This window comes from Bradyrhizobium sp. TM102 (genome assembly GCF_009176685.1).
Classification (GTDB): domain Bacteria; phylum Pseudomonadota; class Alphaproteobacteria; order Rhizobiales; family Xanthobacteraceae; genus Bradyrhizobium; species Bradyrhizobium ottawaense.
Map to the genome: position 1 here is coordinate 5,318,730 of NZ_AP021855.1, position 57,671 is coordinate 5,376,400.

The window sequence follows — 57,671 nt, forward strand, 5'->3', positions numbered from 1 at the left end:
CGCCGTCCGCTGACCTGCCAGAGCGCGCTCGATCGCATCGATCAACTGCTCGGAGGATATCGGCTTGGTCAGGAAGTCTTCCGCACCCGCCTTGATCGCCCGCACGGTGGTCGGCGTGTCTGCATGCCCGGTCAGGAAGATAATCGGCAGCGTCGAGCCGGACGCGATCAATCGCGCCTGCAAATCGGGGCCGCTCAATCCTGGTATGCGCACGTCGAGCAGAATGCATCCGGCCTGCTCGGGATCCAGCGCGGTCTTCTCCAACTCCAGTGCCGACGCATAGGTCGCGACCTCATAGCCGGCGAGCTTCAGACGCCGTGCGATCGCGGTCCGAAAGGACTCGTCGTCATCAACCACGTGAACGAGACCCGACACCTTCAACCTCTCGGCCAGTTCCAGCGAGGACCATTGACGTCCTCTCGCTCGACAAAGTCGTCTTCAACAGTTTGAGAACCGAAATATCTGCTTGCAATGGGCCAAATCCCCGCAGCGACAGCGCTTTCTCATTCCGCGCACCAAGCGCCGGGGGGTTGTCCCTTGGTACAATGAACCTAGGGACAATGGATTGAAATACCGCCTTGGGCGTAAATCAACCCGGCGGGAGCGGAACAGCGCGGCGCATTCCCAGTAGCGAAAATACTTCGTCGGACGGACCAAATTCGGCGATGAGCTGAGGACCTGGCCCATGTTTGTTCGCATCACAACCGATTCCGCACTGCGTCCCAATTCCCTCCGTGACCTCGGCATGACCAGCGATTCAAATGCGCTCGTCAGTTTAAGCGAATTTTCGTACAGAAAAGGCACCGAGATTTACGGCGAGAAAGAGCCCGCCAAATATGTCTATCAGGTCAAGGCGGGCGCGGTGCGAAGCTACAAGCTGTTGTCGGATGGTCGCCGGCAGATCGGCGCATTCCACCTCATCGGCGACATCTTTGGGCTCGAGAACGGCGGGGAGCATCGATTTACGACGGAAGCGGTCGTCGACACCACGGTGCGCCTGATCAAGCGACAAAGTCTTGAAACAGTGGCCGAGAGCGATGCCATGGTGGCCAGAAACCTGCTCAGCATGACCACGAACAATCTCCAGCATGCGGAAGACCACATGCTGTTGCTCGGCCGCAAGACCTCGCTGGAGCGGGTCGCGGCGTTCCTGCTCGAGATGGACAAGCGGCTGACGGCGGCGGGCGTCATCGCGCTCCCGATGTCGCGACGCGATATTGCCGACTATCTCGGCTTGACGCTGGAGACCGTCTCGCGCGCTCTGTCGCGCCTGCACGAGCTCGGCATCCTCGGGTTCATCGGCAACACCCAACGGCAGATCGTGTTGCTCGACCGGAACCAGCTCGCCAGCCTCGATCTGCATCCTTGAACTGGCGAAACATCGGTCGCGGTTGCCGGAGATCCGGGGCGCCGTTCGCCGCGCCCTTCATGGCTGGCGTGAAACTGGGCCAGGCGCTTCAGTCAGTCCAAGATGCTCGAGCGTCTTGCGCAATACCTCGAAAAGAATGGCGGCGGACCAGCCGAACAACAGCACGCCATTCATGGCGGTGAACGGGCCGATCAGCCGCCATTCGCGCACCGGCGTGATGTCGCCATAACCGAGCGTGGTGTAGTTGACGAAAGCGAAGTAGAGCAGGTCAGTGTCGGCGGCGGCAGCCTGGACGATGCCGTAGGTCGCAGCCCACATCAGGATTTCCAGCATGTGCGCGACCTTCAACACCACGGCGGTCGCGATCATGACGCCCATCAGGTGCAATTTCGGTCGCTTGGAGTGACGCAAACCCGCGCTGCGCGCGATCCCGACGGCGACGACCGTTACGAGCGCGTGGAGTCCGATATTGATCATGCTGACCAGCGTGCCGGCGAGGAACTGTAGCATCATGGCAACCCACCCGCCCTCAATTTACCCCGGGACGTCTTACGTCCCCGCCAAACGATGCCAAAGGTCCGCCCGTCGACGCGCCGTCGCGTTTTCCCCTCGTCGGCTACGGCGAAGGCCTGGAAATTGACGTTAGCGAGCATGCCACACTCGCGCCAATCGGCCATGGCAGCGGTTGACTTAAGTCAATGCTGCTCCTACGGCCGGGAGATCGCCAGTGCCGATCCGGCCGGCGAGAGTTGCGACAGGACGGACGGGGTTGGTCAAGTCGGCGGAAAATTACCGGGGCGACTGAGCCTTACGGCTCTTTGATTGCGAGACGCGCGATGTTGAGCTGGTGAATCTGGCTGGTGCCCTCATAGAGGCGGACGAGCCGCATGTCTCTCTACCAACGCTCGATCAGCGCTAGCGGAGATGGCGGCCAAGGCCCGCCAGCATGGCTGGATCGACACCGAGCGACACGCGATTCGGGTTCATATCGAACGAGTGCTCCAAAACCATCATTATGACGTTAGCAAACGAGCCCGGCGTGATCTCAGTCGCGCTTGAGCCCGATCAACCTAATGATGGGAGCCAGTCGGGCCAGCTCGTCCGCGACCAGGTGCTGAAACTGGTCGGGACCTGAATCGACGTCCGGCTCCAGACCTTGCGAACGATAGCTTTCCTGCAACCGTGGATCTGCCATCGCAGTACGGGTCGCAGCAGCGATCCGCTCCACGATCACATCCGGGGTCGCTCTTGGAGCGAACAAGCCGAACCAGCCGGCATATCTGAGGCCCGGCATGCCGGATTCGATCACCGTCGGAATGTCCGGCGCGCCGCTCAGCCGCCGATCGCTCGTCACGGCGATCAGCCGCAGCTTGCCCGCATGGTGCAATTGCAGGATCTGGCTCGAGACCACGGCAATGACCGACGAGATCTGGCCACTGACGAGGTCGTTGGTGGCGGGGCCCATGCCTCGATAAGGAACGTGGACAAGGTCCGCTGCAACACCGGATTGCTGCCTGAACATCTCGCCGATGAGATGATTGCCGGTGCCCACCCCCGGAGTGCCATAGGACAGCCTGCCCGGATTGGCTTTCGCAAAAGCTGCCAGCTCTCGCAGGTCCTTCACAGGCAAGGAAGGATGAACCGCGAATGCCAGCGTGCTGGTGATCAGGCGATAGACGGCGCGGAAATCGCGAACCGTGTCGTAGGCAGGCTGCGCGGAGGACAACGGAATCATCACCTGGGTGCTGCCATTGCCGAGCAGAAGCGAATAGCCGTCGGGTGCGCTCTGCGCCACCGCGGCGGAGCCGATCGCACCGCCGGCGCCGCCGATATTCTCGACATAGATCGGCCCCAGCAGCGAGGTGATCCTGTCGGCCCAGGGACGGCCGATCTGATCACCGGCGGCACCAGCCGTATAGGGAATGATCAGCCTGATGGGACGGGAGGGATAGTCGTCGGCGGCTGCACAGCCGGGCCATGCGGCCAGCGCCATGATGCGCGTCGCCGTATCGAGCAGTTCTCGGCGTGAAAGGAGGGACATCTTCTGCGTATTCAGGACCGTCGCGGTCATCTTACACGAATGAAGGTCCTTGAAAATCCGCTCGGGGAGATCGCTGCCCTGCACTGTGCAGGCGACAAAGCGCCGCACCATCGCTATTCGCGTCCTCAGCAGCCGCGGCAGATCGATCCTTCGAGCATCTTCTCGAGTTGGGCGTCGTCCTTGTCGATTGTCGGGTCCGTGCCGAGCAACGGCCCCTTCGTCGCGCGATGACCGCTCTCGGACGATGGCAGCGCCGTGCCGAGCGAGTTCGTCCCCGGCACGGCGGCACTCGAGCCGAGCGCCCCGCCGCTCGTCATGGACATGTGCGAACCAATGCCGCCACGCGCGGACGCCGCGCCTGAGAGAGCAAGGCAGGCAACGATGCAGAGAAACGAAAGCTGTCTCATGGTCCACACTCCACATGTTGCATGACTTGTCATCTAGAACTGGACGCCGCGCGCAAACTGACCATGCACGATCGCGCGATCAATCATGACATCGGTGACAGAACTCCGTTTCGACGGCGCACTAGCAATCATCGACGGCGCGGCCATCGCTGACATTCGATCATCGTCTCGCAAGAGTGATGCATGTCCAGCGAGCTTTGCTGACCGCGCTGCTTATATGGCTTGGTATAGAACACACTTCCGGAAACGCCACCAGCCGAGCAGCGATCATCGCCAAGCGACTCTCCGCGCACACCAAGAAATGGAGAAGCGCTATGAGTGCATTCAAGATCCTGATTGCCGCGACACTGATTTCAACAGCGACGGCATCGTCGGCGTCCGCGGCCTGGTCCTTCGCCGACCAGGAGCCCGCTGCCTTTGCCTCGATGTATCCCGATCGCGACGTGCTGAATGGCGGCGCGTTGACTCCGGCGGGACGCATGGGGCTCGAACGTCCCGGCGGCGCCGCCCCCGTGTTCGGCGCGGTTCACGTTCATGACCACCACTGGCGCCAATGAGACAAGAACGATGTCTCGGGCGCGACCGATCGGAAGCGACAGTCCTTTGCTGAAATCCCCGGCATCCATGCGTGACCATGACTTCATGCAAAGACGAAAATGATCGTCGTTCGCATCCACATGTCTGGCCGGCGAGCCGAGGCGTTCCCGGCGTCGCTTTGTCAAGGAGACCTGCAAGACTACGCTGAAACTCTTTTCCGCCGGCTTGATCGCCACAGCCATGGTTGCCTCCCCCGCGATGGCTCGCGAAGGCAATACGAACGCGCGGCGGACGAATGTCGACGCCTACGCCTCGACGCAACGTATTCCGGTCACTGCCAAGCGCGGCTGCGTGAGGGCTCCGGACGTCGGCGCCTACGCATCCGCGCCATGGCGCCGTCCGCCCTGCGAGCCGACATCCGGCTACTGATTGCGCGCGCTGGACGACGCCCCCTCGGCACAAGGCAACTGCCGGCGCTGAGCTGAAGGGATCGTCACGCGGTCAGGAGGCTTGTCTGCCTCACGGATGGAAGGAAGAATGGCAACTTTCCCTGATGCTGCCATTCTTCCTTCCGGGATCGACACATATCGAATCGTTCGCTACGTCGCTGCCGCCGCCCAGCGAAGTGCCGGCCTCAAGGAAGAAGACTGCCGCGACCCAGCAGTTCGACGCGGCACGGCTTCCGTCAGCATCCCGTCGGCGGGATCGGCGACACTCCCGGCGTTGGCGCGGCACCCGACGCATTGGCCGGTAACATTGTCGCAGGCCACGCCAGGTTCATCGAAACCCCTTCCATGCAGGCGGAGCTGTTCGGACTAGGCACGACGGCATTTGGATCAATGCCAGTCCCGCCGGCCCCGCTGGTGTCCTCCAGGATCGTCCCAGGCACCGGATTGGCCGGCACTTGCGGGATCGAGAGCGGCAGAGACGCAGCACTCGTCGTCTGCCCTCCAGGCGTTGAACTGCAGGTGACTGTCGTTCCCGCGCCCGCGGGCGCAGCCGCAGGAATTGTCCCCGTGGAGCTGCTGATCTGCCCCATGACCGGAAGTACTGGAGCCACACTGCCCGGCATCGGCAGGCCCGTGCTCGACACGACCGGTATCGCCGGCGCCAATGCCGGAGAATTCGACGGCGGCGCGCAGACAACAACCGTACCCGGCGTCGTCGGATTAGAGGCGAGCGGAACCGGCGCCAGCGTCGTATCGGGTGCGCCGGGCTCGGTCGTTGCGGAAAACGGGCCAGGGCTGTTGAGCGGCGAGATGACGACAGCCCCCGGCACGGTTGGAAGACTCATTGCCGTGCTCCCGGTCGTTGCCACCTGGGCGTCGCTGGGACAACAGCCCAGCTGCAGGACAATCAGCGCGGCGGGTACGATCCGGATCATGCCCGTGCCCCTAGCTTGCGTCCTGCTTGCGAATGGCGACCTTGCTGCCCTCCGCCAGATTGATCGCCGGATTGAGCACGACCTGCTCGCCAGGCTGCACGCCGTCGCGGACTTCGACCGACGTACCGAAATCCCGCGCGATCGACACCTTCTGCAGATGAACGGTGCCATTCCGCACCACCACGACGTGAAGTCCGTTTTGATCGAAGACCAGCGCATCGGACGAAACCGTCATCGATGGGGTCTTGCGCGGGATCGACAGCTCGACCGTGCAATAGATGCCGGGACTTAAGGCTCCATCCGGATTCGGGACGTCGATCTCGGTCAGCAGCGTTCGGCTTCCCGGCTGCAACGCGGTTGCGATGCGCGTAACTTTGCCCGGAAACGTCCGGTCCGGAATCTCGGGGACGCGGATCTCGGCATCAACGCCCGGCGCGACTCCGAAGGCCTCGTCCTGTGGAACGAACACCTGCGTTCGGATCACGTTGGCATGCATCAGCGTGAACATGAAGGTCGATCCGGCCTGTACCAGGCTGCCATTGTCCACATTACGCTGCGTGATCACGCCGTCGAACGGCGCCACCACGCGCTGGTACGCCTTCTCCTGCTGAAGAACGCGAATCTGCGCTTCCTGCGCCGTGATATTCGATTGGGCCACATTCACGGCCGCCTGCTGGGCACGCAGTGTGAGACGGTCGTTGTCACCCTGCTGTGCCGTCAGCCAGCCCTGCTTGACCAGATTGCCATCCCGCGCATTGGTGACGTCGGCAAGCTCCCGGCTCGCCTGCGCCTGCTGCAGCGAGGCATGGTTCTGCGCCAGCGTCGCCTGGGCCTGCGCGATCTGCTGGTCGAGCTCCGGCGCGGTGATCTCCACCAGAAGGTCGCCCTTCTTCACCCGATCGCCGATATCCACGTAACGCTTCTCGATATAGCCGCTGGCCCGCGCGAAAATATTTGCCGCCTCGAATGCCGTCGTCGTCGCAGGCAAGGTGACCTTCATGATGTCGCTGCTGGGTCGAACCGTGGCCACCCGAACCTCCGGAACGGCGGTCCTGCTCTTCTCTGTCACTGCAGCGACGTCGCGCGCGGCCTGATAGTGCCGCCAGCCGCCGATACCAAGACCGCCTGCGAGCAGCAGGAGCACACCACCTCCGAGCAACACGCCGCCGTAGCGGCGCTGCGGCCGCCCGCCCCTTCCGGGCAATTCCACGATCCGGCAGCTCTCCGCATCAGATCGGTCCCTTGCGTCGTCATCATTGGTCCGCGCGCCAACATCGCTCATTTCGGTATCTCCTCGAATACGCCGTGATGAGGCCTGCCATCGTTGCGCTTGCGCAGCATGGCGAAGAGATAGGGCACGATCAGCAATGTCGTCGGCGTTGCAAACAGCAGCCCACCAATAACGGCACGCGCGAGCGCCGCGTTCTGCTCCTCGCCCGGGCCTCCGATCGCCATCGGGATCATGCCCACGATCATCGCGGCGGCCGTCATCAGGACCGGACGGATTCGCGTGCGACCCGCGCTCAACGCAGCCTGGAGGGCCGATTGCCCCTTCAGCTGCTCGTCACGCGCGAAGGTCACGAGCAGGATCGAATTGGCGGACGCAACCCCGACCGCCATGATCGCGCCCATCAGCGAAGGCACGTTCAATGTCGTTCCCGTGATGAACAACATCGTCACGATACCGCAGAAGGTTGCCGGCAGCGCCAGGATGACGACGAAGGGATCGCCGAAGTTCTGGTAGTTCACGACCATCAACAAATAGACCAGGATGGCAGCAAACAGCAGCCCGATCCCGAGATCGCGAAACGACTGATGCATGCTCTGGATCTGGCCCAGGACCTGGATCGAATTGCCGGGCTGGAGCTGCTTCTGCAGCGTCGCGGTCACCCTGTCGATATCGGCTGCGACGCTGCCGAGATCGCGGCCCTGGACGCTCGCATAGACGTCGAACACCGGCTGGACATTGGCCTGGTTCAAATTGGTGGGCACGGTGCCCCGCTTGAACGTTGCGACGTTGCTGAGCAGGCCCGGGACTGTCTGCCCGCTTGCAGCAAGCGAGGCCGAAACCGGTGTGTTACCCAAAGCGTTGAGCGAATTGGCCCTGTATTCGGGGGTCTGCACAGCCAGATAGTACGGGATGCCTGACGTCGGATCGGTCCAGAAATTGGGCGAGACCTGGGCGGACGAGCTGAGGCTGACATTGATGTTTGTCGCAACCGTGCTGGCATTGAGCCCGAGCTGCGCAGCGCGGGTGCGGTCTATGTCAGCGTAGAATGCGGGAGCGTCGACCTCCTGCTGAAGATGCGCATCGACGATCCCGGGAACTGCCGCCAGGCTCTTCTGCGCCTGCTTTGCGACCGCCAGATTGTTGGCGCCGTAGCCGGCCGTCCGGACGTCGATCTGCGCCGGCAGGCCGAAGTTCAGGATCTGCGTGACGATGTCGGCCGCCTGAAAATAGAACAGATCCTCGGGAAATGCGGATGGCAGCACCTGGCGCAACTTCTTGACATAATCCGCGGTCGGCCTGTGTCCGTCCTTGAGCGACACGAGGATGGTGCCGTCGTTCACCCCTATCGTCGAACCGTCGGTGAATGCCAGATTATAGGGGCGCGCCGGCAGTCCGATATTGTCGACGATCAGTGCCCGGTCCTTGTCCGGAATGACTTCGCGGATCTTGTCCTCGACCGCCTGGAAGATCGCCTCCGTGTGCTCAATGCGGGTGCCGGCGGGTGCGCGAACATGGAGCTGGATCTGACCACCGTCGATCAAGGGGTAGAAGTCCCTGCCGACGTAGATGAACATGACGCCCCCGAGAGCCAGCATCAGCGCGGCCACCACCGGGACGATGCTCCGGCGCCGAAGTAAAACCATCAGGAGATCGGAATAGCCGTCGCGCAGCCGCTCAAATCCACGCTCGAACATGGTGGAGGCCCTCGCGAAAATCCCGGACGGACTCTCGTCCTTGGAATGGCGCCGCTCGCCCTTCAGCAGCAGACCGATCGTGATCGGTGTAAGCGTCCGCGACAGCCCGTATGACGCCAGCATCGCGAACACCACCGCCAGACCGAGCGGAGTGAAGAGGTACTTGGCCGGTCCCTGCAGGAACACCACCGAAGTGAACACGCAACTGATCGCGAGCGTAGAGACGAGCGTCGGCACCGCGATTTCGGCTGCGCCATGCAGCGTTGCGTCCGACAGCGGCATCCCCTCCTCCGTCCAGAGCCGATGCGTGTTCTCGATCGTCACCGTCGAATCGTCGACCAGTATGCCGACCGCAAGCGCGAGTCCCCCCAGCGTCATCGTGTTGAGGGTCTCTCCCAGAAAATGCAGAACAACGAGCGAGGACAGCATCGCGAGCGGGATCGAGATCAGGACGACGAGCGTCGACCGCCACGATCCGAGAAACACCAGGATCATCAGCGCCGTGAGGCCCGCCGCGATCGCGCCTTCCCGCAGCACGCCGTCGACCGAATGGGTGACGAAGACAGATTGATCGAACAGCTCATTGATCTTCAGCCCGGCAGGTGCCGAGGCCCGAATCGACTTCAAGGCTTGCTTGACACCGTTGACGACCGCAAGTGTCGAAGCGTTGCCGTTCTTGATCACGCTGAGCAGGACCGAACGATGGCCGTCCTCGCGCACGATGTTCTGCTGCACCTGTGATCCATCGCGGACCTGGGCAACATCTTTCAGCAGGATCGTGGCGCCATTCGCGAACTTGACCGGGATCATATTGAGATCCTTGATCGAGGCCGGTGTCGCATTGGTTCGGACGGTGTACTGGGTGTCGCCGATCTTCGCCGTGCCTGTCGGCAGCGTCAGGTTCTGGGTATTCACTGCATTGACGATGTCGAGCGGCGTCAGTCCGCGCGACAGCAGCTTGTTCGGATCGATGTCGACCATGATCTGACGATACTTGCCGCCCGCAGGCGTTGGCAGCGTCACCCCGGGGACAGGAGCCAGCTGCTGCCGGATCCGGTAGATGCCGAAATCGTATAATTGCTGTTCGTTCAGCTTGTCGGACTCGAGGCTGAGCTGCAGCACCGGCACGCTCGAGGCATTGAACTGCACGATGACCGGCGGCTGAATACCCGGCGGCATCAAGGCGCGGATGGCGTTCGTCGCCGAGACGATCTGCGAGATCGCGAGATCGAGATTGACGTCCGGCTGGAAGTAGATCTTCTGAACCGACAAGCCGTTGAGCGTCTGCGCCTCGATGTTCTTGATGCCGCTGACATTGGCGCTGATCGAATACTGGCTGTACGTGCTGACACGCTGCTCCATCTCCGGAGTGGAGAGGCCGGTGTAACTCCAGATGACGGTGACGACGGGAATGCGGATCTCGGGAAAGACGTCCGTCGGCATCGACCAAATCGCGATGCCGCCGAGAAACAGGATCAGCGCCGCAAGCACGTAGAACGTATGCGGAAACCGCAGCGCAAATCGAACAATTCCCATGATGACTTCCGCCTGAAGACGATTGCGCCTAACTTCGAACAGATGATGACGAGCCGGCATCCGTTCAAATGAAAACTAATTCAGGACGTCTTGCCGGAACGACTGCGCTCGGCCGCGTCCATCACCGGTTCTCGATCGCTCAGAGAGACGTGAGTTCTTCCGGTGCGGATTCCGTAACGCCACGAGAATAATCACGCGGCGCGGGAGATACGCGTCCGCGCGATTCGAAAGCGCACGCCGCATTCTGCGCCGCCAGTACCGCGGCCCGTCTGACCCTTGCGAATGCGCAGATCTCGATCTGCCGGACCCGCTCGCTCGAGATGGAGAGTTCACGACCAAGCTGTTCGAGCGTGCGGGGGTGCTCAGCCAGCCGCCTCGCCTCCAACACGCGCCGCTCGCGCTCCGTAAGGACATCGAGTGCCAGGCGCAACGCGTTGGTGCGACGCTCTGTCTGTTCCTGCTCGGCGATGACCGTCTCGGCGTCGATTGCATCGTCAACCAGCAAGCTCTGCCACTCGGCTCCCTCCTCGTCGCATCCAACGCGCGCATTCAGCGAGAGGTCGCCGTTCAAGCGGGAGTCCATCTCGATCACGTCGCGCGTCGCAACGTCGAGCCTCCCGGCAATCATCCTGGCAGCCTCCAGCGTGAGGCCCGCCATCTCACCGCCTGTCGCTCTCCTCATCTCGCTGCGGAGCCTGAAGAACAGCTTCCTCTGGGCCGTCGTCGTACCGATGCGGACCAGCGACCAGGACCGCAGGATGTACTCGTGAATGGTTGCTTTGACCCACCACACTGCATAGCTGGAAAACCGCGCGCCGCGATCGGCCTCGAAACGGGAGGCCGCGATCACGAGCCCGAGATTTGCTTCAGCAATGAGATCAGCCAGCGGAAGGCCATAACCCCTGTAACCTCGCGCCAACCTTGCTGCGAGGCGGAGGTGACTGGTGACGAGCACGTTGGCGGCGTCAGGATCCCGCGTTTCCTGCCAACGACGTGCCAGCCGCTGCTCCTGATCAGGCTGCAGCAGATCATACCGCCTGATGGCTGCTGCGTAGGCATTGACCGCGCTCGCCGACGGAGTTCGGCCGAACGTCGAGGTCTTGGTTCTCACGATCACGCGACGAGTTTGCATCCACTGCTCCCGCGCTCGAACTTGGCGAGTCAGCGTAGGAGGCCTTCGCGCGGAGCTGCCACTAAATTGGACTTGAGAATCCTGAATTCGTTTTCAGGCATCTCGACTTTCCCCGTTCGCGAGCCACGCATCACCGCCGACGTTACGTCCGGTCAAGCCTCGCGTGACGCGCGATCTCGAGGTGCTGGGGCGCGGTCCCTTTGCTCCTGTCGAGACAAGGATCTCGACCCTCCCTCCGGGGGGCGGGTAAATGATCAGCCTGAAACCGTGAAGCTTGACGATGGCAGCCACCAGGCTCAGTCCCAGTCCTACCCCGGGCGTGTGGCGCATCTTGTCGGAACGATAGAAGCGCCGCAGCACGGCCTCACGTTCCTGCTCGTTGATGCCAAGCCCGGTATCGCTCACGCGCACGAACGCGGTCTTGTCGGTCGACACCAGCTCGAGCCTGACCATTCCGCCCGCGGGCGTGAACTTGACGGCATTGTCCACGAGATTGGCGACCGTCTCGAATAGCAGGTCGCGATCGCCCCATACCTGCACCTTGCGATCGATGGCGACGCCAAGCGCGACGTTCTTGTCTTCGGCAATGGGCTCGTAGACGTCGCAGACCTCGCGCAGGATCTCGTCGAGCGCGACATCGCCGAAACCGGCCATCCGGCGGTTGTTCTCGATCTCAGCCAAACGCAGCAACGCGGTGACGATTGCGAGCGACTGATCGATCCCGGCGACCGCCTTGTCGACGACCTCATGGAGTTGCTCCAGCGTGGCCGCGTGCGTGCGGCCTCTCTCCAGCGCCAGCCGGGCACGGGTGAGCGGTGTCCTGAGATCATGAGCAATGTCGTTACCGACGCCAGTCAGGGCGTTGATCATCGTCTCCATTTCGTCGAGCATCCCATTGACGATGCCGGCCAGCCGCGCGAACGGATCATCCACATTGTCCTGTGGTAAACGCTCGCGCAGATCACCGGCCACGATCCGTCGGACCCGCTGGTTCACTTCCTCCACGCGCCTCTGGGCACGGATGCTCAAGCACGCTCCGGCCAGCAGGCAGAGGCAAAATGCCGGCAGCAGGCCGAGCGCGAGAGCCTGCCCCACGACACTCGATATCTCGCGCGTCTCATCGACATTTCTCCCCATGACCAGGATGGCTCCGCCCTCCAGGCGCCTGGCCGCCGCCCTGACAACCGGATCGTGGTCAGTCGATTGCGTGATGCGATCGAGCCGCACCCCCTGCACCACCCCGTCGAGCTCGAGCTCCTGCGGCACGCGCTGGATGTTGCCGGCAAGCCGGGCTCCGGCGACGTCGAACAGTCCCGCGTACTGCACGCCCCTGGAGTCCTGTTCGAGGTGATCGGTGATCGCGTTGACACGGCGGGCCGAAGGCAGCCTGGCCAGGAAGTCGATCTGCGTCGTGATCATCCGATCCGACCGGACGATCAGATAGTCATCGATCTTCCAATAGATGAACGCGAACAGCCCGACCACGAACAGCGCAAAGGCCGCCGCCACCGCCAAGGCCCAGAGAAACGTGTTCGAACGAATAAAGTGGAACTGGCGCATCGGTTCGACGCTCGATAGTCGTGCATGCTGCGCGATTTCGGGAGTGACCGCCGCAGCTATTGGCGCACGCGCAGCAGGAATCCCGATCCTCGAACGTTATGGATGAGTTGCATCTCCCCGGGGCCGTCGACCTTGTGACGGAGCCGGCCCATATGCACGTCGATCAGGTTCGTGGTTGCAGGAACGAATTTATAGTTCCAAACCTCCTCGAGCAGCATCGCACGCGTCAACAGCTGGTCGCTGCGACGCATCATGTATTCGAGCAGGCGGAACTCGCGCGGCAGCAGATCGATCTCACGCTCGCCGCGCCGCGCGGTCCGGTCGATCAGGTCGAGCTCCAGCGGCCCGGCGCGCAGTGTGGTTTCTCGACTGTCGGTCGGACGGCGCAGCAATGCCTCTACGCGAGCGACGAGCTCGATGAGCGCGAACGGCTTGGTGAGATAGTCGTCTCCTCCCATGCGCAAGCCGCGCACCCGGTCATCGACCGCGCCGAGAGCGCTCAGCACCAGGACGGGCGTTCCGACCTCGTCCTTGCGCAACGCCTCGATGACGGTCAGCCCATCCATTCCGGGCAGCATGCGATCGACGATCAAGGCATCTGGACATGACGAGCGCGCCCGATCGAGACCATCGATGCCATCGGGCGACCACTGAACCTCGAAGCCACGATCCGCAAGCTCGGCGATGACCGACTCGGCGGTCTCGGCGTCGTCCTCGATCAGAAGAATCCGCGTCATTGTCCCGGTCCCACCTCCTGGGAGGCGCTTCGGCCTGCGGCGACGAAGCATGGGTTCGGCGGCTCTTGTCGTCATATTCCACGCCCATTGCGCCCGAAGGCGCCGTGCTGAGCCTGCATGCGATGAACCGCTCGCCCTGCGGGGACATAGTCCGGCTCAGGATGGAACACCACTAAATTGCAATTCAGGAAGCCTGGGAGGCCGGCCAGCGACGATGCGCGAGCAGAAAGGTGTGCTGTGGTCGTGGTCATCTCCCATCTCCGTCCGGGACTCGCGATGCACCATAGATATGTTCTCGATGGGTCCGTCGTTACGCGCAAGGATGGGATTCTGCGGCGAACATTGCGGATTCGCACGATCGTCGCCGCCATGCGAATAGCGATCACGGGCCGTTGAACTCCGGTGAGCAATTCGTGCATTTTGTTGGGTCGCGATCGTCCGCACCTCCTTGGGGAGCCGGCTTGGTCTGCCTGCTGTCATCAAAGGAGAAGCCACAATGTCTACCCTCAAGCTCTTGTCGACCGGATTGATCGCAGTCGCCATGCTGGGAGGACCTGTCATGGCACGCGAACGGCATGCCGTCGTGCGGCCGTCCTCCATGGAAGCCAATCCGGCCGCATCGAACGCATCCCTCTATCGGGATGGTCGCGCCTGCGTTCCGGCGCCGCGTGTTGGCGCATTTGCGACGGCGCCGTGGACCGGCGACAACGTCCCGTGTGAGCCGGGCACCGGAAGCTTCTGATCGCTACGGCTTTTGCGGCCGACCGGGCACCTCGGTCGGCCGACCGCATCACCTTGCCGATCGGCCCTCGCCTTCCTGAAACCGAATTTAGTGGGATTGACGAACGCGGTTCCTATCTTCCTTTCATCACGAAGCTTGGCGACACCACGACGCTGAAGCGAACTGCAGGGATCGCCGGGCACCTTGATAGAAAAGGAGTGCTCCCATGAAACGAGTATTGATGATTTTGGCCACAGCGGCACTTGCCTCGACGTTGACCGTCGGGGCGGCCGAGGCACGCGGCGGCGGTGGCGGAGGCGGCCACGGTGGTTTTGGCGGCGGCGGCTTTGGCGGCGGACATATGGGCTTTGGCGGGGGAGCGCATTTCGGCGGCATGGCCCATGCCGGCGGGTTCGGCGGAGGATTCCACCCCGGCGGGACCGCGGCATTCGGTGGCGGACAGCGCTTTGACGGAGGCCATCTCGGTCTCGGCGATCACATCGCCTCCCGCGGCACAGGCCTCAGTCACCAAGCACTGCATCAGTATGGTCGCTATCGGTCCGCGTATGGATTCTACGGCGCCTATCCCGACTGCTACGACTGGTACGACCTGCATCCCAACGCGCCGTTGCCGCTGAGCTGCGGCTGATTTGCGAGCGCAGGCCCCTGCCTTCGGCCCGGATCTGGCCTGAGCCGATCCGGGCCGAGGGCCTCCTGACATTCCTTGCGACGACCGCCGCGATCAACGCGGCGGAGACACCTCAGAACTGCACACCGCGCGTCAGGGCACCGTCGACGACGAGGTTCGTTCCCGTGATGAAGCTCGCGGCACGACTTGCGAGGAATACGACCGCGTTGGCCATCTCCTGCGGGGTCCCCATCCGGCCCATGGGATTGAGCGCAAGCGCCGTCTTGTAGAGCTCGGGATTGTTGTCCTTGATCGTGTTCCAGCCCCCGCCTTCGAAATAGGTGTTGCCCGGCGAGACCGTGTTGGCGCGAATGCCCTTGTGTGCAAGCTGATTGGCGAGACCTTGCGTGTAGTGGATGATGGCGGCCTTGAAGGTGCCGTAGGGGCCGGCCGCGAAATCGACCTCGCGCCCGGAAACGCTCGATATGGCGACGATCGCACCGGCGTCGCTCTTCTCGAGATAGGGCATGGCCGCATTCACCAGCCGGACCGTGCCCATCATGTCGGTCGAAAATTCCCTCGCCCAGCTTTCATCGTCCTGCCCGATAGCCAGCGCACTCACATTCGCCACGACGACGTCGATCCCGTCCAGTTTGGTCGCCATGTCGACCACCCAGGCCCTGAGCGCCGCACCATCGGCAACGTCGACCGAGGCACCAAAGGCGGCCACGCCTTTGCTCTTGAGCGCTGCAACAGTGCTGTCGACATCCGCCTGATTGCGCGCACAAATGCCGACATTCGCGCCCTCCGCCGCAAAGGTCTCGGCGATCGCGCGACCGATCCCCTTGGTGCTGCCGGTGACGAGAACCTTGGCGCCCGAAAGTCCTAGATCCATGATCGGTTCCTTTTCTTTTCCTGCAGTCTCGCACGTTCAATGGTTATTCGCCACCGCCCTGACCAATCCCCGATAGCTGTGCGGCATCCGCATCGAAACGAGATCCTTTCGGCGCACGACGTTGGTCGGATAAACGCTGTCGAGATTGGTGGTGTCGACCAGAGCCGTGGCAAGGCCCGTATCGTCAGCTGCAATCGCCTCGCGGCGCGGAAACTCGAAGGTATCGGGGCCGAAGACGCCGCTGAGGCCGGGATAGCCGTGTTCGGGATCGAACACATTGGCAAACGCCAGAAACACATTGTTCTCGCCGGCGCGGACGCGGAAGTGATGCCAATGATGCGGATCGGCGCCGGTCGGAATCGGCGCCGACTGCTGGACCGCCGTCCCCGCATGTGGCGATCCAAAGGGGCCCTTGACTGCTGCGCAGCACGCGATGACGTCGCAACCGCGAAGCGCGAGCACCCTCCCCGCTTCCGGAAATGCCGCATCGTGGCCGATCAGCAGGCCGATGCGCCCGACAGGCGTGTCGACGACAGCCCAGTCATCGCCAGCCGTGGCCCAGCTCCGCTCCTCTTCCGTCAAATGCGTCTTGCGATAACGCGTGATCCTTCCATCCGGCGTGAACAGGCAGGCGCTGTTGTAAACGGCATCGCCCGAGCGTTCGGCTATTCCACAAACGATGTAGATCTCGAGCTGCGCAGCGAGCGCGTGCAGACTGTCCGTGGCAGGTCCCGGTATCGGCTGGGCCGATTTCGCCGAACCTGCCAGGCCGGTGACCGCGAGTTCCGGGAATACCACGAGATTGGCACCGTCGGCCTTGGCCCGGCGGGCAAGATTCGCGATCGCCTCGAGATTTCCTGAAATGCTGTCACCAGGTGCGAATTGGGCCACGCTGACGCGCGAGCGCATTCCGTCAGGCCAGGGCTCGTGACCATAGAGCCCGAAGAACGCGCGCGGATTCCAGCTAAAGGTATCGGTCAGCAACTCCGGATACAGCTCGGGCCGACGCTGAACGAAGACCGGCTCACCGAGCACGCGGCGCGCACGAGCCATGTCGAGATCGATCTCGGCCAGAGCGAACCCGTCGCCCTTGTCGAGGACCGTGACCACCTCGCCATCCGGCGCGATCACGCAGCTCCCACCGCTGAACTGGACGGTGCGCTCCAGCCCCCAGCGGTTACTCTCGATCACGTAACAACCGTTCTCGAAGGCTCGGCTGATCCAGTAAGGCGCCGGCGTTCGCTCCGCGAGCCAGTTGGAGATATGGCAGATGACATCCGCGCCCCCCAGCGCCATCAGCCGTGCGGTTTCCACAAAATGGATGTCCATGCAAATGAGGAGTGCAATCCGTCCGATCGGCGTATCGAAGACCTGGTTGTGCAGGTCGCCCGCCGCCGCCCATTTCGGCTCCGAGATATAGGGATGGGTCTTGCGATGGCGGCCGACGATGCCATCAGGCCCGATCAAGACGGCCGAGTTGAAGTAGATGTAGTCCTCGTCGACTTCGGGCATGCCGACCACGAGGTAGCAGTCGTACTTGCGTGCCAGCGCCGCGAAGCGGTCGGTGGTCGGCCCCGGAACCTTCTCGACAAAGGGCCGAACCTCGGCCCGGTTGAACCAGCAATAGCCCGTGGTTCCCATTTCCGGCGTGACGATGAGCTTCGCGCCGGCCGCCGCTGCCTGTTCGCAGAGTTCGAGCAGGCGCGCGATGTTGCGCTCCTTCTCGAACATTGTCGGCTCGAACTGGACAGTGGCGACCTTGTGCACGGACGGCATGATCGACATCCCCCCGTTAGCGCAAATAGGATTTCTTGATGGAGGCGCCGAGCGTGTATTTCGGATCGACCATGTTGCCGAGACGCACCCGGCCGGCCTGGGTCAACAGCATGTAGGCGTCGATCTCCTCGAAACCGTAGTCCGCCGCCATCCAGCGGCACAGCTCGCGATAGGCAATGCGCGCGGCATCCTCCATCGGCCGGGCCGAGCCGATGGTCATGATGAAATCCTTGGTCTCGAGCCGTGGCCAGGCGATCGTCCAGCCTTTGATGAGATCGACCTGGACCGTGGTCACGGTCGGATGCTCGATCGCGACGCCGCAGAGTTCGCCGTCCCCCTGCGCGGCGTGGCAGTCTCCGAGATAGAGCAGCGCGCCCTTGGTGTTGACCGGCAGATAGACGATGGCGCCGACGCCGACGTCCGGCAGGTCCATGTTGCCTCCGTAATAATCGGGGACGAGCGAGGAGATCGCCTCGATCTCCGGCGACGTTCCGATCGTGCCGATGAAAGGCTCGTAGGGCAACGTGATCTTGTCGTTCCATTTGGTGCCGGTCTTGGCGTCGATCTCCAGCTTCTTGACCCGCTCTGGCAGCGCCGGGTTGAGCAGCGCGGTCTGCCCCGTGCTGACGAGGCCGCCGAAGTCCGGCATGACCACGGTGGTGCCGCACGGCTGCGGCCCGCGCGGCACGATGCTCTCGATATAGACCGCGAGCGTGTCGCCCTTCTCGGCGCCGTTGACGTGGATCGGTCCATTCTGCGGATTGAGGAACGGAAAATTGAGAATCTTCGACGGGCTGTCGGTTTCGTGCTTGATGGCGCCCTCGAAGGCGTCGTGGGTCTCGGCGGAGACGACCGCTCCAGGATCCACGGTCAGCACCGGATTCACGTAGGGGCCGTAGACATAGTGATACTTGCCCTGCTCGCTTTCGGTGATCGTATACGAGGTGCCGCGCTCTCCCTTGGCCACGCCCTTGCGAGCCATGATCGAATCTTTGTGCCAGGACATTTTCTTTTCTCCTTCTGTCGTAGGGCAGCGTTCAAACGGCGAGATGGCGCCGCATCTCCGCTTCGTCGTCGAGCGCTGCGCGATCGAGATTTGCGACGATGCGGCCCTTGTCCATGACGTAGCAGCGCTGCGCCATGGCGCGGATCATGTCGAGGTTCTGCTCGACCAGAATGATGGTCACGCCCGTGCTGCGGTTGAGCTCGACCATGTTGCGCGCGATATCCTGGACGATGTTGGGCTGGATACCTTCCGACGGTTCATCGAGCAGGATGAGATTGGGGTTCGCGATCAAGACTCGTCCTATCGCGAGTTGCTGCTGCTGGCCGCCGGACATGGTGCCGGCGCGCTGGTGCCAGCGTTCGGCGAGGATCGGAAACGCCGCGACGATCCTGCGTCGGCCCGCTTCGGGAATGCCGCCGCCCTTGATCGCGGCGCCGACCGCGACGTTCTCGCCGACGGTCAGTCGTGGAAATACGTCGCGTCCCTGCGGCACATAGCCCATGCCGAGGCGCGCCCGCTTGTGCGCCGGCAGCGATTCCACCGCTTCGCCGCGATAGACGACCGAGCCGCTCATCGCCGGCACGAGGCCGATCAGGCTCTTCATCAGCGTGGATTTGCCGACGCCATTGCGCCCGATGACGGCGACGATCTCGCCTTCGCGTACCTCGATCTCGAGGCCCTGGAGCACGGGCTTGCCGCCATAGCCGGCGCGCAAGGCCAGCGTCGAGAGGATGACCTCCTTGCGCGGCACATCAAGCATGGGCCTGCCCCAGATAAATCGCCGCCACGCGCTCATCCGCCACGATCTCGTCGATCGAGCCCTGCGCGAAGACCTGGCCGAGATGCAGCACCGTGACACGCTGGGCGACCTGGCGGACAAAGGCCATGTCGTGCTCGATCGCGAGCACCGTCATGCCGTCCGCATTGAGCCGCTGCACCATCTCTCCGGTCAGATGGGTTTCCTCCGGCGACATGCCGGCCGTCGGCTCGTCCAGCAGCAACAGGCGCGGCTTCAGGCTGATCGCCATGCCGATCTCGAGCCATTGCTTCTGGCCATGGCTGAGATTGCCGGCCGTCTGGGCCTGCTCGGACCCGAGCCCGAGGAAGGCGAGCAGCCGGTCGATCTCCGCTTCGAGCTCGGCGCCGCGATGACGGATCTGAAGTGCGATCTCGAGGTTCTGGCGGACCGACAGACCCTTGAATACGCCGGGCACCTGGAACTTGACCGAGAGGCCGCGATGAATTCGCGCAAAGGATTTCAGAGAGGTGATGTTCTCCCCGGCGAAGAGAATTTCGCCGCTGCCGGGATGATGCTCACCCAGAATCAGACGGAACAGCGTACTCTTGCCGGCGCCGTTCGGGCCGATCAGGCAATGGATTTCGCCGGTCTGAAGCGTGAGGTCGACCGCGTTGGTGACATGCAACCCGCCGAAATGCTTGTTCAGCTTGCGCAATTCGAGCAGCGACATCAGCCGGCCCTCTGCGTCAGGCGGGCGGCGAGCTTGCCGAGCCAGTTCATCGCACCGAGCACGAGGCCGTTCGGGGCGATCAGCACCGTGAGCACCAGCAACACGCCCATGAAGACCAGCGCATATTGGCTGCCATAGATCGTGAGCGCCTGGAACGCGGCCAGCACCATCAGCGTGCCGATCACGGTCGACGTCAGATCGCTGCGGCCCCCGACGGCGACCCAGATCAGCGGCAACGCCGCCGCCGTCATGCCCATGCTCGAGGGCGTGATGTACTGTCCCCACACCGTGTAGAGCACGCCGGAAAGCCCTGCGAGCGCCGCACCGATGACGAAGGTGATGAGCTGGTATTTGCGGACGTCGTAGCCGAGCATCTCCGCCCGTTCCGGGTTCTCCCGGATGGCGACAATGACGTTGCCGAACGACGAGTTCATCAGAATGCGCAGGCCCAGATAGACGAAGATCAGAAGACCGAGCACGAAGTAATAGAGGCCGACATCCGCGAACAGCACGATCGGCTCACCCGGCCAAGGGATGGTCAAAGGCGGCATCGCGCTCATGCCGTTGAAGCCGTTCAGTCGCGCACTGCCGATACGCCACTCCGGCCCTGCGGTCTGGGCCATGAATCGCTCCAGCATCAACGTCACGGCGAGCGTAACGATGCCGAGGAAGACACCGGCGATGCGGCCGAAGAACATGAAATAGCCGAGCAGGATCGCGAACAGCGCAGCGATCGCGACGGCTACCACCAGCGCCACCAGCGTGAAGCCGTAGGCCGAGCCGAAATTGATGGTGAGGATGCCATAGCCGTAGCCCGCAATCCCGAAAAAGGCGGTCTGGCCAAACGACAGCGAGCCGCCATACCCCCAGATCAGGCACAGGCTGAGAGCGATGAACACCCAGACGAAGAAGTAAACGGTGTTGCCGACGGTGTAGCCGTCGCTCACCAGCGGATACGCCAGTGCGACGGCGAGCACGACGGCGAACAGGCCCCAGAAGGCCGGACCGCGACCGACGGTCTGCGGTCCTTCGAGACGGCGAAACAACGACAGAAAACCGGTCACGACGCCATCCCCCGTCAGGTGCGCTCGCGCAGCACGAAGCCGGAAATGCCCTTCGGCAGCACCCGGACCACGATGATGACGGCAACCAGGAGGCCGATCTGTCCGAACAGCTGCCCCTGCCAGGAGGTCATCCCCGACTTAACGATCGCAAGCAGGCCGCCGGCAGGCGCCGTGCCGAGGAACACGTCGGCGCCGCCGATCACCACGGTGACGAACGCTTCCATGATGAAGGTTGCTCCCATGGTCGGCACCAGCGTCATGGTCGGCGCGTAAAGGCCGCCGGCAAGTCCGGCGAGCCCCGCGCCGCAGGCGAAGGTGAGGCTATAGATCAAACGCGTATCGACACCGAGCGCCGCGGCCATGTGCGGCACCTGGATCGTGGCACGCGCCAGCACGCCGAAGCGCGTCCAGTTGAACAGGGCATAAAGCCCCGCCAGCACACCGAGCGCGGCGCAAAACAGTACGATGCGATAGATCGAATAGGAGTAGTCGCCGACCTGAAAGCTGCCGAACGGCGTGCCCACGCCCGCCATGGTCGAACCGACCATGATCAGCGTGCCCTGCGTCGCGATCAGGCTGAGGCCCCAGGTGGCGACGATGGTGTCGAGCGGCCGGTCGTAGAGATGGCGGATGACCACCAGCTCCACCACGACGCCGACCAGCGCCGACACGATGGTGCCGGCGAGTATTCCGAGCGGCAACGGCAGGCCGGCATGCACGGTGGCGGCCGTCACATAGGCACCGCACATGATGAACTCGCCATGGGCGAGGTTGATCACGCCCATCATACCGAAGATCACCGCGAGCCCACAGGCCGAGAGCACCAGGAACGCAAAAGCGTCGCCGAATTGATAAAGCGCAGAGAAGACGAGGGTCGCAAGATCCATGAAACAACCAGAATGTGGGAAGGCGCGAGACTGCCGTCGCAGATGTTTGGGGTTGCCCCGGCGTTCCGGGAACGCCGGGGCAACCAGCCGCCGTCAGGGTTTCGGCGGGGGATTCGACGGCGTGTACTGGGCCATCGGATCCTTCTTGGTCAGATCGCAGCCGGCCTCACCCAGCCAGTACGGCTTGATGTCTTCCCAGACTTTCGGGAAAGAGATCGCGTGATCCGCACCGACCTTGGCGAGATAGATCGTGTGCGACATGTGCTGGCTCTTCGGGTCGATGCAGACCTTGCCCTCCGGCGCGTCCATGCAGACGTCGCCGAGCGCGATCACCTTGCGGATGTCCTCGCGCTTGGTCGACTTCGCGCGCTCCACCATCTGCTTGTAGAGATAGACGGCGAGATAGGAGTTCTCCGCCTCCTGGTTGACATAGGGCTCGCTCGGGAACTTCGCCTTGAACTTGGCGTAGAACTCCTTGCTCTTCGGCGAAGAGATCTCCTCGATGTAGTTGGTGGTGACGTACATGTCCTTCAGGCTCGGCGGCTTGAAACGCTTGTGCTCGTAGCCCTGGCCGACGTTGACCGAGGAAGCCATCGGCAGGTTGACGTTGGCGGAGGCCGCCTGCTCGTAATAGGAGGCCTGCGCGGTGCCGACCAGCAGGGTGACCACGAAGTCGGGCTTGGCCTTCTGGATGTTCTGGATGCTCTGGGAGAACTGCGACACGCCGAGCGGGATGAACTCCTCGCCGGCCATCTTGCCCCCATTCTCCTTGACGATCTTGCGCACCCATTCCGCCGAGATCTGGCCGAAATTGTAGTCGGCAGCGAGCGTGTAGACGTTCTTGCCGTACTTCTCCATCATGTAGGGGATGAGCGTGGAGAACTGCTGCTCGGGCACCGCGCCTGTCACGATCATGTGGCCGTCACAGACACCGCCTTCGTACTGGTTGTTGTAGAATGCGAAGCCATTGAACTGGTCGACGATCGGACGGTACGCCTCGCGCGAGGCCGACGAAAAGCCCGCGAACACAACGTCGACCTTGTCGCGCTGGAGGACGCGCCGCATGAACTCCTGGTAGCGAGTGTTGTCGGATTGCGTGTCGTAAGCGACGAGCTCGAGCGGCCGGCCCATGATGCCGCCGGCCTTGTTGATCTCGTCGGCGGCGAGCTGGATGGCGTGGACCTTGCCGATCGTCGCTGCGGCAAAATCGCCGGACTGATCTTCAAGCACGCCGAGCTTGATCGGATTTTCCGCCGCGAGTGCCATTTGTGGTCCAAGGGGTGATCCGAGGACAAGCGTCCCCGTGAGGGCTGCGGCACGCAGCCCCCGCAATACAGACTTGCTCATTTTTGCTTCTCCTAGATGGCCTGCTTATTGCCGCCTTGCAGCGTGATGCCGGTTGTGCGGCCGGACGTATCGGGCGGCTTCGCCCGCTTGCTCATAAACTCCTCGCAATAGAGTTCCATGTTCTGCCGCGCACGCATGCTGTCGCGCCGGAGCTGGGAATAGGCTCCCTCCTCGTCGAGGCCGTCTTGCTGCATCAGCAGGACGACCGCCCGGATCACCGCGCGCCGGCCGCGGCGGCGCTCCTCGAGGCCTTGAAGGCGCTCATACATCTCGGCGCGCAGCAGGAACTGGTTGATGCCCATGAACAGGGACGTGTAGACCGCGCCGCCATGCACGGGCTTACGCAGGAACGAGGTTGCACCGAGATTGACGAGCGCCTTGAGCCGGCTCGGCGCTTCGACGCCGACGAGGCCGATCACCGGCACCGGCGGCAAACGCGAGCCGGGATTGACCTCGATCGCTACCGCGCCTTCGAGATCGCCGTCGATGAACAGGATGTCCCGCTCGGCCTGAAGGCTGGCGACGTCAATCTGCGCACGACCGTCGATGATCTCCGGATATTCGGTGGAGACGCCAAGCTTGGCCAGCGTCGTTTCGAGCGCGCTCTCCCATCCGCCTCGCCGGGTGACGACGATGGCACGGCCGCCCTTGAAGTTCTGTAGCAGTCGGGAGCTCATGATTGCACCACCTTCAAAAGCGGAGAGCGCATTGCGCTGGCAAAGCGCGGCGACGACTGAACGAGATAGGGATCCGGTGCGATTGGCTCGCGCGATTCCAGCAGCACTTCGAACTGCCCGCTGACCGTCGACCGGCCGATCCGGGGCGTCAGCCAGGCATGGAAGGTCTGGCGGTCGATGCGGACCTCGCCTTGCGGAGCGCGCAGCCGCTGGTCTGCGACGGCGGCGCGTACCGTGCGGGCGTCGTCGGTGCCGGCTTGTGACAGGGCCGCGCCGAGCAGCTTGACGGCGATGTAGGACGCTTCGGCGTCTGCCGACGAGACCGGTCCGTCCGGAAAGGATGTGGTGTAGGCGCGAATGAAGGCGCCGTTTTCCGCCGAGTTCAGCGAGGAGAAGTAAACACTCGAGGACAGATGTCCGTCGACAGCATCCGGGCCGATTTCCGGCAATTCCGGCTCCGACAGCGTGCAGCTCGCGACCGGGATTTCAGCCGCCTGATCGATGCCACGCGCACGGCAGGCGGCCCGGAACGCCCGGAAGAAGGCGTAAGCGCTGGTGCCGATCAAATTGTTGAAGACGAAGTCCGGACGCTGATCGATGATCGCTGCGATCACCTGGTCGACCTCGGTGTCGCCAACCGAGAGATACCGCTCGGCAAGCACGGTGCCACCGCGCGCGGCCAGTGCCTCCCGGAAGATGCGATTGTTTTCCCAGGCCCAGATGTAATTGGAGCCGACGCAGAAGGCGCGCGAGCCGACGCGGGATGCCAGATAATCGACGAGCGGCAGCACGTGCTGGTTCGGCGCCGCGCCGGTATAGATGACGTTGTCGGAGCTCTCGAAGCCCTCGTAGTGAGACGGATACCACAGCAGTCCGTCGAACTTTTCGAAGCAGGGGATCACTTCCTTGCGGCTCGACGAGGTGTAGCAGCCGACCACATGCCGGACGCCGGAACCGAGCAGCTCGAGGCTGAGCGAACGATAGCTCGCAAGGTCGCCGGCCGGGTTGACCACGACCGGCTCCAGCGCAATGTCGTCACGGCCCGCATTGATTTCGCGAAACGCGAGCAGCGCCCCGTTCAGCATCGAGCGCGCAACGACGCTGTAGGATCCCGTCGTCGACAGCATCACGCCGATCCGATAGTTCGTCCGCGCCATCACTCGTTCCAAAACAAAAAAGCGCCCACCGGCTGTTAAGCCGAGGGCGCCCTCGCCGCCAACTGAGCACGCCAAATCAGCGTGATGTTGGAAATGGTTGAAGCTCGTTGCGTTGACGGGCTGAACTGCCCAACGCTTGCATGATACGGTCGTTGAGATCAGTTACGAAGTCAAGCGCGTTATTGCAGCGAAAGCTGCCGCGATTCATATCGTGGTGCAACAAAACTATGCAGCCGAGCCAAGGGCGCCGCTTCGATGCGGCGGAGACACCAGGGCACGCCTGACGTCCGGTTTCCGGCGGGCTATTGAAAGCTGCGTGCCGAGCTGCCAGGAGGCCCACGCCCAGCCGAGAGCATCGTCGCTTGCCGCACGAACGACGGATGTCTCTGTCGGCTGTCGGTTTTGTTGGGGCGAGTGAATTTCAGCTGCCTTGGGGCCCCGTCTGGTATCGAGCCGCCTCTGCACGATCTCATCCCGAGACCAAGCCCAAACGGCTCTGGGATTTAAGAATTTGGTAACGATACGAACGTGGTTGAGCGCGTTAATGCAAATCGCACACCGCCGGTGTCTCGCCCGTAACGACCCTGCTATAAAGCGTAGCCACGGCTCGATCGACTTCGCGAATTATCCGGTTTCCCTGATTGCGCATGAACAAGCTTAGCAACACGTTCGACATCGTCATCGAGCAGGCGTTCGACTTTCTGTCTCCGGAATATGCCGAGCTGTTTGATCGCTCGGCCGCCACTGCGTTCCAGCATCCGATCTGGCTGCACAGCCTCTACACCAGGCTCGCTTCGGATGCGGGTGCAACACCTCTGGTCGTCGTGGTCCGCCACGGCGCGACGGGCGCCCTTGCGATGGTGCTGCCCTTGCTCCGGATCCGGCGCGGCCCGATCCGAACCGTCGAGTTCGCCGACCTCCGCGTCTCCGACTATCTGGCGCCGGTTTGCAGCCCGAAAGTGTTCTCGCAACTGCTCGATGACGCGGACGCATGCGCGGAGATTCGGCGCCTCGTTCGCCCTTTCGATCTGCTCCGGATCACCAAGCTGCCCGACGGGCGGCTTCCGATCGAGAACCTCCTGGCCGCATCGCGCCGCGTATCGATGGACACCAACGCCTACGCGACGGTCCTGGTCGCGCCGTTCGAGCAATGGCGGGCCGGTGCGATCGATCGCTCCTATCAGAAGGAGCTCGCAAAGAAATATCGTCAGCTCCAGAAGAAGGGCGCGCTGAGCTTCTCGTGCTGCAACGACAGCGCCGCCGTGCTCGAGGCGATGGACGTGATGAGGAAGTTTCGCGGTCCGCGCTTTCAGGCGCAAGGCGACGGAGATCTGCTCCAGCGTCCCGAATATTTCGGCTTCTATTCCAACGTGGCCCTTCGTGGGCTCGGCTCCTTTGTGCGTCTCTATGCCATGAAGATGGACGGCGAAGTGATCGCCGCCGTGCTCGGCCTCTGCCATCAGGGCAGCTTCCTCATCATCATGAGCGCCTTCGACATTGCCGGGTACAAGAGCCAGTCCCTGGGCGCGCTGATGTTCGAGCAGGTAGCGCGGGATTGCATCGAGCGCGGCGATCAGATGCTCGATTTCACCATCGGTGACGAGCCATACAAGAAACTGTTCGGCGGACAGCCCTCGCCGATGTGGGCGATCACGAAAGCCGGCAGCACCGCAGGTGCCATCGCCCTGTTCGCGCTGAAGCAGGCTCCCTGGCTCAAACTGGCGGCCAAGCGGCTCTCGGATTTGCGGCTCCTGCCCGCCCGCACCTCGACGCCCACGCGCTGAAAAACGGCAGGCGAAGGGCCGCGGAACTCAGGCGCGCAACGCCCCGCGAACACGCCCGAGCCAGCCGGGATGCATTTGATCGACGCGGTGTGTCAGGCTGCGCCGCAGGAAGTGCAGCCGGCGCCGGACATCCCAGCCGATATCGTTGCGGGATGTCAGGGCCTGGCGGAAGCGCGCCATTTTGAGGGACTGCTGATCCGCCGCGATCTTGTCGCGATCGGAATAGAACTGCGTAATCTTCTCCTGGTCCATGCCTGGGGTCGCGAGCCACTTCGGCGCATATTCGGTGCACAGACGATCGACGTCCACCAGCAGGCGCGCGACGCCCGTGCCGGCCGCGGGACAATTGGTCTGGAACGCATCGCCGATGAGCACGATGCCGGGCTGGAGATGTCCCTCGACGACGGTCAGATCCATCACCCAGTTCTGGACACGGTCGGTGACGCGGAAATCGCCGAGATAGGGCCGCAATCCCGGCAGCAGACGCAGAACGGTCGCTTCCGGTTCGCGACGCAGCTCGCGCATGATCGGATCGGTCGGGTCGCGGAACATGAAGAGATTGGCACGCATGCCGGCGCGAACGGGAAACAGGCTGAGATAGTCGATGCCGTCGGCCGTGCGCTCGCCATAGCAGGTCAGTGCCTCGAAATCGAACGGCGCGCCATCGCGGCGGGCGATCGTGAAACCGAACGAAACCGAATGGCGCTCGGCGAGAATCTGCCGCTTGATACCGAGTTTATAACCGAGAGCCGCCGCCATGCCCGTGGCGAGAACGACGAGACGCGCAGTCACGCGCCGTCCGGACGCCAGCTCGAGATGCTGGACGTCGTCGCTGCAGCTGATCGCGGTGACCTCGTCGACGATCAGATCGGATGGCTCGGGGATCCGGCTGCGCGCCATGGCAACGAGATCAGCATAGGGAAATCCGTAGGCCTGGCCGACGCTGACATCGACCACCTTGCCTTCCCGGATATTGAGCACCTGATCATATCGACAAGCGACATTTTCGAGCGCGTCGAGGAAGCCCAGCTTGCGGAGCATCGCCAACTGATGGCCGCCGATCTTTTCGACCCGGAACTCGTCCGGATAGACCGCCCGCTTGTCGATCAGGACGATGCGATGCCCTGCCCGCGCCAGCACGGCCGCCGCAAGCGATCCTGCAAGGCCACCACCGACGATCGCGATGTCCGCAACGATCGTCGAAGTGCCAGCTGCGCCGATCGGCTCGGTCACAGTTCTATCCGCCGTCATGATCCAGGCTCCCACGGTCAACCAAAGCCGCACGTGCAATTCTCCGGCCTGATGTCGCATCGCAGGACCAAACGCGATCATTTCTCGGTATCGAGGTTAATGAAGCGGGGGAGCCGGCCGCCCAGACGAAAGCCGGCACGCCTCTTGCTCGGGATTCTCCGTAAATTCCGGCTTCTGGCAGTTCTGCGGTCGATCCCGGCGAGGCATTCGGCATTCAAGCCGCTGATCTCGCCTTTCTCGGCCGTCGATGCGGCGCTATGCCGTCAGTCGGCCTGAGCTCGGCCCTGGTCTATTTGGGACAATGGGGACGGTGATGTTCCACAGTGAAGCAACCGGCATGACCGCGACATCGACGCCGCAGGCGAGATCCTGGATGCCCTGCATTAACACTCGCATTTCTTCGGCATGCTAGGTTGTCACCGGTATCGGAAGATGTCTCTTCAGGAGAGAGCAGCTCCTTAAACTTCATGATCAAATCCATCCTCCAGCTCATGCGGCGCGACGTCACGCGCGGTGTCGTCGGGACCATCCTGCTCAAGGTTGGTAGCGGCGCGCTCGCGTTTGCGCTGTTTTCGCTGGCGGCACGAACGATGTCGCCCGACGGCTTCGGTATCTTTGCGACCTGGCTTTCGGTTGCCCAGATCGCCGCCGTCGTGGGACTGGTCGGCCAGGAATCGTTGCTGGTGCGGTTCCTGAACGAGTATCAGGTCGGCGACAGGCCGGATCTCACCAAAGGTGTCCTCTTATCGAGCTTCAAGATTACCTCGATCGCAATGATGATCGTGATCGCGGGGATCGCCATCGCGGCGAACATGAGAGGCGATGGGTGGCTGCTCATACTTGCGGTATCGGCCTACACGGCCGCGAATGCCGGCGTGATGCTCGGCAGCCAGATCGCACGCTCACTGGTCAGCATTCTCACGGGCGAAGGAAATCGCGAGTTCTTCTGGCGAGTCATCGTCGTCCTGTTTCTGCTCGCCATGCTGCTCGGTCATCGGCAACTCGATCCCGCCGAGTTGATGGCGGTGATGACAATTGCCATATCGGTGGGCCTGGTTGCGCAAATCGTTTCGATCGCGCGCGTGCTGCCGGATTTGCGCGGTACGCCGGCGCGCTCCGAAACGTCCCGCTGGCGCTCGAGCGCCCTGCACTTCTGGCTTGCATCCATTCTTGAAGCCGCAAACCAGTATTTCGACGTCATTCTGGTGTACTGGATGCTGGATCCAGTAACTGCCGGTATCTACTTTGCCGCATCGCGCCTTGCCAATATCTTCGCCATGCTGTCTGCGGCGCTATATACGTTCGGAGCCCGCCGGCTTCCCTCGCTGTATTTCAGCAAGAACCACCAGGAGTTCGAGCGAACCTTGCAGCTGATGGCGGAGGTGACCGCGCTATGCGTGGTCGCCGGGCTCGCCATGATCTGGATCGGCGGCCCCTATCTCCTCAACCTGTTCGGACCTCATTTCACCGCGCAGCACTTGGTCTTGATCGTGCTCGCAATCGGGACGGCCATCCAGGCCGCAGGCGGCCCATCTGCTGCCATCCTGCAGCTGACCGGCCACGAACGGATCTACGTTCCCGTCGTTGCCGCCAATGTCGCGCTGCGGCTCGTGGGTTTTCTCATCCTCATTCCCTGGCTCGGCGTGCTTGGCGCGGCGATTTCGGCGACCGTGTCGCTGGCGCTCGCGACCATCGCCCTGAACGTCCTCTGCCGCCGGCGAACAGGGGTGGATCCTTCGATCCTCGTGCTGCTGCGCTTCTCCGCCTTGAAGCGCCGCAATTATGCAGTGCGCGGCGCCGACTCCAGCGACTAGGCTCAATCACGCCGTCGCCCGATGGTCCGCAATCACGCGCTGGCCGCGCGCAAGATCGATTGGTTAACGCGCTCGCCGCGCAGCAGCCGGGAACCAGCGAAATGCCTGCGGGAACGATGTCGACTGCCAAGCCTGGCATTAACTCCGTTTGTTGCTAGTCGGTGTCCACGCGATGCCCGCATGATAGGTACGGAGTTAAGAAGGTGAAGATTTGGTTTCTTTAGCGGGTCGGGATCCGTGCTCCACTATAAGCCGAACAAGGAATTGGGCGAGACGGCCGCGGCGGCACTCGCGCGGCCGAACGGCGGCGGACGAAAGCTGCACGTGCTTCTCGCGCAAACCCAGGCCGAGAACGCTGGTGCGCAGGAGATCTCCAGGCTGCTTGGCGCCGGGCTGACCGCGCGCGGCTACCGCGTCACCAATCTGTTCTTCTTCCGCAAATCGGATTCCTTCGACGAGCCGCCCGATACGCTCTACTGCGCGCCGAGCCGGCCGGGCAATCCGATGGCGCTGCTGCGGATGCTGTGGACACTCGGCCGCCATATCAGCACCATCAAGCCGGACGCCGTCCTGACCTTCCAGCATTTCGGCAATGTCATCGGCGGCGGCGTGACGCGCCTCGTCAGCCGCGCACCCGTCATAGCCAATCAGGTTTCATCCGCGCTGGCGATGAGCTGGCCGGTCCGCACGGCTGACATCGTCATGGGTAGCCTTGGCTTCTTCGACCGCATCACGCTCAATTCGCAGGACATGCAGCGCGAGTATTCGCGCTACCCCGCGGCCTACCGGTCGCGCATGGTGCATGTCCCGCACGGCTTCGACGACAAGGCCCTCACACTGTCGAAGGAGGCCGCGCGACAGAAGTTCAACCTGCCGCCGGATCGCATACTGCTCGGCTGCGCAGCGAGGTTGCATCCGCACAAGCGTCTCGACCTGGCGATACGTCTGTTACCGGATCAGCCGTCCTGGCACCTTGCGCTTGCCGGCCAGGGAGCCGACGAGGGCCGGCTGAAGCTGCTGGCGAGTGAATTGAAGGTGTCGGACAGGCTGCATTTGCTGGGGGAAATCCCGCCCAGCCGGATGGCGGACTTTCTCGCCTGCCTGGACGTGTTCGTATTCCCGACACAGGCCGAGACCTTCGGTCTGGCCGCGGTCGAGGCTGCGAACGCCGGTGTTCCCTCCGTCGTCACCGATCTTCCCGTCCTGCGCGAAGTGTTGTCCTACGAAGGAAGACCGACGGCACTCTTCGTCGACGCTTCCGATCATGCGAAGCTCTCCGCGGCCGTCTCCAGGCTGCTGACGGACCAACATCTAAGCGACGAACTGCGACAAAACGCCAAAGGCTTGCGGTTGCGCTATTCGGTAGATGCCATGGTGGAGGAATACGTTCGAATTCTCGGCCAGGTCATCTGACCGGACGATTGGAATAGATGGGCTCGACATGATCATCGAGTTTCGCTGTGAACGTGAGTACGCGCGGCGGTGGATGGGTCGCGAGACGCTGCTGATCGACGGCCGGGAAGTTCCGGTTCAAATCGCGTGGACGGCGAAGGCCGAGCCGCGGCCCGCAGGTCTCGACGCCCTGTTCGAGCTCGAACGCATGGTGCTGCACAAGGGCAAACACAGCAGCGTCCACAGGCTGAACGTCATTCCGGGACCGACGCGGGCTCGCACCGAGACAGCCGACGTAATCGTCGACTTCACCGGCGGCGCGCGCGATCCGAACGACTCCGCCCGGCTGTATCTCCGTCCGCTGTTCAATGGCGTTGCAGGCGAGAACGCCGCGCTCGCCGCCATTCTGACTGGCGACCTGCCGGTGATCGACATCGTCAACGAGGTCGACGGTTCGGTCCTCGATCGCGGCCATCCATCCGGAGAAATTGCCGCCGGCCTGAGCGGCGCACTCGAAACCGTCATGGCGCGAACCCTGACCATGGTGGCGGCGATCCTGTCGGGACGACCGCGGCTTGTGCCGCAACTGGCGCGTCCGGCAGCGGATGGCCCGCGTCGTGGCCCCGTTGGCTATGTCGCGCGCGGCCTTGCCGTGTCGATCGCCAAGGAGATTTATCGCCTGTGCTGCTATGCCCCTCACTGGCACGTCGGGTGGCGCTTCAATGACGGCGCGGGCGTCTGGCAGACCGGAGATCTATCAGGTCCAAGCTGGAACGTTCTGGGAGATCCTGGAAACCACTTCTACGCCGATCCCTTTCCCATGACCTGGCAGGGACGAACATTCGTCTTCTTCGAAGACCTCGATCACCGCGTTGGAAAAGGCATCATATCGGCGATCGAATTCAACGACACCGGCCCGGTAGGACAAGTCGTGCCCGTGCTGGAAGAGCCCTGGCACCTCTCCTACCCGTTCCTGATCGAAGACGGCGGCGATTTGTGCATGATCCCGGAGAGCTCGCTCCACGGGGACGTCGCCCTCTACAAATGCGTTCGGTTCCCGGACAAATGGGAGCGGCACGCGACGCTGCTGTCAGGCCTTGAGCTGGCAGACGTCACGATCACGCGGCACAACGGCCTGAACTATCTGTTCGGCGCCTGGCGCGACGGAGCCGGCGGTTACTCGGATTCGCTGGCGATCTATTACGCCGAGCACCTCCTGGGCCCCTGGTTGCCCCATGCCAGCAATCCGGTCCTGATCGACCGCGCGAGCACGCGGCCGGCGGGGAATTTCGTCACGATCAATGACAAATTGTGGCGACCGGTTCAGAACTGCACCGACGGATACGGCGCTGCGCTCGCGCTGGCGGAAGTGATCGAACTGTCGCCGACCGCCTTCAAGCAGATCGTGCGCCATTCTCTGAAGCCCGGACCGGTGTGGCCCGGCAGGAAGCTGCACACCCTGAACCGCTGCGGCCGGCTCGAGGTGATCGACGGATCGCGTGTCCAACCCAAGACCCGCGCCTTCGCGGGCAGATCTCCATCGGCGGCCTTGTCGGCGCGAACCAGCCCTCATACCGCCTGCTAGCGTGGATGGCTGAACAGGTCCGTCGTGGCGTCGTCGACCGCGATCTCGACCAACGCGGGACCACGTGAATTCAACGCTTCGCTCAAGATGCGGTCGACATCGCCGGCATCTGTGATGCGCTGCCCCACGCAGCCCATCCCCTTGGCAAGCGCAACAAAATCGAGCCCGGGCAGATCGATTCCAGGCGGGCGATGCGCCTGCATCAGCTGGCTGAAGGCACGCATCGCGCCATATCCCGAATTGTTCATGATCACGAAGGTGATCGGCAAGCCGCGCTGCGCTGCGGTCCAGATCGCCTGAACGCAATACATCGCCGAGCCATCGCCGATCAGGGCGACGATGCGGCGGCCGGGCCGCGCCAGCGCCACGCCGACGGAGGCCGGCAGGCTGTAGCCGAGCCCACCGCTGGCCATCGTGTAGAAACTGTCGGCGCCCGGCCGCGGCATGAATTGTTGAATGGCGGGACGATGCGACGGCGCCTCCTCGACCACGATCGCATCGGGCGGCATCAGCGCCGACAACCGGCCCAGCGCATAGGCCGGCGGAATTGGATTTTGCGCGACGGGCGCGACGGGGAATGCCCGCGCGCTCGGCACCTCGCGCTCCGCGATGTCCGGCAGCGCCGACTGAAGCGCGACCAGCGCCTTCGGGAGCGTGCTGATGATGGTGTCACCGACGGCCGCGGACGCGGCCTCCGTCGGATCGTCGGTGATCTGCCAGATCGGCGTTCGGTCGTCGAGCAATTCGCATTGTCCCTCGACATGGAAGGTGAACACGGGCGCTCCGATCACGACGATCAGATCGGCCCCGCGCAAGGCACGCGCGAGTCCTCCTGGTGCTGCGGGAAGGAAGCCGGCGAATTGCGGATGCAATTCCGGGAAGCTGGAACGGCTCGACATCGGGCTTGCCCACACGGCCGCCCTCGCCTGTTCAGCGACCGCAACCATCGCCTCGACACAGCCACTGCGATCGATGTCGGGGCCGACGACGAAGACGGGCTTCTTGGCTGCGGCGATGGCCGCACCGAGCCGAACGATCGCTGCCGGGTCGGGGGCAAATTCGGTCGCGATGTGGCGGATCGGCGGAGCGACGGCGGGCCGTGCCCAATCATCCGATGGCACGGACACGAAGGTCGGGCCGCGCGGATGCTGCATGGCGACGAGGAAGGCCTGCGCAATCGCCGCCGGGACATCCTCGGGTCTCGCGGGTTCCGCGCTCCACTTCACATAGGGCTTTGGAAACTGCGCGGCATCCTCGGCAAAGAGATAGGGCCGCATCCGCAGCAGGCTGCGCGCCTGCTGCCCCGATGTCACCACCATCGGCGTCTTGTTGCGAAACGCCGTGAAGAGATTGCCGAGCGCGTGACCGAGCCCGGCCGCCGAATGCAGATTGACGAAGGACGGACGCCCCGTCGCCTGCGCATAGCCATCGGCCATGCCGACGACGCAGCCTTCCTGCAAGCCGAGCACGTAATCGATGTCATCGGGCCAGTCGCCGAGAAACGCAAGCTCCGTCGAGCCCGGATTGCCGAAGACGCGATCGACGCCGAACGAGCGAAGCACACCGAGGGTCGCTTCCCGAACCGTCAGGACTTTGGAATTCATTGACAGATTTCCTTCGCAGATTCCTTGGGTGCTTCGCTGCTCGAGCCATCAGAACGGATAGTGCTGAGGCTGCGTCTCGATGGTGATCCAGCGCAGATCGGTGAACTCGGCGATCCCAGCCTGGCCGCCGAAACGGCCGTAGCCCGATCCCTTCACGCCGCCGAACGGCATCTGCGCCTCGTCATGCACGGTCGGGCCGTTGACATGACAGATGCCGCTTTCGATACGCTGTGCCACCGTCAGCGCGCGGGCGACGTCGCGGCCGAAGACGGCGGCCGAGAGGCCGTACTCGGTGTCGTTCGCGAGACGCACGGCCTCGTCGACGCCATTCGCGCGGATCACCGAGACGACGGGACCAAAGCTCTCCTCGGTGTAGATGCGCATGCCGGGCACCACACGGTCGAGCACGGTCGCCGGAACGACCGTGCCGGCCCGCTCGCCGCCCGCGAGCTTGACGGCACCCTTGCCGATGGCGTCATCGATCAGTGCGACGACGTGCCTGGCCGGCGCTTCGTCGATCATCGAGCCGACGACAACCGGGCCGGAGCGCGGGTCACCGGCCGGAAGCGCGCTCGCCTTCTTTGCGAGCTTCTCGACAAAAGAGGCGGCCACCGCCTCGTCGACGATCACGCGCTCTGTCGACATGCAGACCTGACCCTGATTGATGAAAGCGCCGAACGCCACGGCCGCGACGGCGGCATCGAGATCGGCATCGTCGAGCACGACCAGCGGCGCCTTGCCGCCGAGCTCGAGCAGCACCGGCTTGAGGTGGCGTCCGGCAAGCTCGGCGATGACGCGGCCGACGCGGGTCGAGCCGGTGAAGTTGATCCGTCGCACGGCGGGATTGGCGATGAGGCGTTCGACCAAAGTGGGCGCATCGGCCGGCGCATTGGTCACGACGTTCACGACGCCAGGCGGGAAGCCAGCGTCCTTGAACACTTCGCCGACCAGCCGGTGCGTTCCCGGGCAGATCTCGGACGCCTTGAGCACGACCGTGTTGCCGCAGGCGAGCGGCGTCGCCACCGCGCGGACGCCGAGAATGATCGGGGCATTCCACGGCGCGATGCCGAGGCACACGCCGGCCGCCTGGCGGACGGACATCGCGATGCAGCCCGGCTTATCGGACGGGATCACCTCGCCGGCGATCTGCGTCGTCAGCGATGCCGCCTCGCGCAGCATCCCGGCCGCGAGCTTGACGTTGAAGGCCGACCAGACCTCGGTCGTGCCGATCTCCGCCATCATGATCTTGATGAAGGCGTCACGCTTGGCATCGAGCGCATCGGCCGCCTTCAGCAGCAGGGCGCGCCTCGCATTCGGGCCGAGCGCCGACCATGCGGGCAGCGCCGCGGAGGCCGCCGCCACCGCAGCATCGGCATCGGACACGGTTGCGGCGGCCGCGCGGCTTGCGACCTCCTGCGACAGCGGATTGCGGCGCTCGAACACCTTGCCGGTCGAAGCGGCCTGATCCTGTCCATTGATGAGAAGACTGACGTCCATGAGAACCTCCCTGATGTCTTGCCGGTGTCTTTGGCCAAGCTCAACCGAGCAGCCGCGATTTGCTGGTTTCGTGCGCGAAGCCGAGCGCGATCATCGCCGCGAGCGCGAGCGCGACGTAGTATCCGGTGATCGCGTAGGTGGAGCCCGTCTGCGCGAACAAGCTGGTGGCGACGAGCGGCGCGATGCCGCCGCCGAGTACCGTGCCCAGTTGCTTTCCGATCGACACGCCGGTGAAGCGGATGCGGGTTGGAAACAGTTCCGGGAAATAGCTGCCTTCGGTGCCGAACATCAGCGGATGGATGATGCCAGCGGCGAGGATCACCGCGCCCGTTATCAGCAGCGTGTCCCGGCTTGCGACCACGCCGTAGAATGCGAACATCGAGATGGCCGCAAGCACAACGCCCGCCAGGAACAGGCGCTTGCGTCCGATCCGGTCGGACCAGGCGCCAATCAGCGGCATGGCCACGAGCCCGACGAGATTGGCGAACAACACGGCCTGCGTGATCACGTCCTTCTGGACGCCGAGCTGACGCGTCGCGAAGGAGATGGTGAAGATGGCGGTCAGATAGAAATAGGACGTCTGCGCCATCTCGGCGAAGAACACGATGAGGATCGGCCGCCAGTGCCCCCTGATCGCTTCGACGGCCGGCACCGTTTCGGACTCCTCCGCCTTGCGGAAGGTCGCGCTCTCCTCGATGCGCAGCCGCATATAGACGCCGAGCGCGACCAGTACCGCGCTGATCAGGAACGGAACGCGCCAGCCCCATGACAGCAGATCCGCTTCCGGCAGCCGCGAGATCGCGAGCGCCGCAAACGAGGCGAGCACGACCCCGACAGGACCTGCGGCCTGGATCACCGCCGCCGAAAAGCCGCGCCGGTGGCCGGGCGCGGTCTCGATCGCCATGAGGATCGCCGCGGTGGATTCGCCGCCGAGCGCAAACCCCTGGAGGAAGCGCAGCACGACGAGCGCGACGGTCGCGGCGACGCCTGCGCTGGCGTAGGTCGGCAACAATCCGATCGACATGGTGGCAAGCCCCATCAGGAGCAGCGTGCACAGAAGAACGGATTTCCGGCCGAGCCGATCGCCGAAATGGCCGAAGACGAGCCCGCCGAGCGGACGCGCCAGAAATCCGACGGCGAAGGTCGCGAACACCGCGATGGTCGCCGTGAACTGGTCGAACTTCGGAAAGAACAGCTGGTCGAACACCAGTGGCGCGATCAGGCCGTAGATGAAGAAATCGTACCATTCGATCGCGGTGCCGATGGTGCCGGCGATCAGGATGCGCCGCCGGCTGCTCGCGGTCTGCTCGGCGCCGACGGCGGCGGCAGCATGATCGTCGTAGTCCTCAAATGCTCTTGCCACGTTGTCCTCCTCCGGTGTCATTGTCGTCTTGTTGTTATTGGCGTACGGCCGCAGATCGAATGCGGCGAGAACTGATCAGCTTGCCAGCCGCGCGCTGTCGCTTGCGCTGCGTCCGAGCGCACGGGCAAGGACGCTTCCGATCGTTCCAGCCTGCGACGCGCTGCCGCGCCAGGCCACGATCTGGTCGGGACGTATCAGAGCGAGGTCCGCCTCATAGAGGTCGCGCAAGGATGCCGGCAGCGTGACGAGCTTCACGTCGACGCCGAGGTTGCGGACGGCATCGGTGACCGCAGCTGGCGCCGACGCGACCTCACCGAACTGGAGCATCGTCCATTCGAACCCGAACAGGTCGTACAGGGACACGCCATCGTCCAACCACGCATGCGGTGCGCGGCCACCGGGACAAGCGCTCGGAACGTAGACGTTCGCAGCGTCGGGCGGCGGCTGGCTGCCATCGGAGACGATGATCGGCGAGCCGTCGTACCGTCCGCCGAAGGTGATACCGGGGATGTTGAATTCCGCACGGGCGTGCTGTTCGAGATAAATGCCCGCCGTCCGCCGCGCCTCGCTGCCCTCGTCGGTGGCGTCCTCGATCTCAGGCGCCGGCGCGAACAGACCAAGGGAGTCGGCAAAGCGCCGCGCATAGTCGGTATTGCGGAGCGCCACCGGACGCCGCTCGACCTCGTAGCTGTCGAGCAGCGTCGCCGGGCTCAGACTCTTGACGACGCTTGCGAGCTTCCAGCCGAGATTGACCGCATCCTCGATCGCGGTGTTGTAGCCGAGCCCGCCGGTCGGCGTGAACAGATGCGCGGCGTCGCCGCCGAGGAACACCCTGCCCCGTTGCATGCCGTCCGCCACCAGCGCGTGACCGGCGGTCCAGGTCAGGAAGGACAGCACCTCGCAATCGATCGGCGCGCTGCACGCGCGCTGGAACGCGGCCTTGGCCTCATTGATCGTGATCGCACTTTCGTCCTCGCCCGGCCGAAGCTGCGTGTGAAACGCGAATTCGTCACGCCCGTTCACCGAGGCCATGAAGGCGCGGCGGTCGCCGTTGAAGCAATTGTACATCCACGCCTTGGCATGCGGGATGCTCGCGTAGAACTCCGGTGAGCGGAGATAGACCGCCAGCATGCGGCCGCCCATGAAGTCACGCTGCGTTCCGGTCTCGCCGCCATAGACAATGCCGAGCGACTGGCGGACCGTCGAGCGCGGCCCGTCCGCTCCGACCAGGAAGTTGGCCCGGACCTGAAAACGGCTGCCGTCCTCAAGACATTCGATCTCGCCGACGATGCCGTCATCGCTTTCGACGTAGCCGATCAGCCGGTGGCCATAGTTCAGCTTGATGCCGGCAAGCCGTTCGGCATGGCGACGCAGCACCGCCTCGACATATTTCTGCGAGACCCGGTGCGGCAGCTCCGCCGCGCTCCAGGAGCCCGACATGCCCTTGATCAGCTCGCCCGCGCGCGACGAGGACGGCAGGGCAAACCGCGCCAGCTCGTAGCCGGCATAACGGGTGAAGTACGCAACGTCGGTCGGGTAGTCCGCGGGCAGGCCTTCGCGCCTGATCTCGTCGGCAAAACCCAGCCGCCGGTAGTGCTCCATCGAGCGCGCCTGCGTTGCATTGGCCTGCGGATTGAACGCGGTCCCCGGCTTCTCGTCGACCAGGATCGCGGACACACCGCGACGGCCGAGCTCGTTGGCCAGCATCAGCCCGCAGGGCCCCCCGCCCACGATGAGCACCGCGGCCGTCAGACGTGTTTCCAAGACGCTTCTCCCTACCAGCATTATCTTGCATGGTAAGGAAGCCTGACGATATCGTCAAGTCGCCTGACTAATCGACATCCTCGAGCGTGTCGAACCTCTCGCCATAGACCGCCAGTCCCTTCAGGATCGCGTCCATCGTGGCCTTGCCGAGCTCGGCGCGCATCTCCTGCTCGGCGATGTCCACGGCATCGCGGAACGCATCCAGCCATTTGCGCCCGGCGGGCGTGAACATGACGATGCGCGCGCGCCGGTCGGTCGGATCGGCGATACGATTGACGAGGCCGAGCTCGGCGCATTGATCGACCAGCTCGCCCATCGCCTGCTTGCTCATGGAGGCGCGGCGGGCGAGCTCGGTGAGCCTCGTTCCCTCGACGTCGAGATTGCGGGTCAGGCTGACATGCGCGATGCGCGTCTCGTCGTGCCCCTTCTCGCTCATCAATTCGAGCACGCGGCCTTCGAAGCGCCGCACGGCGTTGTTGAGCAGGCGACCGATATTGGCATGCCGCCACGCGGTGCCGGATGTGGCGCCGGATATCCTGGATTTCACGAGAACTGCTTCCGATTCGGACTGATCGAGATTGCGCGAGGCTAACACATGAGGCAGGCCGCGCGCTCATACGGCAGATCAGCACGTGCATTGGCGGCTATCGCACCACGGGCGGCGTGGTTTCAAAACGCCGCCCGCCATCCCCCGTTTCAAGCGCTGCCGGTAAGGGACGGCATCTTACTGGGAACGATCCGAGGTCCAGCCCTTGTACTCGGCGACATTGTCTCTGGTCACCAGCTTGGACGGCAGCAGCTCGACGGTCGAGGCCGGCTTCTGGCCATTGAGAATGCCGACGCCCACCTGCACAGCCCGCCGCGCCATGAAGAACGGGTCCTGCGAAGCCGAGGCCTGGATCTGCGGCGACTGCGGATCCTTCAGCGCGGCCTCGATATCGGGCGCGCCGTCGACCGCGGTGATGACGATTCCGCTGCGGTTCTGCTGGCGCGCCGCAAGGTCGGTGCCGATCGCCTGCGGGTCGTTGATGGCGAAGATGGCGTCGATCTTGGGGAAGCGCGTCAGATAACCCTGCGCGACGGTGAGGCCGCCTTCGCGCGAGCCTTTGCCGTCCTGGTCGTTGGACAACACCTTGATGCCGGCATTCTTCGAGAAGACGTTCTTGCAGCCGACGACGCGGTCGATCACGGCGGAGACCTGCGGCCCATTCTCGATGATGACGTCGCCCTTGCCGCCCAGCTTGTCGACGATGTACTGGCAGGAGATCTCACCGGCCTGCACGTTGTTCGTGGTCACGGTGGCGTCGGCGCCTTCGGCCGCGGTGTCGACCGCGACGACGACGATGCCTGCCGCCTGCGCCTTCTTGATCGCCGGCCCGATTGCCTTGGGATCGCCGGGGTTGAGCAAGATCAGGTCGACACCAGCGGCAATGAAATTGTCGATCTGGGTGACCTGCTTGCCGAGGTCGTATTCGAAGCCGACGGCGGTGATCTTCACATTGGGATTGGTCTTCTTCGCCTCGAACTCGGCGCCCTTCGACAGCGCGACGAAGAACGGATTGCCCATCGATCCCAGCGAGACCCCGATCGACTTGAGCTCCTTGGCGAAGGATGGCGCGGCGCTGAGGGCAAGCGCCGTCGCGGCGCCGGCGAGCATGATCGTCTTCAACATGGACTTCCTCCCTGGTCTGTCTTCGTCCCCGGCGCGGCAGACCAGTTGCCGCAACGGAACCTCGCATTCACGTTCCGGCAGAGCCCTTCAAGTTCTGGCGGAGCCCTGCAGCCGGTAGCGATCGAGCGCCACGGCGCCGATGATCACCAGGCCCTTGATGACATATTGCCAGATGTCGGAGACGCCGACGAGGATCAGGCCGTTCGACAGCACGGCGATGATCAACGCGCCGACCAGCGTGCCCCAGATCGAGCCGATGCCGCCGACGAAGGAGGTGCCGCCGAGGATCACGGCGGTGATCGCGTCGAGTTCGTAGGACTGGCCGAGCTGCAGGCCGTTGGCCGCATAGAGCCGCGCCGCCTGCATGGCGCCGCCGAGCCCGGCGAAAAGCCCGGAGACGCCGTAGACGAAGATCAGCACGCCCCAGACCTTGATGCCGGCAAGCCGCGCCGCGCTTTCATTGCCGCCCACCGCATAGATGTGCACGCCGAGTACGGTCCGGCGCAGCACCAGCCACGAGACGAGGATGACGAGCAAGGCGATCACCGAAAGCCACGGGATCGACGCGACGCCGGGGATGAGGGTCAGCGAGCCGTTGCCGATGAAGGCATAGGGAATGGACGGATTGAACACGGTGGTATCGGCCCCGAGCAGTCGCGCCAGGCCGCGTACCGCAGTGAGCGAGCCGAGCGTGACGATGAAGGGCGGCAATCGGAGCAGCGCGATCAGCGCGCCGTTGACGACACCGAAGCCAAGGCCGGTGAGCAGCGCGGCCGGCAGCCAAAGCATCCCGAGCTCCGGCATCTTGGAGAGCGTCAACCCGGCCATGGCGGAAGCCGCCAGGATCGAGCCGACCGAAAGGTCGATGCCGCCGGTGAGGATGACGAAGGTCATGCCCGCGGCGAGCACGGTGTTCACCGCGGCCTGCTGCAGCACGATGCCGAGATTTTGTCCGGTGAAGAAGCGGCCCTCGGACAGGAAGTGGAAGCCGATGCAGAGGATCAGGAGCACCGGCAACATACCGAGCGCGCTGATCAGCACCCTCACCCGCTGGCGCTTTGACTCTGCGGCAGCACCGTTGGTCGTCGCCGGTGCGGGCTTGGCCTGCGAGGCACCATTGTCAGGCATCGAGATGCTCCATCCCCGTGGCAAGCGCCATGATGTCTTCCTGGTTCAACGGCGCCGTCTCGGTTCGCCGGACCTCGCCTGCAACCAGTCCCGACCGCATCACGACGACGCGGTCACAGATACCGATGATCTCGGGCAGGTCGGACGAGATGACGAGGATCGCGGTGCCGGCTTTGGCAAGATTGTCGATGATCGAATAGATCTCGGATTTGGCGCCGACGTCGACGCCGCGTGTCGGCTCGTCGAGGATCAGCACCTTAGGCGCAATGGCAAGAAGCCGCGACAACAGCAGCTTCTGCTGATTGCCGCCGGACAGGCCGCCGGCGGGAACGCCGACATTGGCGGCGCGGATGCTGAGCCCTGCGAAGGCCCGATCGGCGCGCTCGCGTGCCTTATCGCGATCCAGGAACCAGCCGAGCTTCGCATCGCGGCTGAGGACCGCGAGGTTGATGTTGTCCAGACATGACATGTCGAGAAACAGGCCGAGCGCCTTGCGGTCCTCCGTCAGATAGGCGATGCCGGCCTCAAGCGCCTCACCCGGCGTGCGGATCTCGACCGGCCGTCCCTCCAGCTCGAGCCGGCCGGAGGTTTTTGGCAACGCGCCGATGATGAGATGCGCAAGCTCGGTACGCCCGGCGCCGATCAGGCCGGCGAGACCGACCACCTCACCCGCGTGCACGGTCAGCGAGCAGCCCTTGACGCGCAGGCCATCGGCCATGTCGATCGCGGCGAGCACGGGATGGCCGCGTCCCGCCTCCGGATCATGGTCCTTCTTGTAGAACGATGAGACGTCGCGCCCGACCATCAGCCGCACGATGGTGTCCGCACGGATCTCGGGCTTGTCGAGCGAGCCGACCAGCCGGCCGTCGCGCAGCACGGTGACGCGGTCGCCGAGCGCGTAGACCTCGTCCATGCGATGCGAGATGTAGATGATGGCGAGGCCCTCGGCGCGAAGCTGGCGGATCAGCGCGAACAGCCGTGCGCTCTCGCCGGCCGACAGCGCCGTGGTCGGCTCGTCCATGATCAGGATCCTTGATCTCGCGTGCAGCGCACGCGCGATCTCGACCAGTTGCCGTTGCCCCATGGACAGATGCGCCACCAGCGTCGACGGCAGGAAGTCCGCACCGAGCCGCTTCAGGATGGGACCGACGCCCTCGCGCATGGCGCCGCGCGCCAGCAAGCCTGTCCGCGATATCTCTCGCCCCAGATAGATATTCTCGGCAACGCTGAGATTGGGCGCGAGCGACAGCTCCTGATAGATGATGGAGATGCCTGCCGCGCGGCCGCCGAGCGGACCTTCGATCCGTACCGGCTGTCCTTCGATGCGGATCTCGCCGCCGGGATCCGGCCGATAGGCGCCGGACAGGATCTTCATCAGCGTCGACTTGCCGGCGCCGTTCTCACCCATCAGGGCATGAATTTCACCGGCATAGACAGTGAGATCGACGGCGCGCAGCGCCTTGATGCCGAAGAAGGACTTTGAGACCCCGCGCATCTCGAGGATCGGATCGTTCATCGTGCCTCCCGGCGCACAATGCGTTTCCCACCCGCGTCTCAATCATTCTGTCAGCGCGGCTTGCGCATTAAACAAAAGGCCGCGGCACAGGGCAATACCGAACAGACGGGAATGTAGCATCGAGGCGATGCTAGTGGCGCGGCCGATACAGTTCGCGCCAGGCGGGAAGCCGCTCGGCATAAGCATCAGTCAGCCCGGTGTCAGGTTCGTACGTCTCGATGCGCTGCGGCCGGGTGCAAACGGCGGCGATCGCCTCACCGGTGACAGCAAGTCGCCCCAATCTCGCCGCACCGAACGCTGCGCCGGTCTCACCTCCGGCGAAGCGGTGGATCGGAACATTCAGCACGTTCGCCAGCACCGAGAGCCAGAAGCCGGACCGTGAACCACCGCCAATGGCATCGGCTTCCGTAATCACAATGCCAGCATCGGCGAGCGCGTCGCGGCAATCGGCCAGCGCGAAGGCAACGCCCTCGAGCACCGCCTGCACGATCGCCGCGCGATCGGTGCCATGGCTCAAACCATCGAGCATGCCGCGCACGACGGGATCGTCGTGCGGCGTCCGCTCACCCGCGAGATAAGGCAGGAAGCTCACCGGCGACGGCGCCTGTGGATGCGATCCAAGCGGCGCCAGCAACTCGGCCTCGCTGACGCCGAACAGGCGCGCGGCCCACGCGAGGCAGGAGGCGGCCGACAGCATCGCGCCAGCCTGAATCCACATGCCGGGAACGGCGTGGCAGAAGGTATGCACCGCACAGTCCGGGTTCGCAGCGATTGTACTGGTCGGCGCCAGCAGGGCACCCGAGGTTCCCAAAGATACGAACGCGGTTCCCGACTGGATCGCACCGATGCCGACGGCGCCCGCCGGATTGTCGCCAGCGCCGCCCGCGATCACCGGCTGCCTCACTATGCCCCAGCGCTGCGCGAGGTCGCTGCGCAATGTTGCTGCTGCCGCGCATCCCTCGACCAGGCGCGGCATGTGATCGCGCGACAGGCCGGTCGCGGCCAAGGCCTCGTCCGACCAGTCCCGGCGCGCGACGTCGAGCCATAGGGATCCCGACGCATCCGACACGTCCTCGACGGCCTCGCCTGACATCACCAGGCGCAGATAGGCCTTTGGCAGCAGCACCAATTTCGTCGCTGCAAAGACTTCAGGTTCGTGCGTCGCGACCCAGAGCAGTTTCGGCGCGGTAAAGCCTGGCATCGCCTTATTGCCCGTCACGGCACGCAAGGCAGGCCAGCGCTGCTCCAGGACGCGACACTCGGCGGCAGCGCGTCCGTCGTTCCACAGGATGCAAGGCCGCAGCGGCCTCGAGCTCGCATCGAGCAGCGTGGCGCCATGCATCTGGCCGGACAGCCCAATGCCCTCGACCGTCGCCAGCTCTTTTCCATGCGACGTCTTCAGGGCATCGAGCGTGGCGAAGGTCGCCTCGATCCATTGCGCGGGGTCCTGCTCGTAATAACCCGATTGCGTCGAGGTGATCATCAGCGGCCGGCTCTCGCTTGCAATCACGCGCTGGGCGCCGTCGACGAGAACGGTCTTGACTGCGGAGGTGCCGAGATCGATGCCGAGATACATGACTGCTTCCGCTCACTTCGCCGCGTCGATCCAGATCCCCGGCTCGGAATGCTCGCGGATGTGGCTGACCAGGAAGTCGGAAAACACCCTGATCTTGGCAGGCAGCCGGACGCGGTTTTGATAGGCGATGTTCATGGTGAGCAGCGGCAACTCCCAGCCCGTCAGGACAGGCACCAGCCGGCCGGCCGCGATATCGCTCTGCACGATGTAAAGCGGCTGGATCAGGATGCCGAGCCCCGCGCGTGCCGCACCGCAGATGATCTGGCCATCATTGCTGTCGAGCGTCGGCGCGATCCGCACCGTCTGCGTCGTGCTGCCCTGGCTGAGCCGCAGCGAATAGGGATCGTTGGCGAGATTGTAGATCAGCATGTTGTGGCGGGCGAGATCGGCAGGGTGCTCCGGCCGGCCGTGCTTCTCCAGATATGACGGCGCCGCCGCGAGCACGCGGTGCATCTGGCCGATGCGGCGGACGATGATGTTGGAATCCGGCTCGTGCTCGCGCGTGCGGATCGCCACGTCGATGCCGGCCTCGATGAAGTCCAGGTAGCGGTTTGCGCTGATGATCTGCACGCTGAGATCAGGATACAGCGCGCGGAAGGCGGGCAGCATCGGCGCGAGATAGATCATCGCAAAGGACAGCGAACTCGTCACGCGCAGCATGCCCTTCGGCGACAGCGCGCGGTCGGAGACGGCATCCTCGGCTTCGGCGAGCTCGTTCAACAACGTGCTGCAGCGCTGCAGAAGCTCCTGCCCTGCCTCCGTCAGCCATAGCCGGCGCGTGTTGCGTTCGATCAGCCGGACTGCGAGCCGTTCCTCCAGCGCGCTGAGGTGGCGGCTGGCGGCCGCGTTCGACATCCGCAGGATTTCGGCGGCCTTGGACAGGCTGCCGAGCTCGGCGGTTTTGGAGAAGACTTCGAGTTGGAGCAGCCGGTCCATTTTTGCTAAAAGAGGAAAAGAGACTTACAAATTTTGGCCTTTATTTCCGTTTTCTGCAAGGCAAAATAGCCACAACGAGACATAATCGCAGGCGAGGAAATCAGGAAATGTCGGGCCCGATCAGGCACATCGTGATGTGGCGGTTGCGCGGGGAAAGCCCCGAGGAGCGCTCCGCCGCCCGGGTCAAGGTCAAGACCCTGTTCGAGGGCCTCAAGGGTAGGATCGACGGCCTCACCCATATCGAAGTCGGCATGGACGTCAGTGCGGTCGACTACGCCTGCGACGTGGTGCTGTTCTCGGAATTTACCGACCAGGCCGCGCTCTCGGCCTATGCCAACCATCCCGAACATCTACGCGTGCGCGAGGCGCTTGGCGACTTGCGGATCGGGCGCTTCCAGGTCGATTATCCCATTAAAGAGACCGGCGCATGATCGGTTCGTTCACCTTTGAAAACCTGCCCTGCCGCGTCGTCTTCGGTAGCGGAACGCTTGGCTCCGCCAAGGCCGAGGTGGAACGGCTCGGCGGCAAGCGCGCGCTTGTGCTGACGACGCCGCAGCAGGAGGCGCAGGGCAAGAGCCTTGGGGCGGCGCTCGGCCCGCTCTATGCCGGCATCTTTCCCGGGGCCACCATGCACACGCCGGTCGAGGTCACGGAGCGTGCGCTCACGGCAATGAAGGCGTGCGAGGCCGACTGCGTCGTCTCGCTCGGCGGCGGCTCGACCACCGGCCTCGGCAAGGCGCTGGCGCTGCGAACCGGCGTCAACCAGCTCTGCATTCCCACCACCTATGCAGGCTCGGAGATGACGCCGATCGTCGGCCAGACCGAGAACGGCCTGAAGACCACCGTGCGCGATGCGGCTATCCTGCCGGAGACCGTGATCTACGATGTCGATCTCACTTTGACGCTGCCGGCGGGTCTCGCCGCGACATCAGGCATCAACGCGATCGCCCACGCGGTGGAAGCGCTTTACGCGCGCGACACCAATCCCGTGACGTCGCTGATGGCGGAAGAAGGCATCCGCGCATTGGCCCGCGCCCTGCCCGCCATCGCCGCCAAGAGCGACGACCGTGAGGCCCGCACAGAAGCGCTTTACGGCGCCTGGCTGTGCGGTGTTTGTCTGGGCACCGTCGGCATGGCGCTGCATCACAAGCTCTGCCACACGCTCGGCGGAACCTTCGACCTGCCGCATGCCGAGACCCACACCATCGTGCTGCCGCATGCGCTGGCCTACAATGCGCCGGCGGTGCCCGACGCCATGATGCGCATCTCGCGCGCGATTGGCGCTGCCGATGCATCGCAGGGACTTTTCGAACTTGCGAAGCGGCTGGGTGCGAAGACGGCGCTGCGCGATATCGGCATGCCCGAGGGCGGCATCGACAAGGCGGCTGATCTTGCCGTCACCAACGCCTACTGGAATCCGCGCCCGCTCGAGCGCGGCGCCATTCGCGATCTGATCGCACGCGCCTGGGCCGGCGAGCCGCCGGGCGCTGTCAAAACGGCGGCTTGAGGCGATGCGGCGCACGCTGATCAGATCCGCGACCGTCATCAGCATGGATGACGCGATCGGCGACCTCGGCACCGGCGACGTGCTGGTCGAGGGCAACCGGATCGTCGAGGTGCGACCATCGATCGATGTCGCGACCGATACGGAGATCATCGACGGAAAGGGTCGCATCGTCATCCCCGGCCTGATCAACGCGCATATGCACACCTGGCAGACGGGCCTGCGCGGCTATGCCGCGAACTGGACACTGCTGGAATATTTCCGCCGCATGCATGCCGGGCTGGCCACCGTGTTCCGGCCCGACGACATCCATATCGCGACGCTGGTCGGCGCGCTGAACCAGATCAACTGCGGCACGACAACACTCGTCGACTGGTGTCACAACAATCCGACACCTGATCATACCGACGCTGCCGTGCGCGGCCTGATCGAGAGCGGCATTCGTGCCGCGTTCTTCCATGGCTCGCCAAAGCCGGAGCCAAAGCCCGGCGAGCCGCATTTCTCGGAAGTGCCGCATCCGCGCCGCGAGGTCGAGCGGCTGCTCACGGGTCCCCTCGCCGACCGCGACGGCCTGGTCACGCTGGGCCTGGCGATCCTCGGCCCGCATTATTCGACGCTCGAGGTCGCCATGCATGATTTCCGCATGGCGCGCGAGCTCAAGCTGATTGCATCGATGCATCAGGGCGGCGGTCCGGCCAAGACGCCCGGCGGCTGGGAGAAGTTGATCGAAGCCGGCCTCGTCGGCACCGACATCAACATCGTCCATGGCAACGATTTGCCCGACAATCTCCTCGACATGATGGTCGATCTCGGCGTCTCCTTCTCGGTGACGCCCGAGAACGAGATGATCCAGGGCCATGGCTTTCCGATCACCGGACGGTTGCTCAGGCGTGGCGTGCGGCCGACCATCGGCATTGACCTCGAATCCATCCTGGCCGGCGACCTGTTCTCCGCCGCGCGCATTGCGCTCTCGATGCAGCGATCGCTCGACAATGCGGAGTCCCGCAAGACCCGCGGCACCATCCCCGCGACGACCACGATCCCCGTGCGCGAGGCGCTGCGCTGGATCACGACGGAAGGCGCCCGCATGCTCGGCCGCGAGCGCCAGATCGGCTCGCTGACGCCAGGCAAGCTCGCCGATCTCGTCATCATCAACGTCTGCGATCTCAACCTCGTCCCGGTGCATGATCCCGTCGCCACCGTCGTGATGCAGACGAGCCTCGCCAATATCGAGGCCGTCATGATCGGCGGCGCCTGGAAGAAGCGGAACGGCCGACTGCTGGCTGAGGGTTTGGAGACCAAGAAAGAGCTGCTGGCGCAATCCGGCCGGCGGCTGGTGCAGGACATCGAACGACAGGGACGCGCCGCCTGAGGCACCAACGGACAACAACAATGACAGATACCTCGAAAAACATCGCTTTCATCGGGATCGGCAAGATGGGGCTGCCGATGTCGGCGCTCGTCGCCAAGGCCGGTTTTGCCGTCACCGCGTTCGACCAGAGCGCGGCGCGGATCAACGAGGCACGCGCGCAAGGTATTGCGATTGCCGCATCGCCGGCCGAGGCCGTGAGCGGCAAGGCGGCTGTCGTCACCTCCCTGCCCGACGACGTCGCGTTGCGCGGCGCCCTGCTCGGCCCCACCGGCGTCATCGCCGCGATGGCGCCGGGCGCCATTTTGATCGAAACCAGCACTGTCAGTGTCGAGGCTTCTACTGATGTCGCGGCCGCGGCACAGGCCCGCGGGATTGCCTATCTGCGCGCACCGATCTCCGGCAATGCCAGCATCGTTCATACCGGCACCTTGACCTGCTTCGTCTCGGGGCCGAATGACGCCTTCGAAAACGCAAAGCCGCTGTTCGCCGCCTTCACCCGCGCACAGACCTATCTTGGACCAGCTGAGGAAGCCCGCTACGCAAAGCTCTCGGTCAATCTGATGATCGCGGTGTCGGCCGCGATGATGGCCGAGAGCCTGGCGCTGGCGCGCAAGGGCGGCATCGCCTGGCAGGATATCTTGAAGGTGCTCGACGACAGCGCGGTGGCCTCGCCGATGGTGAGATACAAGACCGCGCCGCTACGAACCCGCGATTTCGAGTCGACCTTCTCCTGCAAGCAGATGGCCAAGGATCTCGACCTGATCCTGGGTGCCGGCCATGCCGTCGGCGTGCCGTTGCAGCTGGCGGCCCAGGTGCGCGAGACCTACGGCTCGCTGGTCGCGCAAGGCGACGGCGACACCGACTTCATCGCGACGGTCAAGCACCTGGAACGGCTGTCCGGGCTCGGCGAGCCCAAACTCTGATCAGCGGAAGGCACATATGCGCAATTTCAACGAGAACACGATCACCGACGCCGTGCTGGAGCGGATCAAGGACGCAACCGATCCGCGCATCAAGCAGGTCAGCGAAGCGCTGGTGCGCCACCTTCATGCCTTCGTCCGCGAGGTGCGGCCGACCCAGAAGGAATGGGAATTCGGCATCGATTTCCTGACCCGCACCGGCCACATGTGCGACGACAAGCGCCAGGAGTTCATCCTGTTGTCGGACACGCTCGGCGTCTCCATGCTGGTCGACGCGATCAACCATCCGGTGCCGGAGGGCGCGACCGAAACCACGGTGCTCGGCCCGTTCTTCGTCCAGGCCGCACCGGAAAAGGACAGCGGCGCGGATATCTCCGGTCCGATGGAGGGCGATCCGATGCTGGTCACCGGCTCGGTGGCGACCGTCGACGGCAAGCCGCTCGTGGGTGCCGTCGTCGACGTCTGGCACTCCGACGATGATGGTTATTACGACGTGCAGCAGCTCGATGCCATTGGCGATCTCGCGATGCGCGCGCGCTTCCACACCGACGCCGACGGCAGATTCCATTTCTGGTCGATCAAGCCGGCCGCCTATCCCGTTCCGCATGACGGCCCGGTCGGCGAGATGCTGGAGGCGCAGGGCCGCCATCCCTGGCGCCCCGCGCATGTGCATTTCATGATTTCCGCGCCCGGCTTCGAGCAGCTCGTCACACACGTGTTCGTTGCCGGCGACCAGTATCTCGACTCGGACGTGGTGTTCGGCGTCAAAGACAGCCTGATCCGCGAATTCACCAGGCATCCGGCCGGCCGTGCGCCGGATGGTCGCATGGTGGACAGCGAGTATTTCCATCTCAACTATGATTTCGGCCTAAAGCAGGTCGCGAGCAACGCAAGAGCCGCTTAAGCTAGAGCGGCGACGGACCAGCAAGAGTCCGGCAACAGGGGGCAGACGGGAGCTGAGGATGGGACCGCGGGTCAGCACGAGCATCTTGGCCGAGCGCCTCACGGGCATGATCGGCCCGCGCGCGAGCGTTGCGCGCGGCGTGCTCGACCAGCACGGGCAGAGCGAGTCGCATTATCGCAATTTGCCGCCGGACATCGTCGTCTTCCCTGAGACCACGCAGGAGGTCGCGGAGATCGTCAAGCTGTGCGCGAGCGCGGGCATGCCGATCGTCCCGTACGGCGCTGGCACCTCGCTCGAAGGCAATGCGGCCTCGGTCGCGGGCGGCGTGTGCTTCGACTTCGCCCGCATGAACAGGGTGCTCAGCGTGCACGACAGCGACATGGATGTCGTGGTGCAGCCCGGCATTACCCGCAAGCAGCTCAATGCAGAGCTGCGCAACACCGGCCTGTTCTTCCCGATCGACCCCGGCGCCGACGCCTCGATTGGCGGCATGACCTCGACGCGCGCCTCCGGCACCATGGCGGTGCGCTACGGCACGATGAAGGACAATGTCATGGCGCTGGAGGTGGTGCTGGCCGACGGCCGCGTGATCCGGACCGCGAAGCGTGCGCGGAAGTCGGCAGCCGGCTACGACCTGACGCGCCTGTTCGTCGGCGCGGAGGGCACGCTCGGAATCATCACCGAGATCACGCTGAAGGTGCATCCCGTCCCACAGGCGATCTCGGCCGCGGTCTGCAGCTTCGGCACCCTGCACGACGCCGTCGATACCGCGATCTCCGTGATCCAGTCCGCGATCCCCGTGGCGCGCATCGAGCTGCTCGACGACGTCATGATGCGCGGCATCAATGCCTATGCCAAGCTCGGTTACCGCGAAGCGCCCACCCTGTTCTTCGAATTTCACGGATCCGAGACCTCGGTCGCGGAGCAGGCCGAGGCCGCGCAGGCGATCGCCGCCGACCATGCCGGCCATGGCTTTGCCTGGGCCAAGGCACAGGAAGACCGCAGCCGGCTCTGGCACGCCCGCGACAACACGCTCTATGCCGGCCTCGGCCTCCGGCCCGGCGCGCGCGCCGTGATCACCGATGTCTGCGTGCCGATCTCGCGGCTAGCGGAATGCCTGACCGAGACGCGGCGCGACGCTGACGAGCACGGCTTTACCGCGCCGATCGTTGGCCATGTCGGCGACGGCAATTTCCACATGCTGATCCTGATCGACCCGGCTCAGCCCGAGGAGGCCGAAGGCGCCAAGGCGCTTCAGGCCCGCATGGTCGCCCGCGCCATCGCCATGGACGGCACCTGTACCGGCGAGCATGGCATCGGGCTCGGCAAGATCGACTATCTCACCGACGAGCTTGGCGAAGCCGTCGATGTGATGCGATCCATCAAGGCCGCGCTCGATCCGAATGATCTGATGAACCCCGGAAAGATCTTTGCGAGCGGAGCCAAGGCATGAGTGACAAGGCATGAGCGACGCGCTTCCCATCGAGGTCACCTCGCCCACCCCGCTGCTGGAGCTGCGCGGCATCAGCAAGGAGTTTCCCGGCGTCAAGGCGCTGGATGACGTGTCCTTTGCCGTCTACCCCGGCGAAGTCCACATGCTGCTCGGGGAGAACGGCGCCGGCAAGTCGAGCCTGATGAAGGTGCTGTGCGGTGCCTACCGCGCCGACGCTGGCGAGTTCTATTTTGAGGGCAAGAAGGTCGCGATCTCCTCGACCGCGGATGCGCAGAAGCTCGGCATTGCCGTGATCTTCCAGGAATTCTCCCTAGTCCCCTATCTCGATATCGCACAGAACATCTTCCTCGGCCGCGAGCCGAAAGGCCACATCCCCGGCGCCATCGACCGCCGCAAGATCCTGGCTGACGCAAAGCGCGTGCTCGACACCATCGGCTTCGACATCGATCCCTCCACCATCGTCGACAAGCTCGGCGTCGCGCAGCAGCAGATGGTCGAGATCGCCAAGGCGATCAGCCAGGACGCCCGCATCCTCGTGATGGACGAGCCGACCGCGGCGCTGTCCGACCGCGAGACCGAGCTGCTGTTTGCCCTTATCGCACGGCTGAAGGCCGACGGCGTGTCGATCGTCTACATCTCGCACCGCATGGCCGAAGTGTTCGCACTCGGTGATCGTATCACGGTACTGCGCGACGGCCGACGCATCGACGGCGTCCGGCCCGCCGACGTCACGCCGGACCAGCTCGTCCGCATGATGGTCGGCCGCAACGTCGACATGACCTATCCGCGCAATTTTGCCGACAAGCCTGGCGAGCTGCTGCTCGAGGTCAAGGGCCTGACCGCCTCGACCGGCATCTCCGACATCAACATCGAGGTGCGCCGCGGCGAGATCGTCGGCCTGTGCGGCCTGGTCGGCTCGGGCCGCAGCGAAGTCGCGCGCGCCATCTTCGGCGCCGATCCCGTGACGTCGGGCGAGATCATCTTCGACGGCAAGGCCATCTCGGGCGAACCTGATCTTGCCGCCCGCCGCGGCATCGCGCTGATCCCGGAGAGTCGCAAGAGCGAAGGTCTCGCGCTGCTGCGCTCGGTGAGCGACAATCTGGTGGTGTCGGCGCTGCGAAAGCTGTTCCCGAGCGGGCTGTTCGACCAGCGCGGTGCGCAGCGCACCTCCGATGCCCTGATCCGGCAATTGAGGATCGCGACACCGAGTGCGCGTCAGACCGTCGGCCTGCTCTCGGGCGGCAACCAGCAGAAGGTCGTGATCGGCAAATGGCTGGCGGCCGGCTCAAAGCTCTTCATCTTCGACGAGCCGACGCGCGGCATCGACATCGGCGCCAAGTCCGAGATCTTCGCGCTGATCGACCGCCTGGTTGCGGAAGGCGCGGCGGCGCTGATGATCTCGTCCGAACAGGTCGAGATCTGCCATGTCTGCGACCGCGCCTATGTGATGCGCGAGGGGCGCATCGCCGGCCACCTGAACCGCAACGAACTGACCGAGGAGAACATCGTGCGACTGGGGATGCATCATGCGTGAGGCCGCGGTCGTTTCACAGCCCAATCCGCTGCAACGCATTCCCGGCGTTGCCATCGTGCTGGTGCTCCTGATCACGCTGTTCAGCGTGATCGCGCCGGGATTTCTGTCGGTCGCCAATCTCTCCAACGTGCTCGTGCAGTCGACCATCCTGACCATGCTCGCGCTGCCGATGACGCTGATCATCATGACCGAGGGGCTGGACCTGTCGATGGGCGCGGTGCTGACGCTGACCTCGCTCTGCGTCGCGATCGTGTCGCTCGCCACCAAATCGATGCTGCTGGGTTTAGGCGCCGGCCTGCTGGTCGGCGCGGCCTTCGGCGTCGCCAACGGCTGGCTGGTGGCGATCCTGGGCATTCCGCCCTTCGTTGCCACGCTCGGTACGCTCGGCATGGCGCAGGGCCTGTCGCTGATCGTCAGCGACGGCCAGAGCGTGGTCGGCATCCCCCACAGCGTCCGCGACATTTATTCAGCGACGCTGCTCGGCATTCCCGTGCCGATCGTGATGGCTCTCGTGACCTACGCGGCGTTCCACGGCCTGCTCTATCACACCCGCTTCGGCACCTACATTTTCGCACTCGGCGGCAATCGCGAGGCGCTGCGCTATGCCGGCCTCTCGCCGAACCGTCTGCTGATCGCGGTCTACGCGATCGGCGGCGCCATGGCGGGCGTCGCGGGCCTGTTGATGACCGCGCGGATGAATTCCGGCCACCCCACCGCCGGCCTCGGACTTGAATTCGATGCCATCGCCGCCGTCGCGGTCGGCGGCACCTCGTTCGAGCGCGGCAATGGCTGGCTGCTCGGTACCCTGCTCGGCGTCCTCTCGGTCGGCGTGTTGCGCAACGGCTTGAACCTGATCTCGCTGCCCTCCTCCGTGCAGGTCGCAAGCGTCGGCGTGCTCGTCATCGTCGCGCTGTTCCTCGACGGTCTCAGGAGCCGGGCATGACCGACATCACCAAAGAGGCGATGATGCCGCCCCGTTCCTTCCTGTCGCAGGATGCGATCCAGGTGTTCTATCGCCTGCTCGCGGCCCTCTTGATCTGCGCGGTGCTCGCCGTGCTCAGCGATTCCTTCCTGAGCCTCGGCAACATCCTCAACGTGCTCCGGCAGGCGAGCCTGACCTTCTTCATCGCCTCCGGCCTGACGCTGGTGGTGCTGACGGCCGGCCTCGACCTCTCCGTCGGCGCCAATGTTGCGCTGTCGGCCTGCATCGCCGGGACCGTGATCCACAAGACCGGCTCGCCGGCGCTCGGCATCCTCACCGGGCTTGCCTGCGGCGGCATCGTTGGCCTGCTCAACGGCGTCATGGTCACCGCGCTGCGCATCCCCTCCTTCATCGCCACCTATGGCATGCTCTGGGTGCTCAACGGGCTCACCTATTGGTACATGGCGGGCGAGACGCTGCACGGCTTCCCGGCGGGCTTCCGGCAGATCGGCAGCGGTTATCTGTTCGGCCTGCCCATCCCGGTCTATCTGCTGCTGGTGTTCCTCGGGATCGGGACGCTGTTTGCGCAACGGACGATCTGGGGCCAGGAGATCTATGCGATCGGCGCTAATCCGGTCGCCGCGCGCCTCTCCGGCATTCCGGTCGCGCGCCGCCTGCTGCTGGTCTATGCGGTCTCAGGCACCATGGCGGGACTTGCCTCGATCATCTTCCTGTCGCGGCTCAATTCGGCCGAGGCCGATATCGGCGAGAGCCTGACGCTGCCGGCGATCGCGGCCGTTCTGATCGGCGGCACCTCGCTGTTCGGCGGCGTCGGCACCGTGTTCGGCACCTTCATCGGCGCGCTGATCCTGACGCTGGTGCTGAACGGCATGAACCTGCTCTCGGTCAGCGCCAACTGGCAGCCGCTGGTGACAGGCATCATCGTCATTCTCGCGGTGTGGCTCGACATGAAGACCCGCCGCCGCGCGCAATGAGTTCATTGAGTTCCAACAAGCAAAATGAGGGATGGAGGCAACATGAGACAACATAAACTGGCTTACCTCGCACTGCCGCTGCTGATGGCGGCCGCGTTCACCAGCGAGGCGCGCGCCGACGGCGAGACCATCGCCGTCTTCACCAAGAACCAGACCAACCCGTTCTTCCAGACGGTGCGGGTCGGCGCCGACAACATGGCGAAGACGCTGAACGCCAAGACGCTGCAATACATCCCGACCAAGCCCGACAGCATCCCGGAGCAGCTGAGCCAGATCGAGGACGTCGTCGTGAAGAAGCCGAGCGCGATCGTGTTCACGCCGGTTGACTACAAGGCGATGGTGCCCGGGGTCGAGAAGATCAACGAGGCCAAGATCCCCGTCGTCAACATCACCGACCGCTCCGCGGGCGGCAAGTTCCTCTCCTTCGTCGGCGCCGACGATTACAGCCTCGGGCTCGAGACCGCGCGCTTCCTGCTCAAGACGCTGGGCGGCAAGGGCAACATCGTCATCATCGAGGGCGTCAAGGGCTCGCTGACCAATGTCGATCGCGTCCGCGGCTTCAACGACGCGCTGAAGGAGACCCCCGGTGCGAAACTCCTGGCGTCGCAGCCGGGTAACTACCAGCGCCTCCAGGCGCTTCAGGTCATGGAAAACCTGATGCAGTCGAATTCGCAGATCGACGGCGTGCTGGCGGCCAACGACGCCATGGCGGTCGGCGCGATCGAGGCGCTCGACGGCGCCAACCGCAAGGCCCAGGTGATCGGCATCAACGGTACCAAGGAGGCGATCGACGCGATCAAGTCCGGCAAGCTGCTCGCGAGCGGCGACTACAACGGATTTGCCCAAGGCTGCCTCGGCACCATGATGGCGATCCGGTCCTTGCGCAACCAGCCCGTCATCGCCGAGATCGTGCTGAAGCCGACTGTCATCACCAAGGACAATTTTGGACCCTTCGACGTGCCGCTGGAGCAGCGGACCTGCCCGACCTTCGAGGAGGCCGGCAAGCTCAGCGCGAAGTAGGCGCATTCACGATGATCTGGACGGCCGTCGTGGCGGCCGTCCCAAGAACCGAGCTAAGAAACGGAGACCACCATGCTGTTCGCCATTCACGCCATCGACCGCGCCGGCGCGCTGCCGACCCGGCTTGCCAATTACGATGCCCACAAGACGTTCCTGAGCGACACCTCGCGCTACGGCGTCAAGATCGTGATGTCGGGGCCGCTCGTCTCCGACGATGGTCAAACGATGATCGGCAGCCTGTTCCTGATCGAGGCGCCCGGCCGTGGCGACGTCGAGGCCTTCAATCGCGCCGATCCCTTTGCCGCGGCCGGCATCTGGGAAAAGGTCACGATCACGGGCTTCCTGCGCCGGCAGGGTTGAGGCCGGCCCCATCAAAAATGCGAAAACAACCCCATGCACAGTAGAATGGGGTTGTTTTTGCTGACGAATTTCCGGCGCGAATCTCACCCTTCAGCCGCTCGTCGCCACAGCTCCGTCTTCGAGATGACAGGCCACCCACTGCTCGGTCCCAGTTGCGCGAAGCACCGGCTCTTCGACCCGGCAGCGATCGAAGACGAGCGGGCAGCGAGTGTGGAAGCGGCATCCCTTCGGCGGATTGATCGGGCTCGGCACGTCGCCCTTGAGGATGATGGGATTGCGCTGGGCGCCCGGCTCGGGGAGCGGCACCGCGGACAGCAGCGCTCTGGTGTAGGGATGCCTTGGCGCGGCAAAGATCTCTCGGCGCGGCGCTATCTCGACGATCTTGCCGAGATACATCACGGCGACGCGGTGGGTCATGTGCTCGACGATGGCGAGGTCGTGGCTGATGAACAGCAGCGCGAGCCCGAACTCGCTCTGGAGATCCTGCAGCAAATTGACGATCTGCGCCTTGACCGAGACGTCGAGCGCCGAGACCGCCTCGTCGCACACG

50 protein-coding genes (2 of these 50 cut by a window edge) are annotated in these 57,671 nt (G+C 64.1%); 19 read left to right on the forward strand and 31 right to left on the reverse strand.

Going from position 1 to position 57,671, the window contains the following annotated elements; genetic code table 11:
• Positions 1 to 375 carry the 5' portion of a response regulator transcription factor gene (locus GDN70_RS25475; RefSeq protein ID WP_038970510.1) on the reverse strand. 249 nt of this gene lie to the left of the window's left edge, so only the first 375 of its 624 coding nucleotides appear in the window; its start codon is at positions 373 to 375; its stop codon lies off the left edge, out of view.
• A gap of 310 nt (positions 376 to 685) precedes the next feature.
• Between GDN70_RS25475 and GDN70_RS25480 the strand changes: the two genes are divergently transcribed.
• Positions 686 to 1,369 (forward strand): helix-turn-helix domain-containing protein, encoded by a 684-nt coding sequence (locus tag GDN70_RS25480; protein ID WP_038947987.1) that lies wholly within the window; start codon positions 686 to 688, stop codon positions 1,367 to 1,369.
• 57 nt (positions 1,370 to 1,426) lie between these two features.
• On the opposite strand, the gene GDN70_RS25485 is transcribed toward GDN70_RS25480, so the two are convergent.
• The 3 genes from GDN70_RS25485 to GDN70_RS25495 all read right to left on the reverse strand — a co-directional run bounded on the left by GDN70_RS25485 (position 1,427) and on the right by GDN70_RS25495 (position 3,817).
• A complete protein-coding gene (locus GDN70_RS25485) occupies positions 1,427 to 1,882 on the reverse strand; it encodes a potassium channel family protein (RefSeq protein ID WP_152103182.1) in 456 nt (151 codons plus the stop codon).
• Between the two features lie 532 nt (positions 1,883 to 2,414).
• Positions 2,415 to 3,410 (reverse strand): tripartite tricarboxylate transporter substrate binding protein, encoded by a 996-nt coding sequence (locus tag GDN70_RS25490; protein WP_152103739.1) that lies wholly within the window; start codon positions 3,408 to 3,410, stop codon positions 2,415 to 2,417.
• A 125-nt stretch (positions 3,411 to 3,535) separates the two neighbouring features.
• Entirely contained in the window at positions 3,536 to 3,817 is a 282-nt protein-coding gene (locus GDN70_RS25495; protein WP_038947983.1) for a hypothetical protein, read from the reverse strand.
• Positions 3,818 to 4,131: 314 nt separating this feature from the next.
• Here GDN70_RS25495 and GDN70_RS25500 point away from each other — a divergent pair, with 314 nt between their 5' ends.
• A complete protein-coding gene (locus GDN70_RS25500; protein WP_028142517.1) occupies positions 4,132 to 4,374 on the forward strand; it encodes a hypothetical protein in 243 nt (80 codons plus the stop codon).
• Between the two features lie 1,374 nt (positions 4,375 to 5,748).
• Here GDN70_RS25500 and GDN70_RS25515 read toward each other — a convergent pair.
• From GDN70_RS25515 to GDN70_RS25535, 5 genes are all read right to left on the reverse strand, one after another.
• Positions 5,749 to 7,020: an efflux RND transporter periplasmic adaptor subunit gene (locus tag GDN70_RS25515; RefSeq protein WP_152103184.1), complete on the reverse strand. Its 1,272-nt coding sequence runs from the start codon at positions 7,018 to 7,020 to the stop codon at positions 5,749 to 5,751.
• A complete protein-coding gene (locus GDN70_RS25520) occupies positions 7,017 to 10,199 on the reverse strand; it encodes an efflux RND transporter permease subunit (RefSeq protein WP_152103185.1) in 3,183 nt (1,060 codons plus the stop codon). Before GDN70_RS25520 ends, GDN70_RS25515 begins: the two co-directional genes overlap by 4 nt.
• Before the next feature lie 139 nt (positions 10,200 to 10,338).
• Positions 10,339 to 11,331, reverse strand: coding sequence for an RNA polymerase sigma factor RpoH (gene rpoH, locus GDN70_RS25525; protein WP_152103186.1), 993 nt, complete (start codon positions 11,329 to 11,331; stop codon positions 10,339 to 10,341).
• A gap of 93 nt (positions 11,332 to 11,424) precedes the next feature.
• Complete coding sequence (locus GDN70_RS25530) at positions 11,425 to 12,891, reverse strand: HAMP domain-containing sensor histidine kinase (RefSeq protein ID WP_152103187.1); 1,467 nt, start codon at positions 12,889 to 12,891, stop codon at positions 11,425 to 11,427.
• Positions 12,892 to 12,947: 56 nt separating this feature from the next.
• Positions 12,948 to 13,628 carry a response regulator transcription factor gene (locus GDN70_RS25535; RefSeq protein ID WP_028142513.1) on the reverse strand — a complete coding sequence of 227 codons (681 nt, stop codon included), beginning with the start codon at positions 13,626 to 13,628 and terminating at the stop codon, positions 12,948 to 12,950.
• 496 nt (positions 13,629 to 14,124) lie between these two features.
• Between GDN70_RS25535 and GDN70_RS25540 the strand changes: the two genes are divergently transcribed.
• Positions 14,125 to 14,370, forward strand: coding sequence for a hypothetical protein (locus GDN70_RS25540; protein WP_028142512.1), 246 nt, complete (start codon positions 14,125 to 14,127; stop codon positions 14,368 to 14,370).
• A 205-nt stretch (positions 14,371 to 14,575) separates the two neighbouring features.
• Positions 14,576 to 14,998: a hypothetical protein gene (locus tag GDN70_RS25545; RefSeq protein WP_028142511.1), complete on the forward strand. Its 423-nt coding sequence runs from the start codon at positions 14,576 to 14,578 to the stop codon at positions 14,996 to 14,998.
• A gap of 112 nt (positions 14,999 to 15,110) precedes the next feature.
• Here the strand turns inward: GDN70_RS25545 and GDN70_RS25550 are convergent, their stop codons facing one another.
• From GDN70_RS25550 to GDN70_RS25595, 10 genes are all read right to left on the reverse strand, one after another.
• Entirely contained in the window at positions 15,111 to 15,872 is a 762-nt protein-coding gene (locus GDN70_RS25550) for an SDR family NAD(P)-dependent oxidoreductase (protein ID WP_152103188.1), read from the reverse strand.
• Between the two features lie 36 nt (positions 15,873 to 15,908).
• Positions 15,909 to 17,648 carry a nitrilase-related carbon-nitrogen hydrolase gene (locus tag GDN70_RS25555; RefSeq protein WP_152103189.1) on the reverse strand — a complete coding sequence of 580 codons (1,740 nt, stop codon included), beginning with the start codon at positions 17,646 to 17,648 and terminating at the stop codon, positions 15,909 to 15,911.
• Positions 17,649 to 17,664: 16 nt separating this feature from the next.
• Positions 17,665 to 18,654, reverse strand: coding sequence for an acetamidase/formamidase family protein (locus tag GDN70_RS25560; protein ID WP_028142508.1), 990 nt, complete (start codon positions 18,652 to 18,654; stop codon positions 17,665 to 17,667).
• Between the two features lie 31 nt (positions 18,655 to 18,685).
• Positions 18,686 to 19,414: an ABC transporter ATP-binding protein gene (locus GDN70_RS25565; protein ID WP_038947972.1), complete on the reverse strand. Its 729-nt coding sequence runs from the start codon at positions 19,412 to 19,414 to the stop codon at positions 18,686 to 18,688.
• Positions 19,407 to 20,123: an ABC transporter ATP-binding protein gene (locus GDN70_RS25570; RefSeq protein WP_028142506.1), complete on the reverse strand. Its 717-nt coding sequence runs from the start codon at positions 20,121 to 20,123 to the stop codon at positions 19,407 to 19,409. Before GDN70_RS25570 ends, GDN70_RS25565 begins: the two co-directional genes overlap by 8 nt.
• Positions 20,123 to 21,187, reverse strand: coding sequence for a branched-chain amino acid ABC transporter permease (locus GDN70_RS25575; RefSeq protein ID WP_028142505.1), 1,065 nt, complete (start codon positions 21,185 to 21,187; stop codon positions 20,123 to 20,125). The genes GDN70_RS25570 and GDN70_RS25575 overlap by 1 nt, the downstream gene beginning before the upstream one ends.
• A 14-nt stretch (positions 21,188 to 21,201) precedes the next feature.
• Positions 21,202 to 22,074, reverse strand: a complete 873-nt coding sequence (locus GDN70_RS25580) for a branched-chain amino acid ABC transporter permease (protein WP_028142504.1) — start codon at positions 22,072 to 22,074, stop codon at positions 21,202 to 21,204.
• Positions 22,075 to 22,167: 93 nt separating this feature from the next.
• Positions 22,168 to 23,421, reverse strand: coding sequence for an urea ABC transporter substrate-binding protein (locus tag GDN70_RS25585; protein ID WP_028142503.1), 1,254 nt, complete (start codon positions 23,419 to 23,421; stop codon positions 22,168 to 22,170).
• An 11-nt stretch (positions 23,422 to 23,432) separates the two neighbouring features.
• On the reverse strand, positions 23,433 to 24,098 hold the full coding sequence (locus GDN70_RS25590) for an ANTAR domain-containing response regulator (RefSeq protein ID WP_028142502.1): 666 nt from the start codon (positions 24,096 to 24,098) through the stop codon (positions 23,433 to 23,435).
• Positions 24,095 to 25,255 (reverse strand): transporter substrate-binding domain-containing protein, encoded by a 1,161-nt coding sequence (locus tag GDN70_RS25595; protein ID WP_038970483.1) that lies wholly within the window; start codon positions 25,253 to 25,255, stop codon positions 24,095 to 24,097. Before GDN70_RS25595 ends, GDN70_RS25590 begins: the two co-directional genes overlap by 4 nt.
• Positions 25,256 to 25,902: 647 nt before the next feature.
• Between GDN70_RS25595 and GDN70_RS25600 the strand changes: the two genes are divergently transcribed.
• Entirely contained in the window at positions 25,903 to 27,039 is a 1,137-nt protein-coding gene (locus GDN70_RS25600; RefSeq protein WP_152103190.1) for a GNAT family N-acetyltransferase, read from the forward strand.
• A gap of 27 nt (positions 27,040 to 27,066) precedes the next feature.
• On the opposite strand, the gene GDN70_RS25605 is transcribed toward GDN70_RS25600, so the two are convergent.
• Entirely contained in the window at positions 27,067 to 28,290 is a 1,224-nt protein-coding gene (locus GDN70_RS25605) for an NAD(P)/FAD-dependent oxidoreductase (protein WP_028142499.1), read from the reverse strand.
• Between the two features lie 467 nt (positions 28,291 to 28,757).
• Between GDN70_RS25605 and GDN70_RS25610 the strand changes: the two genes are divergently transcribed.
• The 3 genes from GDN70_RS25610 (at position 28,758) to GDN70_RS25620 (ending at position 33,081) form a co-directional block, all read left to right on the forward strand.
• A complete protein-coding gene (locus GDN70_RS25610) occupies positions 28,758 to 30,104 on the forward strand; it encodes a lipopolysaccharide biosynthesis protein (RefSeq protein ID WP_152103740.1) in 1,347 nt (448 codons plus the stop codon).
• A 237-nt stretch (positions 30,105 to 30,341) separates the two neighbouring features.
• Positions 30,342 to 31,517, forward strand: a complete 1,176-nt coding sequence (locus GDN70_RS25615) for a glycosyltransferase family 4 protein (RefSeq protein ID WP_152103191.1) — start codon at positions 30,342 to 30,344, stop codon at positions 31,515 to 31,517.
• 28 nt (positions 31,518 to 31,545) lie between these two features.
• Positions 31,546 to 33,081, forward strand: coding sequence for a hypothetical protein (locus GDN70_RS25620; RefSeq protein ID WP_152103192.1), 1,536 nt, complete (start codon positions 31,546 to 31,548; stop codon positions 33,079 to 33,081).
• Here the strand turns inward: GDN70_RS25620 and mdlC are convergent.
• From mdlC to GDN70_RS25670, 10 genes are all read right to left on the reverse strand, one after another.
• Entirely contained in the window at positions 33,078 to 34,685 is a 1,608-nt protein-coding gene (gene mdlC / locus GDN70_RS25625) for a benzoylformate decarboxylase (RefSeq protein WP_152103193.1), read from the reverse strand. The two genes, GDN70_RS25620 and mdlC, sit on opposite strands and share 4 nt — an antisense overlap.
• A 48-nt stretch (positions 34,686 to 34,733) precedes the next feature.
• Positions 34,734 to 36,182 carry an aldehyde dehydrogenase gene (locus GDN70_RS25630; protein ID WP_152103194.1) on the reverse strand — a complete coding sequence of 483 codons (1,449 nt, stop codon included), beginning with the start codon at positions 36,180 to 36,182 and terminating at the stop codon, positions 34,734 to 34,736.
• Between the two features lie 40 nt (positions 36,183 to 36,222).
• Positions 36,223 to 37,545 (reverse strand): MFS transporter, encoded by a 1,323-nt coding sequence (locus GDN70_RS25635; RefSeq protein ID WP_244625825.1) that lies wholly within the window; start codon positions 37,543 to 37,545, stop codon positions 36,223 to 36,225.
• A 75-nt stretch (positions 37,546 to 37,620) separates the two neighbouring features.
• Positions 37,621 to 39,330 (reverse strand): FAD-dependent oxidoreductase, encoded by a 1,710-nt coding sequence (locus GDN70_RS25640; protein ID WP_152103196.1) that lies wholly within the window; start codon positions 39,328 to 39,330, stop codon positions 37,621 to 37,623.
• Between the two features lie 46 nt (positions 39,331 to 39,376).
• Positions 39,377 to 39,844, reverse strand: a complete 468-nt coding sequence (locus tag GDN70_RS25645) for a MarR family winged helix-turn-helix transcriptional regulator (RefSeq protein WP_370126384.1) — start codon at positions 39,842 to 39,844, stop codon at positions 39,377 to 39,379.
• 189 nt (positions 39,845 to 40,033) lie between these two features.
• A complete protein-coding gene (locus GDN70_RS25650; RefSeq protein WP_028142493.1) occupies positions 40,034 to 40,981 on the reverse strand; it encodes an ABC transporter substrate-binding protein in 948 nt (315 codons plus the stop codon).
• A gap of 87 nt (positions 40,982 to 41,068) precedes the next feature.
• Entirely contained in the window at positions 41,069 to 42,109 is a 1,041-nt protein-coding gene (locus GDN70_RS25655) for a ribose ABC transporter permease (protein ID WP_028142492.1), read from the reverse strand.
• On the reverse strand, positions 42,102 to 43,625 hold the full coding sequence (locus GDN70_RS25660) for a sugar ABC transporter ATP-binding protein (protein WP_028142491.1): 1,524 nt from the start codon (positions 43,623 to 43,625) through the stop codon (positions 42,102 to 42,104). Before GDN70_RS25660 ends, GDN70_RS25655 begins: the two co-directional genes overlap by 8 nt.
• A 130-nt stretch (positions 43,626 to 43,755) precedes the next feature.
• Complete coding sequence (xylB, locus tag GDN70_RS25665; RefSeq protein ID WP_152103197.1) at positions 43,756 to 45,201, reverse strand: xylulokinase; 1,446 nt, start codon at positions 45,199 to 45,201, stop codon at positions 43,756 to 43,758.
• Between the two features lie 12 nt (positions 45,202 to 45,213).
• Positions 45,214 to 46,137, reverse strand: a complete 924-nt coding sequence (locus tag GDN70_RS25670) for a LysR family transcriptional regulator (protein ID WP_038947957.1) — start codon at positions 46,135 to 46,137, stop codon at positions 45,214 to 45,216.
• Positions 46,138 to 46,244: 107 nt separating this feature from the next.
• Here GDN70_RS25670 and GDN70_RS25675 point away from each other — a divergent pair, with 107 nt between their 5' ends.
• The 11 genes from GDN70_RS25675 to GDN70_RS25725 all read left to right on the forward strand — a co-directional run bounded on the left by GDN70_RS25675 (position 46,245) and on the right by GDN70_RS25725 (position 57,121).
• Positions 46,245 to 46,568 (forward strand): Dabb family protein, encoded by a 324-nt coding sequence (locus GDN70_RS25675; protein ID WP_038947956.1) that lies wholly within the window; start codon positions 46,245 to 46,247, stop codon positions 46,566 to 46,568.
• A complete protein-coding gene (locus tag GDN70_RS25680; protein WP_038970492.1) occupies positions 46,565 to 47,644 on the forward strand; it encodes a maleylacetate reductase in 1,080 nt (359 codons plus the stop codon). Before GDN70_RS25675 ends, GDN70_RS25680 begins: the two co-directional genes overlap by 4 nt.
• Before the next feature lie 4 nt (positions 47,645 to 47,648).
• Positions 47,649 to 49,013: an amidohydrolase family protein gene (locus GDN70_RS25685; RefSeq protein WP_038970493.1), complete on the forward strand. Its 1,365-nt coding sequence runs from the start codon at positions 47,649 to 47,651 to the stop codon at positions 49,011 to 49,013.
• Positions 49,014 to 49,033: 20 nt separating this feature from the next.
• Positions 49,034 to 49,936, forward strand: a complete 903-nt coding sequence (locus tag GDN70_RS25690) for an NAD(P)-dependent oxidoreductase (RefSeq protein ID WP_152103198.1) — start codon at positions 49,034 to 49,036, stop codon at positions 49,934 to 49,936.
• Between the two features lie 16 nt (positions 49,937 to 49,952).
• The gene (locus tag GDN70_RS25695; protein ID WP_095426526.1) at positions 49,953 to 50,837 is read left to right on the forward strand and encodes an intradiol ring-cleavage dioxygenase; all 885 of its coding nucleotides are present in this window, start codon (positions 49,953 to 49,955) and stop codon (positions 50,835 to 50,837) included.
• Between the two features lie 58 nt (positions 50,838 to 50,895).
• Complete coding sequence (locus GDN70_RS25700; protein ID WP_152103199.1) at positions 50,896 to 52,290, forward strand: FAD-linked oxidase C-terminal domain-containing protein; 1,395 nt, start codon at positions 50,896 to 50,898, stop codon at positions 52,288 to 52,290.
• Positions 52,291 to 52,300: 10 nt separating this feature from the next.
• On the forward strand, positions 52,301 to 53,824 hold the full coding sequence (locus GDN70_RS25705) for a sugar ABC transporter ATP-binding protein (RefSeq protein ID WP_028142483.1): 1,524 nt from the start codon (positions 52,301 to 52,303) through the stop codon (positions 53,822 to 53,824).
• Entirely contained in the window at positions 53,817 to 54,767 is a 951-nt protein-coding gene (locus GDN70_RS25710) for an ABC transporter permease (protein ID WP_152103200.1), read from the forward strand. The genes GDN70_RS25705 and GDN70_RS25710 overlap by 8 nt, the downstream gene beginning before the upstream one ends.
• Complete coding sequence (locus GDN70_RS25715; protein ID WP_038970497.1) at positions 54,764 to 55,741, forward strand: ABC transporter permease; 978 nt, start codon at positions 54,764 to 54,766, stop codon at positions 55,739 to 55,741. Before GDN70_RS25710 ends, GDN70_RS25715 begins: the two co-directional genes overlap by 4 nt.
• 42 nt (positions 55,742 to 55,783) lie before the next feature.
• Complete coding sequence (locus tag GDN70_RS25720; RefSeq protein WP_173015864.1) at positions 55,784 to 56,761, forward strand: sugar ABC transporter substrate-binding protein; 978 nt, start codon at positions 55,784 to 55,786, stop codon at positions 56,759 to 56,761.
• A gap of 72 nt (positions 56,762 to 56,833) precedes the next feature.
• Positions 56,834 to 57,121 (forward strand): YciI family protein, encoded by a 288-nt coding sequence (locus GDN70_RS25725; RefSeq protein ID WP_152103201.1) that lies wholly within the window; start codon positions 56,834 to 56,836, stop codon positions 57,119 to 57,121.
• Between the two features lie 90 nt (positions 57,122 to 57,211).
• Here the strand turns inward: GDN70_RS25725 and GDN70_RS25730 are convergent, their stop codons facing one another.
• On the reverse strand, positions 57,212 to 57,671 hold the 3' portion of the coding sequence (locus tag GDN70_RS25730) for an ABC transporter ATP-binding protein (RefSeq protein ID WP_091952731.1). Its footprint extends 533 nt past the window's final position; 460 of the gene's 993 nt are visible here — the last part of the coding sequence; its start codon lies beyond the right edge, outside the window; its stop codon occupies positions 57,212 to 57,214.

Excerpts from the sequence above, each read along its gene's own strand:
- GDN70_RS25495 (WP_038947983.1), bottom strand. The coding sequence starts at position 3,817 with ATGAGACAGCTTTCGTTTCTCTGCATCGTTGCCTGCCTTGCTCTCTCA.
- GDN70_RS25530 (WP_152103187.1), bottom strand. The coding sequence starts at position 12,891 with ATGCGCCAGTTCCACTTTATTCGTTCGAACACGTTTCTCTGGGCCTTG.
- GDN70_RS25595 (WP_038970483.1), bottom strand. The coding sequence starts at position 25,255 with ATGGCGCGGACGAACTATCGGATCGGCGTGATGCTGTCGACGACGGGA.
- GDN70_RS25600 (WP_152103190.1), top strand. The coding sequence starts at position 25,903 with ATGAACAAGCTTAGCAACACGTTCGACATCGTCATCGAGCAGGCGTTC.
- GDN70_RS25590 (WP_028142502.1), bottom strand. The coding sequence starts at position 24,098 with ATGAGCTCCCGACTGCTACAGAACTTCAAGGGCGGCCGTGCCATCGTC.
- GDN70_RS25485 (WP_152103182.1), bottom strand. The coding sequence starts at position 1,882 with ATGATGCTACAGTTCCTCGCCGGCACGCTGGTCAGCATGATCAATATC.
- GDN70_RS25655 (WP_028142492.1), bottom strand. The coding sequence starts at position 42,109 with ATGCCTGACAATGGTGCCTCGCAGGCCAAGCCCGCACCGGCGACGACC.
- GDN70_RS25725 (WP_152103201.1), top strand. The coding sequence starts at position 56,834 with ATGCTGTTCGCCATTCACGCCATCGACCGCGCCGGCGCGCTGCCGACC.
- GDN70_RS25695 (WP_095426526.1), top strand. The coding sequence starts at position 49,953 with ATGCGCAATTTCAACGAGAACACGATCACCGACGCCGTGCTGGAGCGG.
- GDN70_RS25630 (WP_152103194.1), bottom strand. The coding sequence starts at position 36,182 with ATGGACGTCAGTCTTCTCATCAATGGACAGGATCAGGCCGCTTCGACC.
- GDN70_RS25690 (WP_152103198.1), top strand. The coding sequence starts at position 49,034 with ATGACAGATACCTCGAAAAACATCGCTTTCATCGGGATCGGCAAGATG.
- GDN70_RS25555 (WP_152103189.1), bottom strand. The coding sequence starts at position 17,648 with ATGCCGTCCGTGCACAAGGTCGCCACTGTCCAGTTCGAGCCGACAATG.
- GDN70_RS25700 (WP_152103199.1), top strand. The coding sequence starts at position 50,896 with ATGGGACCGCGGGTCAGCACGAGCATCTTGGCCGAGCGCCTCACGGGC.
- GDN70_RS25540 (WP_028142512.1), top strand. The coding sequence starts at position 14,125 with ATGTCTACCCTCAAGCTCTTGTCGACCGGATTGATCGCAGTCGCCATG.
- GDN70_RS25620 (WP_152103192.1), top strand. The coding sequence starts at position 31,546 with ATGATCATCGAGTTTCGCTGTGAACGTGAGTACGCGCGGCGGTGGATG.
- GDN70_RS25500 (WP_028142517.1), top strand. The coding sequence starts at position 4,132 with ATGAGTGCATTCAAGATCCTGATTGCCGCGACACTGATTTCAACAGCG.
- GDN70_RS25585 (WP_028142503.1), bottom strand. The coding sequence starts at position 23,421 with ATGAGCAAGTCTGTATTGCGGGGGCTGCGTGCCGCAGCCCTCACGGGG.
- GDN70_RS25650 (WP_028142493.1), bottom strand. The coding sequence starts at position 40,981 with ATGTTGAAGACGATCATGCTCGCCGGCGCCGCGACGGCGCTTGCCCTC.
- xylB (WP_152103197.1), bottom strand. The coding sequence starts at position 45,201 with ATGTATCTCGGCATCGATCTCGGCACCTCCGCAGTCAAGACCGTTCTC.
- GDN70_RS25520 (WP_152103185.1), bottom strand. The coding sequence starts at position 10,199 with ATGGGAATTGTTCGATTTGCGCTGCGGTTTCCGCATACGTTCTACGTG.
- GDN70_RS25515 (WP_152103184.1), bottom strand. The coding sequence starts at position 7,020 with ATGAGCGATGTTGGCGCGCGGACCAATGATGACGACGCAAGGGACCGA.
- GDN70_RS25670 (WP_038947957.1), bottom strand. The coding sequence starts at position 46,137 with ATGGACCGGCTGCTCCAACTCGAAGTCTTCTCCAAAACCGCCGAGCTC.
- GDN70_RS25565 (WP_038947972.1), bottom strand. The coding sequence starts at position 19,414 with ATGCTTGATGTGCCGCGCAAGGAGGTCATCCTCTCGACGCTGGCCTTG.
- GDN70_RS25675 (WP_038947956.1), top strand. The coding sequence starts at position 46,245 with ATGTCGGGCCCGATCAGGCACATCGTGATGTGGCGGTTGCGCGGGGAA.
- GDN70_RS25610 (WP_152103740.1), top strand. The coding sequence starts at position 28,758 with ATGATCAAATCCATCCTCCAGCTCATGCGGCGCGACGTCACGCGCGGT.
- GDN70_RS25680 (WP_038970492.1), top strand. The coding sequence starts at position 46,565 with ATGATCGGTTCGTTCACCTTTGAAAACCTGCCCTGCCGCGTCGTCTTC.
- GDN70_RS25705 (WP_028142483.1), top strand. The coding sequence starts at position 52,301 with ATGAGCGACGCGCTTCCCATCGAGGTCACCTCGCCCACCCCGCTGCTG.
- GDN70_RS25710 (WP_152103200.1), top strand. The coding sequence starts at position 53,817 with ATGCGTGAGGCCGCGGTCGTTTCACAGCCCAATCCGCTGCAACGCATT.
- GDN70_RS25480 (WP_038947987.1), top strand. The coding sequence starts at position 686 with ATGTTTGTTCGCATCACAACCGATTCCGCACTGCGTCCCAATTCCCTC.
- GDN70_RS25560 (WP_028142508.1), bottom strand. The coding sequence starts at position 18,654 with ATGTCCTGGCACAAAGATTCGATCATGGCTCGCAAGGGCGTGGCCAAG.
- GDN70_RS25605 (WP_028142499.1), bottom strand. The coding sequence starts at position 28,290 with ATGACGGCGGATAGAACTGTGACCGAGCCGATCGGCGCAGCTGGCACT.
- GDN70_RS25570 (WP_028142506.1), bottom strand. The coding sequence starts at position 20,123 with ATGTCGCTGCTCGAATTGCGCAAGCTGAACAAGCATTTCGGCGGGTTG.
- GDN70_RS25685 (WP_038970493.1), top strand. The coding sequence starts at position 47,649 with ATGCGGCGCACGCTGATCAGATCCGCGACCGTCATCAGCATGGATGAC.
- GDN70_RS25490 (WP_152103739.1), bottom strand. The coding sequence starts at position 3,410 with ATGTCCCTCCTTTCACGCCGAGAACTGCTCGATACGGCGACGCGCATC.
- GDN70_RS25715 (WP_038970497.1), top strand. The coding sequence starts at position 54,764 with ATGACCGACATCACCAAAGAGGCGATGATGCCGCCCCGTTCCTTCCTG.
- GDN70_RS25550 (WP_152103188.1), bottom strand. The coding sequence starts at position 15,872 with ATGGATCTAGGACTTTCGGGCGCCAAGGTTCTCGTCACCGGCAGCACC.
- GDN70_RS25640 (WP_152103196.1), bottom strand. The coding sequence starts at position 39,330 with ATGCTGGTAGGGAGAAGCGTCTTGGAAACACGTCTGACGGCCGCGGTG.
- mdlC (WP_152103193.1), bottom strand. The coding sequence starts at position 34,685 with ATGAATTCCAAAGTCCTGACGGTTCGGGAAGCGACCCTCGGTGTGCTT.
- rpoH (WP_152103186.1), bottom strand. The coding sequence starts at position 11,331 with ATGCAAACTCGTCGCGTGATCGTGAGAACCAAGACCTCGACGTTCGGC.
- GDN70_RS25720 (WP_173015864.1), top strand. The coding sequence starts at position 55,784 with ATGAGACAACATAAACTGGCTTACCTCGCACTGCCGCTGCTGATGGCG.
- GDN70_RS25545 (WP_028142511.1), top strand. The coding sequence starts at position 14,576 with ATGAAACGAGTATTGATGATTTTGGCCACAGCGGCACTTGCCTCGACG.
- GDN70_RS25660 (WP_028142491.1), bottom strand. The coding sequence starts at position 43,625 with ATGAACGATCCGATCCTCGAGATGCGCGGGGTCTCAAAGTCCTTCTTC.
- GDN70_RS25535 (WP_028142513.1), bottom strand. The coding sequence starts at position 13,628 with ATGACGCGGATTCTTCTGATCGAGGACGACGCCGAGACCGCCGAGTCG.
- GDN70_RS25580 (WP_028142504.1), bottom strand. The coding sequence starts at position 22,074 with ATGGATCTTGCGACCCTCGTCTTCTCTGCGCTTTATCAATTCGGCGAC.